The organism is Hydrogenophaga sp. YM1 (assembly GCF_016903055.1).
GTDB classification, from domain to species: domain Bacteria; phylum Pseudomonadota; class Gammaproteobacteria; order Burkholderiales; family Burkholderiaceae_C; genus Hydrogenophaga; species Hydrogenophaga borbori.
The window spans coordinates 387,350-443,646 of record NZ_CP070223.1; the positions used below are offsets into that span (position 1 = coordinate 387,350).

The following is a 56,297-nucleotide window of genomic DNA, read 5'->3' on the forward strand; positions in this document are numbered from 1 at the left end:
ACAACCGCAACCTAAAGACCTTCGAGGTGTCGCTGCAGACCACGCTCGGCCTGTTGCCCGAGGTGCCCACCGATAAGCTGCTGATCACCGAGTCGGGCATCCTCTCGCGCGCCGACGTGCAGACCATGCGCGCGGCGGGCGTGAACGCCTTCCTGGTCGGCGAAGCCTTCATGCGGGCGCCGGAGCCGGGCCTGGCGCTGGCCGAGCTGTTTGCATGAGGCTGCACAACGCCGACTTCGCCCACTGGCCGGTCGCGCCCGGCTGGGCGCCCGTGGTGGACGCCTTCGCCGCCTCGCCGGCCGGCGAGGCGCTCTCGGCCTTTCTGCGCGCGCGGCTGGCCGCCGGCGCCACCATCTACCCGCCCGAGCCGCTGCGCGCGCTCGCGCTTACCCCGCCCGATGCCGTGCGCGTGGTGATCTTGGGGCAGGACCCGTACCACGGCCCGGGCCAGGCGGAGGGCCTGGCCTTTTCTGTCGCCCCGGGCGTGAAATGGCCGCCGAGCCTGCGCAATATCTTCCTGGAGCGCCAGCACGACCTGGGCCTGCCGCCGCCTCTGAACGGCTCCCTGGTCGGCTGGGCCGAGCAAGGTGTGCTGCTGCTCAACACCTGCCTAACGGTCGAGGACGGTGCTCCAGCCAGCCATGCTGGTCGTGGTTGGGAGGTGCTTACTGACGCTGTGATCCGCCATGTGGGGGCGTCAATGGGCCCGAAGGCCTTCTTGTTGTGGGGGGCTCATGCCCAGAAGAAAGCGGCCTTGATCGATGCGCGGCACCACTTGTTGCAAGCCAACCACCCGTCGCCCTTGTCGGCCCGCCGCGGCCCGGTGCCTTTTCTGGGGTGCGGGCATTTCGGCGCCGTCAACGCCTGGCTGGCCAGCCAGGGCGCCGCGCCGATCCAGTGGTGAAGTCCCATCCGGGGTCACTGGGCGGCGGCCATATTTCCATGGCATAATCGTCGGCTGCGCTACGGAGGGGTGCCCGAGTGGCTAAAGGGGGCAGACTGTAAATCTGTTGGCTTACGCCTACGCTGGTTCGAATCCAGCCTCCTCCACCAAAGCGCGACCGATGTGGCATGCCAGCCCGGGCGGGAGTAGTTCAATGGTAGAACCCCAGCCTTCCAAGCTGATGACGCGGGTTCGATTCCCGTCTCCCGCTCCATGTCCTGTCGGTGGTGGGTAAAAGTATTCCAGGCGACGGCCTTGCCGCCGGCGCCTTGGCCCATGTGGCTCAGTGGTAGAGCACTCCCTTGGTAAGGGAGAGGTCGCGGGTCCGATTCCCGCCATGGGCACCAGTTGCTTGATTGGGTGTTTCGGCAATTTCGTTTTTGGAGCTGAAGAAATGGCTAAGGAAAAATTCGAGCGGACCAAGCCGCACGTGAACGTTGGCACGATCGGGCACGTGGACCACGGCAAGACGACGCTGACGGCGGCGATCACGACGGTGCTGGCGAGCAAGTTCGGCGGCGCGGCCAAGGCCTACGACCAGATCGACGCGGCTCCGGAAGAAAAGGCGCGCGGCATCACGATCAACACCGCGCACGTCGAGTACGAGACGGCCAATCGCCACTACGCGCACGTTGACTGCCCGGGCCACGCCGACTACGTCAAGAACATGATCACGGGTGCGGCCCAGATGGACGGCGCCATTCTGGTGTGCTCGGCCGCGGACGGCCCGATGCCCCAGACGCGCGAGCACATCCTGTTGGCGCGCCAGGTGGGCGTGCCCTACATCATCGTCTTCCTGAACAAGTGCGACATGGTCGACGACGCCGAGCTGCTCGAGCTGGTGGAGATGGAAGTGCGCGAGCTGCTGAGCAAGTACGACTTCCCTGGCGACGACACGCCCATCATCAAGGGCTCGGCCAAGCTGGCGCTCGAGGGCGACAAGGGCGATCTGGGCGAGCAGGCCATCATGCGCCTGGCCGAGGCGCTGGACAGCTACATCCCCACGCCCGAGCGCGCGGTGGACGGCGCCTTCCTGATGCCGGTCGAAGATGTGTTCTCCATCTCGGGCCGCGGCACGGTGGTGACCGGCCGTATCGAGCGTGGTGTGGTCAAGGTTGGCGAGGAAATCGAGATCGTGGGCATCTCGGCCACGCAAAAGACCACCTGCACGGGCGTGGAGATGTTCCGCAAGCTGCTGGACCAGGGCCAGGCGGGCGACAACGTGGGTATCCTGCTGCGCGGCACCAAGCGCGAGGAAGTGCAGCGCGGCCAGGTGCTGTGCAAGCCCGGCTCGATCAAGCCGCACACGCACTTCACCGGTGAGGTGTACGTGCTGAGCAAGGACGAGGGCGGCCGTCACACGCCGTTCTTCAACAACTACCGTCCGCAGTTCTACTTCCGCACGACCGACGTCACGGGCTCCATCGAGCTGCCCAAGGACAAGGAGATGGTCATGCCCGGCGACAACGTGTCGATCACCGTCAAGCTGATCGCGCCCATCGCCATGGAAGAAGGCCTGCGCTTTGCCATCCGCGAAGGCGGCCGCACCGTCGGCGCCGGCGTCGTGGCCAAGATCATCGAATAATCGGTTCGGGTTCGCCCGGACAGAGAAAGCAACGTAGGGGTATAGCTCAATTGGCAGAGCGTCGGTCTCCAAAACCGAAGGTTGGGGGTTCGATTCCCTCTGCCCCTGCCACCTGACAGGAACCGAAAGAGCCCGATAGCGCTCTCTGTCTCGTGCGCCACAAGCCCACCGAAGTCGTCAAGACCTCTGGTGGGCTTGCGTGTCTCATGCCCCGGTGGCGCGAGATGCGCTGTTTGAAAACCTTAGTCTTAGTCCACATGGCTTCCTCCGACGTTCAAACCGTTCACTCCGGCGCCGACAAGGCCAAGCTGGCCTTGGTTGTTGCGCTCGTGGTCGTCGGCTTCGTGGCCTTCTACCTGCTTACGGGCCGTGGCGCGTTGGCGCAGTGGGGCGCCCTGCTGGTGGCGCTGGCGGCGGCCGTCGGGGTGTTTGTGGCGTCCGAGTCGGGTCGCCAGCTCATCGCCTTTGGCCGCGATTCGTGGAAGGAAGTCAAGAAGGTCGTCTGGCCCGCCCGCAAGGAGGCCATGCAGATGACGGCCTACGTCTTCGCCTTCGTGGTGGTGATGGCCCTGTTCCTGTGGCTGACGGACAAGACCCTGGAGTGGGTCTTCTACGACCTGATCCTGGGCTGGAGGAAATAAGCGATGACCGAAGAACACAGCCCCCTGGCCACGCTGGCGCCCGCCGAAGGCATGCGCTGGTACGTCGTGCACGCCTACTCGGGCATGGAAAAGGCGGCCGAGCGCAACATCATCGAACGCATCAACCGCGCCGGCATGCAGAGCAAGTTCGGCCGCATTCTGGTGCCGACCGAAGAGGTGGTCGAGGTCAAGAACGGCCAGAAGCGCACCACCGAGCGCAAGTTCTTCCCCGGCTACGTGCTGGTGGAAATGGTGATGGACGACGACACCTGGCACCTGATCAAGCACACCAACAAGGTGACGGGCTTCGTCGGTGGCGCCAAGAACCGCCCGGTGGCCATTTCCGAAGAAGACGTCCAGAAGATCGTCAGCCAGATGCAGGAAGGCACCGACAAGCCCCGCCACAAGGTGGAGTTCGTCGTCGGCGAGTACGTGCGCGTCAAGGAAGGCCCGTTCACCGACTTCAACGGCACGGTCGAAGAAGTCAACTACGAGAAGAACAAGATGCGCGTGTCGGTGACCATCTTCGGTCGCGCCACGCCCGTCGAGCTCGAATTCAGCCAGGTCGAGAAGACCTGACGCTATCCAGGCGCAGGTGGGTCGGCCCGACACCTGCGCCCTTGTCTTTACCGGGTCCCAACCGCGAGGAGGTGGCTTGAAACCCACCGTTTGCACTCGCAGGAGCTGAAAAATGGCGAAGAAAATCGTCGGCTTCATCAAGCTGCAAGTGCCAGCTGGTAAGGCCAACCCCTCCCCCCCGATCGGTCCGGCGCTGGGTCAGCGCGGCCTCAACATCATGGAGTTCTGCAAGGCGTTCAACGCTCAGACCCAGGGTGTGGAGCCGGGCCTGCCGCTGCCGGTGGTGATCACCGCGTTCGCGGACAAGAGCTTCACCTTCATCATCAAGACGCCGCCGGCGACCACCTTGATCAAGAAGGCCATCAAGCTCGACAAGGGCTCCTCGGTGCCCAACAAGAACAAGGTCGGCAAGATCACCCGGGCCCAGCTCGAGGAAATCGCCAAGACCAAGATGAAGGACATGACCGCCGCCGATCTGGACGCAGCCGTCAAGACCATCGCCGGTTCTGCCCGTTCGATGGGCGTGATCGTGGAGGGCGTGTAAATGGCCAAGCTCACCAAAAAACAGAAAGCGCTCGAAGGCAAGGTCGACAGCACCAAGCTGTACCCGCTGGCCGACGCGCTGAAGATCGTCAAGGAAGCCGCCACCGCCAAGTTCGATGAGTCCATCGACGTGGCGATCCAGCTCGGCGTGGACGCGAAGAAGTCCGACCAGGTGGTGCGTGGCGCCGTCGTGATGCCCAACGGCACTGGCAAGACCAAGCGCGTGGCGGTGTTCGCCCAGGGCGCCAAGGCCGAAGAGGCCAAGGCCGCCGGTGCCGACATCGTCGGCATGGACGACCTGGCGGCCGACATCAAGGCCGGCAACATGAACTTCGACGTCGTGATCGCCTCCCCCGATGCCATGCGCATCGTGGGTACCCTGGGTCAGGTGCTCGGCCCGCGCGGTCTGATGCCCAACCCCAAGGTCGGCACCGTGACGCCCGACGTGGCCACCGCGGTGAAGAACGCCAAGGCCGGCCAGGTGCAGTTCCGCGTCGACAAGGCCGGCATCGTGCACGGCACGATCGGCCGCCGCTCGTTCGACGCCGAGAAGCTCCAGGGCAACCTGGTGGCGCTGCTCGACGCGCTGAACAAGGCCAAGCCGGCCACCAGCAAGGGCATCTACCTGCGCAAGGTGGCTGTGTCGTCGACGATGGGTGTCGGTGTCCGCGTGGACACCCAGACCATCTCGGCGTGATGAATTCGGGCGCCCTCGGGCGCCTGGGTGTGGTGGGTTTGCGGCGCGCCTTCGGGTGCTCCGCGAAGCCATCCAAGACCGTTGGCGCCGGCCCTCGTGGGCCGGCTTAATCGACAAGGCCAACGCAGATGGCGATCCCGCCGCTGAAGGATTCGAGAGTGTCCTGCAACGGTTGATCGCTGCAATGAGGCGTGTGGCGGGTGGTGACACCCCCGCACATAGAAGGAGTGAACCTTGAGTCTGAATCGCAGTGAGAAAGAAGCGGTCATCACCGAAGTGACCGGCCTCGCCGCCAAAGCTCAAACCCTCGTGATGGCGGAGTACCGCGGCATCACGGTCGCTTCCATGGACAAGCTGCGCGTGAGCGCCCGCAACAGCGGCGTGAGCCTGAGTGTGTTGAAAAACACCCTGGCCCGCCGTGCGGTCGCCGGCAGCCCGTTCGAGGTGGTGGCCGAGCAGATGGCCGGCCCGCTCGTCTACGGCTTCTCCGAAGACCCCGTGGCCGCCGCGAAAGTGGTGGCCGATTTCGCGAAGACCAACGACAAGCTGGTCATCCGCGGCGGTGTCTACGCGGGCAAAGCCCTGGACGTCGACGGTGTGAAGCAGCTCGCCAGCATCCCCTCGAAAGAGGTCCTGCTCGCGCAGCTTTGTGGCCTGCTCAAGTCGCCGATCTCGCGCACCGCGGTGGTGCTCGGCGCGCTGGCCAAGAAAAAAGGCGAAGGCGAAACGGCTGCCGCCTGACGGCCGCAGCTTCCCGCAAACATCAACCGATTGATTGGAAATTCAAATGGCATTCGATAAAGACGCATTTCTGACGGCCCTGGACAGCATGTCCGTCATGGAACTCAACGACCTGGTGAAAGCCATCGAAGAGAAGTTCGGCGTGAGCGCCGCCGCCATGGCCGCCCCGGCCGCCGGTGGCGCGGGTGGTGGCGCCGCCGCCGCCGCGGAAGAGAAGACCGAGTTCAACGTGGTGCTGGCCGAAGCCGGTGCCAACAAGGTTGCCGTGATCAAGGCCGTGCGCGAAATCACCGGCCTGGGTCTGAAGGAAGCCAAAGACCTGGTCGACGGCGCGCCGAAGAACGTGAAGGAAGGCATCGCCAAGGCCGACGCCGAAGCCGCCGTGAAGAAGCTGGTGGAAGCCGGCGCGAAGGCCGAGCTCAAGTAAATCGGCCCGGGCCTACCGCGCAACCCGATTTCGGCGCTCCGGTGCTCACCGTACCTCAGTACGGTTGCGCTCCTCGCACCGACCTCGGGTCGCTCGCTGCGGCCCGCATCCGATTTACACAGGCAGGTGCATAGCCTGCCTTTTGCGCTTTCAGAGCGCACCTGAAAACCAGCCCGAAACTGGTTTTCAAGTGTTTTCTGAACCCGACTGCAGAAGACCACTTGGTTCGGGCCCGCGTGCAACGCGCGGGCCGTCCGCCATCGGTTGGTAGAGGCCAGCCACCAAGCTCGTCAGCGCAGCGCGCCGCTGACCGACAGTCGCCAAGACCTCAAGCCCGGAGATCTCATGGCATCGAAGTACTCATACACCGAACGCAAGCGCATCCGAAAAAGTTTCGGCACGCGCGAGAACGTGCTCGCCATCCCTTATCTGCTGCAGATGCAGAAGGATGCCTACACCGCCTTCCTGCAGGCGGATGTGATCCCCAAGCAGCGCACCACCGAAGGCCTTCAGGCCGCATTCACCGCCGCCTTCCCGATCGTCTCGCACAACGGTTTCGTCGAGATGAAGTTCGTGGAATACAACCTGGCCAAGCCCGCGTTCGACGTGCGCGAATGCCAGACGCGCGGCCTGACCTTCGCCTCCGCCGTGCGCGCCCGCGTGCAGCTCATCATCTACGACCGCGAGTCCTCCACGCCGCAGTCCAAGGTGGTCAAGGAAGTGAAGGAGCAAGAGGTCTACATGGGCGAAGTGCCGCTCATGACCGACAAGGGCTCCTTCATCATCAACGGCACGGAGCGCGTGATCGTCTCGCAGCTGCACCGCTCGCCGGGTGTCTTCTTCGAACACGACAAGGGCAAGACGCACAGCTCGGGCAAGCTGCTGTTCTCGGCCCGCATCATTCCCTACCGCGGCTCCTGGCTGGACTTCGAATTCGACCCGAAGGACGTGCTGTTCTTCCGCGTCGACCGTCGCCGCAAGATGCCGGTCACGATCCTGCTCAAGGCCATCGGCCTGACGCCGGAGACCATCCTGGCGAACTTCTTCGTCAACGACCACTTCCGCATCATGGACAGCGGTGCGCAGATGGCCTTCGTGCCCGAGCGCCTGCGCGGCGAAGTGGCGCGCTTCGACATCACCGACAAGTCGGGCAAGGTGGTGGTGGCCAAGGACAAGCGCATCACCGCGCGCCACACGCGCGAGCTGGAGCAGTCGGGCACCACGCACGTGAGCGTGCCCGAGGACTTCCTCATCGGTCGCGTGGTGGCCAAGAACATCGTTGACCCGGACAGCGGCGAGATCATCGCCAAGGCCAACGAGGAAATCACCGAAGCCCTGCTCAAGAAGCTGCGCGCCGCCGCCATCCAGGAACTGGCCTGCATCTACACCAACGAGCTGGACCAGGGCGCCTACATCAGCCAGACCCTGCGCATCGACGAGACCGCCGACGAGTTCGCCGCGCGCGTGGCCATCTACCGCATGATGCGCCCCGGCGAGCCGCCGACGGAGGACGCGGTGCAGGCCCTGTTCCACCGCCTGTTCTACAACCCGGACACCTACGACCTCTCGCGCGTGGGCCGCATGAAGTTCAACGCCCGCGTGGGCCGCGACGAGGCCACCGGCCCCATGGTGCTGTCCAACGACGACATCCTGGCCGTGGTCAAGATCCTGGTGGACCTGCGCAACGGGCGTGGCGAAGTCGACGACATCGACCACCTGGGCAACCGCCGCGTGCGCTGCGTCGGTGAACTGGCCGAGAACCAGTACCGCACCGGCCTCGCCCGCATCGAGAAGGCGGTGAAGGAGCGTCTGGGCCAGGCCGAGCAAGAGCCGCTGATGCCGCACGACCTGATCAACTCCAAGCCGATCTCCGCGGCGCTCAAGGAGTTTTTCGGTGCCTCGCAGCTGTCGCAGTTCATGGACCAGACCAACCCGCTGGCCGAGATCACGCACAAGCGCCGCGTCTCGGCCCTGGGCCCGGGCGGTCTGACGCGCGAGCGCGCCGGCTTCGAGGTGCGCGACGTGCACGTCACGCACTACGGCCGCGTCTGCCCGATCGAAACGCCGGAAGGCCCGAACATTGGCCTGATCAACTCGCTGGCCCTGTACGCCCGCCTCAACGAGTACGGCTTCATCGAGACGCCGTACCGCCGCGTGGTGGACGGCCAGGTCACGAACCAGATCGACTACCTGTCCGCCATCGAGGAAGGCAAGTACGTCATCGCCCAGGCCAACGCCGCGCTCGACAAGGACGGTCGCCTGGTGGGCGAGCTGGTCTCCGCGCGCGAGAAGGGCGAATCCATCCTGACCGGCCCCGACACCATCCAGTACATGGACGTGTCGCCGGCGCAGATCGTGTCGGTGGCCGCGTCGCTGGTGCCCTTCCTGGAGCACGACGACGCCAACCGCGCGCTGATGGGCGCCAACATGTCTCGTCAGGCCGTGCCCGTGCTGCGCCCCGAGAAGCCCTTCGTGGGCACCGGCATCGAGCGCGTGGCCGCGGTCGACTCCGGCACGGTGGTGACGGCCACCCGCGGTGGCGTGGTCGACTACGTCGACGCCACCCGCATCGTGATCCGCGTCAACGACGAGGAAGCGGTGGCCGGCGAAGTGGGCGTGGACATCTACAACCTCATCAAGTACCAGCGTTCCAACCAGAACACCAACATCCACCAGCGCCCCATCGTCAAGAAGGGCGACAAGCTGGCCAAGGGTGACGTGATCGCGGACGGCGCGTCCACCGACCTCGGCGAAATCTCGATCGGCCAGAACATGCTGATCGCCTTCATGCCCTGGAACGGCTACAACTTCGAGGACTCGATCCTCATCAGCGAACGCGTGGTGGCCGACGACCGCTACACCAGCATCCACATCGAGGAGCTGGTGGTGATGGCGCGCGACACCAAGCTGGGCGCCGAGGAAATCACCCGCGACATTCCGAACCTGGCCGAGCAGCAGCTCAACCGCCTGGACGAGTCCGGCATCATCTACGTGGGCGCCGAGGTGCTGCCCGGCGACGTGCTGGTCGGCAAGGTCACGCCCAAGGGCGAGACCACGCTCACGCCCGAAGAGAAGCTGCTGCGCGCGATCTTCGGCGAGAAGGCCTCCGACGTGAAGGACACCTCGCTGCGCGTCGAGCAGGGCTCGCAGGGCACGGTGATCGACGTGCAGGTCTTCACCCGCGAAGGCATCCAGCGCGACAAGCGCGCCCAGCAGATCATCGACGACGAGCTCAAGCGCTTCCGCCTCGACCTGAACGACCAGTTGCGCATCGTCGAGGCCGACGCCTTCGACCGCATCGAGAAGCTGCTGGTGGGCAAGGTCGCCAACGGCGGCCCGAAGAAGCTGGCCAAGGGCACGACCATCGACAAGGCCTACCTGGCCGACGTCGAGAAGTACCACTGGTTCGACATCCGCCCCGCGGACGACAACGTGGCCGCGCAGCTCGAGTCGATCAAGAACTCGATGGAGCAGACGCGCCACAGCTTCGACCTCGCGTTCGAAGAGAAGCGCAAGAAGCTCACGCAGGGCGACGAGCTGCCCGCCGGCGTGCTCAAGATGGTCAAGGTCTACCTGGCCGTCAAGCGCCGCCTGCAGCCCGGCGACAAGATGGCCGGCCGCCACGGCAACAAGGGCGTGGTCTCGAAGATCGTGCCCGTGGAAGACATGCCGCACATGGCCGACGGCACCCCCGCCGACGTGGTGCTCAACCCGCTGGGCGTGCCGTCGCGCATGAACGTGGGCCAGGTGCTGGAAGTGCACCTGGGCTGGGCCGCCAAGGGCCTGGGCCAGCGCATCGGCGACATGCTGCAGCGCGAAGCCAAGGTGGCGGAGGTGCGCCAGACCCTCGAGTCCATCTTCAACACCATGGGCAAGAAGGAAGACTTTGCCGACCTGTCCGACGCCGAGGTCATCGAGATGGCGCAGAACCTGCAGCACGGCGTGCCCTTCGCGTCGCCCGTGTTCGACGGTGCCTCGGAAGACGAGATCCGCGCCATGCTGAAGCTGGCCTACCCGGACGACATCGCCGCGATCAAGGGCCTGACCGAGACGCGCACCCAGGCGCAGCTCTACGACGGCCGCACCGGCGACGCCTTCGAGCGCAAGACCACCGTGGGCTACATGCACTTCCTCAAGCTGCACCACTTGGTCGACGACAAGATGCACGCCCGTTCCACCGGCCCGTACTCGCTCGTCACCCAGCAGCCGCTGGGCGGCAAGGCGCAGTTCGGTGGCCAGCGTTTCGGCGAGATGGAGGTCTGGGCGCTGGAAGCTTACGGCGCGTCCTACATCCTGCAGGAGATGCTCACCGTCAAGTCCGACGACGTGCAGGGCCGCACCAAGGTGTACGAGTCCATCGTCAAGGGCGAGCACACCATCGACGCGGGCATGCCCGAGTCGTTCAACGTGCTGGTCAAAGAGATCCGTTCGCTCGGTATCGATATCGAACTCGAGCGTTCGTGATCCACAGAAGTAAAGGAAAGCTCACATGAAATCCTTGCTCGACCTGTTCAAGCAGTTCACGCCCGACGAGCATTTCGATGCCATCCGCATCGGCCTGGCCTCGCCGGAAAAAATCCGCTCCTGGTCCTTCGGTGAAGTCAAGAAGCCCGAGACCATCAACTACCGCACCTTCAAGCCGGAACGCGACGGCCTGTTCTGCGCCAAGATCTTCGGCCCCATCAAGGACTACGAGTGCCTGTGCGGCAAGTACAAGCGCCTGAAGCACCGTGGCGTGATCTGCGAGAAGTGCGGCGTCGAAGTGACCCAGACCAAGGTGCGCCGCGAGCGCATGGGCCACATCGACCTGGCCGCGCCCTGCGCGCACATCTGGTTCCTGAAGTCGCTGCCGTCGCGCCTGGGCCTGGTGCTCGACATGACGCTGCGCGACATCGAGCGCGTGCTGTACTTCGAGGCCTACGTGGTGACCGACCCCGGCATGACCCCGCTGAAGAAGTTCGGCATCATGTCCGAGGACGACTTCGACGCCAAGCGCAAGGAGTACGGTGACGAGTTCGTCGCCAAGATGGGCGCCGAGGGCATCAAGGAGCTGCTGGAGAACATCGACCTCGACATCGAGATCGAGAAGCTGCGCAACGACCTGACCGGCTCGGAGCTCAAGATCAAGAAGAACGCCAAGCGCCTGAAGGTGCTCGAGGCCTTCAAGCGCTCGGGCATCAAGCCCGAGTGGATGGTGCTCGACGTGCTGCCCGTGCTGCCGCCGGACCTGCGTCCGCTGGTGCCGCTGGACGGCGGCCGCTTCGCGACCTCCGATCTCAACGACCTGTACCGCCGCGTCATCAACCGCAACAGCCGCCTAAAGCGCCTGCTCGAACTCAAGGCGCCCGAGATCATCGCGCGCAACGAGAAGCGCATGCTGCAGGAAGCCGTGGACAGCCTGCTGGACAACGGCCGCCGTGGCAAGGCCATGACGGGCGCCAACAAGCGCGCGCTCAAGTCCCTGGCCGACATGATCAAGGGCAAGAGCGGCCGCTTCCGCCAGAACCTGCTGGGCAAGCGCGTCGACTACTCGGGCCGTTCGGTCATCGTGGTGGGCCCGACGCTCAAGCTGCACCAGTGCGGCCTGCCCAAGCTGATGGCGCTGGAGCTGTTCAAGCCCTTCATCTTCTCGCGCCTGGAAGCCATGGGCATCGCGACCACCATCAAGGCCGCGAAGAAGGAAGTGGAAGCCGGCACCCCCGTGGTGTGGGACATCCTCGAAGAGGTCATCAAGGAGCACCCGGTTCTGCTGAACCGCGCGCCCACGCTGCACCGCCTGGGCATCCAGGCCTTCGAGCCCATCCTGATCGAGGGCAAGGCGATCCAGCTGCACCCGCTGGTCTGCGCGGCCTTCAACGCCGACTTCGACGGTGACCAGATGGCCGTTCACGTGCCGCTGTCCGTGGAAGCCCAGCTGGAAGCCCGCACCCTGATGCTGGCCTCCAACAACGTGCTGTTCCCGGCCAACGGCGAACCCTCCATCGTGCCCTCGCAGGACGTGGTGCTGGGCCTGTACTACGCCACGCGCGAGAAGATCAACGGCAAGGGCGAAGGCATGATCTTCGCGGACCTGCCCGAGCTGCAGCGCGCGCTGGACAACGGCGTGGTGGAACTCACCGCGCGCGTGAGCGTGCGCCTGGTCGAGTGGACCAAGGACAAGGCCAGCGGCGAGTTCGTCGCGGGCCTCAAGCTGGTCGACACCACCGTGGGCCGCGCGCTGCTGTCCGAGATCCTGCCCAAGGGCCTGCCCTTCTCGGTGCTGGACAAGCCGCTCAAGAAGAAGGAAATCTCGCGCCTCATCAACGCGAGCTTCCGCAAGTGCGGCCTGAAGGAGACCGTGGTCTTCGCCGACAAGCTGCTGCAGAACGGCTTCCGCCTGGCCACGCGCGCGGGCATCTCGATCGCCGTCGACGACATGCTGGTGCCCAAGGAGAAGAGCGGCATCATCGAGCGCGCCGAGTCCGAGGTGAAGGAGATCGCCCAGCAGTACGCCTCCGGTCTGGTGACCGCCGGCGAGCGCTACAACAAGGTGGTCGACATCTGGGGCAAGGCCGGTGACGAGATCTCCAAGGTCATGATGGCCCAGCTGGCCAAGCAGAAGACCACGGACCGCAGCGGCAAGGAAGTGGACCAGGAGTCGTTCAACTCCATCTACATGATGGCCGACTCGGGCGCCCGCGGTTCCGCGGCGCAGATCCGCCAGCTGGCCGGCATGCGCGGCCTGATGGCCAAGCCCGACGGCTCCATCATCGAGACCCCCATCACGGCGAACTTCCGTGAAGGCCTCAACGTGCTGCAGTACTTCATCTCCACGCACGGCGCCCGCAAGGGCCTGGCCGACACGGCGCTGAAGACCGCGAACTCGGGTTACCTGACGCGCCGCCTGGTGGACGTGACGCAGGACCTGGTGGTCACCCACCAGGACTGCGGCACCTCCAACGGCACGCTGATGCGCGCCATCGTCGAGGGCGGCGAGGTCATCGAGTCGCTGCGCGACCGCATCCTGGGCCGCACCACGGCCGAGGAAGTGATCCATCCCGAGACGCGCCAGCAGCTCGTGCCCGCGGGCGAAATGCTCGATGAGGACACCCTCGACCTGCTCGAGGCCGCCGGCGTCGACGAGGTCAAGGTGCGCACCGCGCTCACCTGCGAGACCCGCTACGGCCTGTGCGCCAAGTGCTACGGCCGCGACCTCGGCCGCGGTGGCCTGGCCAACATCGGTGAGGCGGTGGGCGTGATCGCCGCGCAGTCGATCGGCGAGCCCGGCACGCAGCTGACCATGCGCACCTTCCACATCGGCGGTGCGGCCTCGCGCGCGGCGGTGGCCTCCAGCGTGGAAGCCAAGTCCAGCGGCGTGATCGGCTTCAACGCCACCATGCGCTACGTGACCAACTCCAAGGGCGAGCTGGTGGTGATCGCGCGTTCGGGCGAGATCATCATCCAGGACGAACACGGCCGCGAGCGCGAGCGCCACAAGGTGCCCTACGGCGCCATCCTGGCGATCAAGCCCGACCAGCAGATCAAGGCCGGCACCATCCTGGCCAACTGGGACCCGCTGACCCGACCCATCATCACGGAATTCGCCGGCACGGTGAAGTTCGAAAACGTGGAAGAGGGCCTCACGGTCGCCAAGCAGGTCGACGACGTGACCGGTCTGTCCACGCTGGTGGTGATCGATCCCAAGCGCCGCGGCGCCACGAAAGTGGTGCGCCCGCAGGTCAAGCTGATCGACGCGTCCGGCAGCGAGGTGAAGATCCCCGGCACCGACCACGCCGTGACCATCGGCTTCCAGGTCGGCGCCCTGATCCAGGTGCGCGATGGCCAGGACGTGGGCCCCGGCGAGGTGCTGGCCCGCATCCCGGTCGAAGGCCAGAAGACCCGCGACATCACGGGTGGTCTGCCGCGCGTGGCCGAGCTGTTCGAGGCGCGTTCGCCCAAGGACGCCGGCATCCTCGCCGAGATGACCGGTACCGTGTCCTTCGGCAAGGAGACCAAGGGCAAGATCCGCCTGCAGATCACCGACCCCGAGGGCAAGGTCTGGGAAGAGCTCATCCCGAAAGAGAAGAACATCCTGGTGCACGAAGGCCAGGTGGTCAACAAGGGCGAGAGCATCGTCGACGGCCCGGCCGACCCGCAGGACATCCTGCGCCTGCTGGGCATGGAAGAGCTCGCGCGCTACATCGTCGATGAGGTGCAGGACGTCTACCGACTGCAGGGCGTGAAGATCAACGACAAGCACATCGAGGTGATCGTTCGCCAGATGCTGCGCCGCGTCGTGGTCGAGAACCCCGGCGATTCGTCCTACATCGGCGGCGAGCAGGTGGAGCGCTCGGAGATCCTCAACACCAACGACGCCCTGCGCGCCGACGGCAAGATCCCCGCGACCTACAGCAACGTGCTGCTCGGTATCACCAAGGCCTCGCTGTCGACCGACTCGTTCATCTCCGCGGCCTCCTTCCAGGAGACCACGCGCGTGCTGACCGAAGCGGCCATCATGGGCAAGCGCGACGAGCTGCGTGGCCTCAAGGAGAACGTCATCGTCGGCCGCCTGATCCCCGCGGGCACCGGCATGGCCTACCACGAGGCGCGCAAGGTCAAGGAGAAGATGGACGACGAAGAGCGCCGCGCCATCGCCGAGGCCGACGCCCTGTCGCTGGCGGCCGACCAGGCCGACGCGGCGGCTGGCGAGTCCGCCGAGTAAGCGGTCCGACGCCCGTCACCGCCGACAAGCCCCCGGTCGACAGGCCGGGGGCTTTTTCTTTGGGCGCGCATACCCCGCGCGCTATAGTCCCCCGCCCGCGAATCACGGGTGAGCGAGGAGGAAACACACAATGGGTGTTCTGCAATGGGTGCTGCTGCTGGTGGCGCTGGTGGTGTTCTTCTGGGCGGTCGGGGCCTACAACCGGCTCGTGCGCCTGCGCAACGGCATCGCCAATGCGTTCGCGCAGATCGACGTGCAGCTCAAGCGCCGGCACGACCTGATCCCCAACCTGGTTGAAGTGGCCCGCAAGTACCTCGAGCACGAGGCGCAGACGCTGGAGGCCGTGATCGCCGCGCGCAATCAGGCGCGCAGCGCCGAGCAGGCCGCCGCCAGCGCGCCGCTGGCGCCGGGCGTCATGGGCACCCTGTCGGGCGCGGAGCAACTGCTGGGTGGCGCGCTTGGCCGCCTCATGGCGGTGGTGGAGAACTACCCCGAGCTCAAGGCCGACCAGAACATGCGCGAGCTCAGCGAAGAGCTGGCCAGCACCGAGAACCGCATCGGCTTCGCGCGCCAGGCCTACAACGACCAGGCCAACGACTTCAACGACGCCGCGCAGCAGTTCCCCACGCTCATCGTCGCGCGCCTGTTCAACTTCCAGCCCCAGGCCATGCTGGAAGCGACCACCAGCGAGGCCGAGCGCGAGCCGGTCAAGGTGCGGTTCTGAAGCTCACCCCCACCGCGCTTCGCGCGACCCCCTTCACGGGGGCGGCACCAACGGCCCGGCAGAGCCGGTTCCGTGGTACCACTCGGTTCGACCGGGGCGCGCCAGCATCCTCACCCGACAGCCATGCGTTTTATTGACTCCCAGCGCGACGCGCGGGCCCAAAGCCGGCGCCTGGTGGTGGCCTTCGGCCTCACCGTGCTGTTGCTGGTGCTGGCCGTCAACGCGGCCCTCGCCGTGGGCTGGCTGCTGTCGGGGCCGCTCTGGCTGACGGGCGGGTGGTACTTCCCGCGCCACTTCTGGGCCGTGAACACCGGCGTGACCCTGCTCTTCGTGCTGGGCGGCTGGTGGCTCGAAACCTCGCAGTTGAAACACCAGGGGGGCGTGCGGCTGGCCGAGCGCATGGGCGCGCGCGCGGCGCGGCCCTCGGGCCAACTCGACGAGCAGCGCTTCGTCAACATCGTCGACGAGCTGTCCATCGCCTCGGGCCTGCCGCGCCCCACCGCCATGGTGGTGGCGCGCGACCAGGCCATCAACGCCTTCGCCACCGGCTGGACGCCGCAGGACGCGGTGGTGGCCGTCACCCAGGGCGCGCTCGACCACCTCACGCGGGAGGAGCTGCAAGGCCTGGTCGCGCATGAACTGGGCCACATCGGGGAAGGCGACACGCGCCTGAACCTGCGGCTGGCGGGCATGGTGTTCGGGCTGGAGATGGTCTATCGCCTGGGCCAGCGCCTGGCCGAACCGGGCGAGGACGGCCGCCGCTTCATGGGCGCGCTGATGGGCCTGTGCCTCATGGGCGTGGGCTGGCTCGGCTGGGTCGCGGGCCATGCGCTGCAGGCGGCGGTGTCGCGCCAGCGCGAGTACCTGGCCGACGCGCGCGCCGTGCAGTGGACGCGCAGCCGCGACGGCCTGGGCGGCGTGCTGCGCAAGGTCATGACACAGCAGCGCGAGGGCCTGCCACCGCACGCGGTGGGCCCCTCGCTGCAGCACCTGCTGCTGGTGGGCCACGGGCACGGCGCGCTCGCGCGCCGCTTCGACTCGCACCCGCCGCTGGCCGAGCGGGTGCGCCGCATCTATGGTCGGCACATGGGCCCCTTGCCCCTGCCGGCGCAGCGCCCGGTGGGCGACCCCACCGTGGTGCACGCATGAACACGGGCTTCCACGCGCGACCGCCGCGCGGGTCGCTGCCGGCCCCCGCGCTCAGCGAGCAGCTCGCGCTGGCGGCCCAGGCGGTGCTCGCGGTGCGCCAGGGCCGCTCGCTGGGCGACGCGCTCGCGGCCGTGCCCGCGCCACTGCGCCCGGGCGTGCAGGCGCTGGCTTTTCACAGCCTGCGCCAGCTCGGCAGCTGCGAGGCGCTGGTGGCCCGCCTGGCCGACCGCGCGCCGCCGCCGCCGCTGCGCGCGCTCATGTGCGTGGCGCTGGCGCTGCTGCTGGTGCCCGACGCCCCCGGCGCCAGCTACTCCGCGCACACCGTGGTCGACCAGGCCGTGCGCGCGGCCCAGAAGGACAAGCGCTGGCAGCGCCAGGCCGGTTTCCTCAACGCCTGCCTGCGCCGCTACCTGCGCGAGGCCGCTTCGCTGCAGGCCCCGCTGGCCCAGGACCCGGTGGCGCGCTGGAACCACCCGGCCTGGTGGATCGAACGCCTGCGGCGCGACCACCCGGCGGACTGGGAGCGCCTGCTGCTGGCCAACAACCGGCCCGGGCCCATGACGCTGCGGGTCAACCGCCGCCGCGCCGATCGCGAGGCCCTGGCCCGCGCGCTCGCCGACCAGGGCGTGGCCAGCCGGCCCGTGGGCGAGGACGGGCTGGAGCTGGCGCGCCCGCTGCCAGTCGACCAGATCCCCGGTTTCGCCGGGGGTCACTGCTCGGTGCAGGACGAGGCCGCGCAACTGGCCGCGCCCTTGCTGCTCGACGGGCTCGCCGCGCGCCCGCGCGTGCTGGACGCCTGCGCCGCGCCCGGCGGCAAGACCGCCCACCTGCTGGAACGCGCCGATGCCGAGCTGCTGGCGCTGGACGTCGACGCCGAGCGCTGCACCCGCATCAGCGACAACCTGCACCGCCTGGGCCTGGTGGCCGAGGTGCGCCACGCCGACGCCGCCCGCCCCGCCGACTGGTGGGACGGCCGGCCCTTCGACGCCATCCTGCTCGACGCCCCCTGCACGGCCTCGGGCATCGTGCGCCGCCACCCGGACGTGCGCTGGCTGCGCCGCGACAGCGACGTGGCGGCCCTGGCGGGCACCCAGCGGGCCCTGCTCGACGCCCTGTGGCCGCTGTTGCGGCCCGGTGGGCGCCTGCTTTACGCCACCTGCTCGGTGTTCCGCGCCGAGGGCAGCGAACAGGCCGAGGCGTTTCTTCAGCGCCACACCGACGCCCGGGCAGGCGCCGCTCCCGGCCATCTGTTCCCCGGTACACCCGGGGGTGCCGGGCAGTTCAACGACAATGCCTCGGGTGGACCGGACGGCTTTTTCTACGCACGCTTCGACAAGGCCCGCGGCGTCTGATCGGGTCCGAGGCCTTCTTCGCCCCCGGCATTGGCTGCTGCTGGCGCTGGCCGTCCTGGCCCTTGCGCTGGCCCGCGCCCAGCCGCCCCAGGTGCAGCAGCTTGCCCTGCAGCGCACCTCCGACGGCTTGTTCCTGAGCGCTCGCTTCGAGCTCAGCCCGCATGGCGCCGTGCAGGACGCCCTGATCAAGGGCGTGCCGTTGTACTTTGTCTGGCAGGCCGACGTGCTGCGCGAACGCTGGTACTGGACCAACAAGCGCGTGGCCGGCGCCACCCGCACCCTGCGCCTGGCCTACCAGCCGCTGACCCGCCGCTGGCGCGTCAGCATCTCCACCGAGGCCGGTGGCGGCACCGGCGGCGGCGCCGGCCTGCCCTACGCCCTGCACCAGAACCACGACACCCTGGAGGAGGCCCTGGCCGCGGTGGGCCGCGTCTCGCGCTGGCGGCTGGCCGACGCCGGGCAGCTGGAGCCGGGCGCCTCCCACCTGGTGGAGTTCGGCTTCCGCCTCGACCTGAGCCTGCTGCCGCGCCCCTTCCAGATCGGCCTGGGCAACCAGGAGGAATGGTCCATGGCGCTGGAGCGCGAGTTGGGCGTGCCCGAGGCCGCCACGCCCGAGCTGCCCGCGCCGGCCGAGCCGCGCGCCACGTCCCCCGCCGCCGAGGCCAAGGCCGGCGGCGAGGCGCCCGCCGCCGAATCCCCGTCCCGCTGAGCCCCGTGCCGCCGCCCCGCACGCCCTCCGTGCCGTGAACACCCTCACCCCGCCCCACTCGCGCAAGCCCGCCGCCACCCGCTGGGCGGTGGTCGCCGGCCTGATCTTCATGACCGGCCTGGGCATGGTGCTGCTGTTCCTGCTCACCCTGGGCACGCGCAACAGCGTCTTCTACGAACGCAACTTCGAGCTGCTGGTCGGCATCAACGTGGCCGCCGCCGTGGGCCTGGGCCTGGTCATCCTGTGGCTGGGCGCGCGGCTGTTCATGCGCCTCAAGCGTGGCAAGTTCGGCAGCCAGCTGCTGGTCAAGCTCGCCGCCATCATCGGCCTGGTGGGCATCCTGCCCGGGCTGCTCATCTACACGGTGTCCTACCAGTTCGTCTCGCGCTCCATCGAAAGCTGGTTCGACGTGCGCGTGGAGTCCGCGCTGGGCGCGGGCCTGAACCTGGGCCGCACCACGCTCGACACACTGGTGGCCGACCTGTCGAACAAGACCCGCCTGGCCGCCGACGGCCTGGCCCGCCAGAGCAACAGCGGCGCCGTGCTCGCGCTCGACCGCGTGCGCGAGCAGCTCGACGCCAGCGACGTGGTGCTGTTCGGCGCCACCGGCCAGCTCCTGGGCAGCTCGGGCAGCTCGCGCTTCGACCTCGCGCCCGAGCGGCCCAGCCCCGCCACCCTGCGCAACGCGCGCGCCAACCGCGTGCTGGCGCAGGTCGAGGGCCTGGAAGAGGGCGAAGGCGGTGACCTACACGCCGCGCTGGCCGCGGGCCAGGCGCGCATCAAGGTGCTGGCGCTGGTGAACCCGCCCAGCTTCGCCGTCAACGCCGAGCCGCGCTACCTGCAGGTCTCGGCGGCCCTGCCCTCGGCGCTGATCGTGGACGCGCTGGCCGTGCAGGTGGCCAACCGCGAGTACCAGGAGCGCGCGCTGGCGCGCGACGGCCTGCGCCGCATGTACATCGGCACGCTCACGCTGGCGCTGTTCCTGGCCGTGTTCGGCGCGGTGCTGCTGGCGGTGCTGCTGGGCAACCAGCTGATCCGTCCGCTCATCGTGCTGGCCGAGGGCATGCGCGAGGTGGCGGCCGGCAACCTCGCGCCCAAGGCCGCGCTGCCCTCGCGCGACGAGCTCGCGGGCCTCACGCGCACCTTCGCCCTCATGACGCAGGACCTGTCCGACGCGCGCGAAGCGGTGCAGCACAGCATGGAGCAGGTGGACGCCGCGCGCGAGAACCTGCAGACCATCCTGGACAACCTCACCGCTGGCGTGCTGGTGTTCGACGAGCGGGGCCACCTGCTCAGCGCCAACCCCGGCGCGGCGCGCATCCTGCACGCCGCGCTGAACGCCCACATCGGCCAGCCGCTGGACCAGGTGCCCGGCCTGGAGCAGATCGCTGGCGGCGTGCTGCAGCAGTTCGAGCGCTTCCTGGCCGAGGACTCGCCGCACGAGGGCGGCTACTGGCAGGAATCTTTCGAGCTCAGTGCGAGCGAGGGTTCGCCCTTCGAGCAGGGCATCACCCTCATCGCGCGCGGCGCCCTGCTGCCCGACAACCAGCGCCTGCTGGTTTTCGACGACGTGTCCGAGGTCGTCTCGGCCCAGCGCGCCAAGGCCTGGGGCGAGGTGGCGCGCCGCCTGGCGCACGAGATCAAGAACCCGCTCACGCCCATCCAGCTCTCGGCCGAGCGCCTGGCCATGAAGCTGGACGGCAAGCTGCAGCCCCCCGAACAGGCCCTGCTCGACAAGTCGGTGCGCACCATCGGCGACCAGGTCGAGGCCATGAAGCGCCTCGTCAACGAATTCCGCGACTACGCCCGCCTGCCCGCGGCCCAGCTCGCGCCGCTGGACCTCAACGCCGCCGTGCGCGACATCCTCAGCCTCTACGACAACGCCGCCGTGCCCGTGCGCTGCGAGCTCGCCGACGGCCTGCCCAAGGTGCGCGCCGACGCGCAGCAGGTGCGCCAGATCGTCCACAACCTGGTGCAGAACGCCCAGGACGCCATGGGCGGCATGGCCGGCGCCGAGGTGCTGCTGCGCACCCGCCGCTCGGACAGCGGCCAATGGGTGCGCCTGGTGGTGTCCGACAGCGGGCCCGGTTTTGGCGAGAACATCCTCAAACGCGCCTTCGAGCCCTACGTCACCACCAAGGCCAAGGGCACCGGCCTGGGCCTGGCCGTGGTCAAGAAGATCATGGACGAACACGGCGGCCGCGTGGACTTGTCGAACCGCGTGACGGAAGGGCGCGTCATCGGCGCGCAAGTGTCGTTATCATTCGCAGTTGCAAATTGACAACAGGTACCGAGGGACTCCGCACGCAATGGCAACGATTCTGGTCGTAGACGACGAACTGGGCATACGGGACCTGCTGTCCGAAATCCTCAACGACGAAGGCCACGCCGTCGAACTGGCGGCCAATGCGGCCGAGGCGCGTTCGCTGCGCCAGCAGATGCGGCCCGACCTGGTGCTGCTCGACATCTGGATGCCCGACACCGATGGCGTGACCCTGCTCAAGGAGTGGAGCAGCACCGGCCTGCTGACCATGCCGGTGATCATGATGAGCGGCCACGCCACCATCGACACCGCCGTCGAGGCCACGCGCATCGGCGCCTCGGCCTTCCTTGAAAAGCCGATCACGCTGCAGAAGCTGCTCAAGGCCGTGGACCAGGGCCTGAACAAGGTGCCCAAGGCCGCGCCCGGCGGCGCCGCGTTGGTGCCGCCGCGCCTGGTGGGCCTGGAGGTCACGGTCGAAGAGGCCATGACCCACCACCACGTCAACGGGGTGGCCCCGGTGAACGGCAACGGCCTCATGCCCACGCTGCCCATGGGCCCGCAGGCCCAGCAGACCTTCAACCTCGACAGCCCGCTGCGCGAGGCGCGCGACGAGTTCGAGAAGGCCTACTTCGAGTACCACCTGGCCAAGGAGTCCGGCTCCATGACCCGCGTGGCCGAGAAGACCGGCCTGGAGCGCACCCACCTCTACCGCAAGCTCAAGCAGCTGGGCGTGGACCTGGCCCGCGCCAAGCGCAGCGGCCTGGGCTGAGGGCCACCGCCAAGCTGCTATACTCCTGGGCTTCCCAAGGCCCGGTAGCTCAGTTGGTAGAGCAGCGGATTGAAAATCCGCGTGTCGGTGGTTCGATTCCGCCCCAGGCCACCAAATAAAATCAAGCACTTAGCCCACCTCAACAGGTGGGCTTTTTGCTTTTCTGACGGTGTTTCTGACACTGCCAGTGGTGGCCCACTGCGCACGGCTGCGCTTCGATGCGCTGTTCGCTGAAAAAGTGGATGAAGATCACCGTCATGCGGCCCTGGCGACCCTATACGCAAGACCAACAACTCTTTGGAGATTGAACTTGCGTCTTACTCACCCGGGCCCAAGCCCGCTTTTCTCTCGCACCATCCATACCTCAAGCGGGCGCGTACGCGCCCCCTGGGCGGCTGTTCAAGGCCACCAGGCCAGCCGACTTGACCGGGCGCAGATCGCGGGCGTTCTGAAATCGTTCGCGCATCTTGCGGGTCACCTTGGAGTTGTCCAGTCGTCCCGGGAGGTGCGCCATGGCTAAGCCGTACCAAGAAGGTTCCGGGTGGGCGTTCCGGCTGCGTATTGACGGTCAAGACATTTACCGCAGCGGCTTCAAAACGCAAAAAGCCGCCCAGGGAGAAATGGACAGCTTGGCAAGCGATTCGCGGAATTCCGACCGGCCCGCAATGTCGGGGCCTCAGCGTACCTCTGTGGCGCAGGCCTTGAGCGACTATGCGTTGGAGGTGCTACCGCACCACAAGGGTGCCCCGCAGGAGGCGCGCCGAATCAATCGCTACCTGAGGGTCTTGGGGCTCCCCATCGTTCATCTGGAGGCATTCAAAGGCGAAGCACCCATCAAGAAGCAGCGGAACAAGCGTAAAAAGGCGCAAGCGGTTTACTGGTCGGCAGCGCTGGTCGTGGAGGGGGAGCGAGTAATTCCGAACGGTTTGCATGCCCATCGAGCGGCTTTGGCCGCAGAGTCCAAAGCGACGAACGAAATGCGGCGAAAGCTGGCGCGAACGATGATGGCCGATGTCGCCAAGCATGAGCTTCAGCGATTCGTCGACCGGATGGAGGAAGAGGGCTTCGGAATGTCTACCGTGCGCCTGGAAGTAGCCATCCTGCGTCAGCTTTTTGCGCATGCAGCGCGGGTCTGGAATTGGCGCCGACCGATGCTGAACCCTGCTTCCGGACTGGACATCCTGACCGAGGACAACAGCCGCGAGCGTGTACTCACGGAAGAAGAGTGGCAGCGGCTTGCTCCTGTCTTGGCGCGTCGGCAGAACCAGCTTGTTTTCCCCTTGGTGTGCCTGATGCTGGAATCGGCGATGCGAAGTTGCGAGCCGCTCATCCACATGCGCTGGGAGCACGTGAACTGGGAGCGCCGCGTTCTGGAACTCCCCGACGGAAAGACGGGGAAGCGCAACGTGCCGCTTGGCCCAGGCGCACTCGCGATCCTTGAGTACGTGAAAGCGCTGGGGCTGACATCAGAGCCTGCGGAACAGGTGTTTCCGACGAGTTATGAGGCCGTCAAGAAGGTCTGGAGCGAGGCGCGCAAAGAGGCTGGCGTCGAAGACATCCAGCTCCATGACTTGCGCCACACCTCGGCGACCCGGTACTCGTGCGAGTTCGACGGCGATGTCATGAAGCTGCGCGTGGTGACCGGGCACAAGACGCTCACCATGGTTGCGAGGTACGTGAACCTAAGCGCGGAGCAGGTCGCAACCATGATGCACGGCGAAGAGCTGCCGGATCGCTTGGCACCTGCTGGTCTGAACTCCAACGTCATGGATGTGGTCCAGGAGGCGCACAAGAAGGCTGACGATGCGCGCCAGGCCATTGCCAGGCGCGTGGCACGCGCGCAAAGTCAACGGCGTCGCGCGCAGGAGGCTCTCAAATCGGGCATTCCCTGGCATCAGGAGGACCATGCGCGTAAGGGCGAAAGCAGTAGCCCCGCCAATCTTGTGATCGGCAATGTGGTTCGGGTCAACTTCGAGCGCCGAGCTGCGTGATTCGGAGGGTCGGCATTGCTTGCCGGCAGGCAGGCTCGACCTTTACTCGCAAAACGCCCCTGTTTAGAGGGGCGTTTTGCATGGACCACGTGGGTGCTGCCATGAGCTGCAAATGAGCTATACAGGGAATGAGCAAACCTACTCTTCCCACTCTCCCCACCATTGCCCCGGTGCATGCAGCCGAACTCTTGGACAAGAAGGCCGTCTGCAAACGGTTGAACCTTTCAGCCAGAGCTCTCGAGTACATGGTGCAAGACGACACCTTCCCGCCGCCGGTGAGGGTTGGTCGCAAGGTCTACTGGTCCGAAAAAGCTGTGTACCGCTGGCAGCAGCGGCTTTTCGCTGCCCAGGAGGCCTGGCGACCAAGCTAGGGGCTGCCCCGCATTTGCATGTCTAGGTATTCGATAGGGGACGGTTCCCGCTCTGCCTGCAGAGCCAGCAGTGTGACCGGCGCTTGGTAGGCCGGCGATCTTACGACTTGCCGCCGGCCTGCTATTGCGTTCCCCTGAGGCCTCTGACGGGTTTCTCCCCTTCCGCATGTTCGAGCGGGAGCATGCTGCCGCGGTGGCGCGCAACTGCGTTACATTTGCGGTACTCAACCGTGTGGATACAGCCATGGACCGCAAGACTGAAACCCTGAATCTCCGGGTCTCCCCCGAGTTGAAAGAGCTGATTCGCATGGCCGCGAGCCAAGAACATAGAACGCAGGCCAACTTCATCGAGGTGCTGGTCCGGAAGCACTGCGATGAGCAAGGTATCAAGGTTCAGCAACGTGGCCACAGTGCTGCGGAACAGTGAACTGAGGGAGGAGACGTGGACGTATTTCAGTTTCGGGAACACCTGGTCGGCGAGTACGAGCAGTTCACGCGCATCGACCGCAAAGACAAGGGCGCTGGTGGGCTGCTGCTAGACATCCTCTGCCGGCTGACCGCGGCCCGAGCTCATCAAGGCACACAGGGGCGCGCGCCGCAGGAGCACGATGCCGAACTGGCCCGAACCGCAGGAAGCACGCTGGAGCAGGCGTGGCTGAACCACGTCAACGTGCATGGCTACCGTAAACCAGATCGCGGCCAGTACACCATCGCCTCTGCCAAAACCTGCGCCGACTTTTTCTACGACGACCTGAATCTCGCTGTCTACATCGACGGCCCACACCACGAAACTGACGCTCAGCGGGAGAAAGACCTCGCCATAGATCGCGCCTTGGATGAACTCGGCTTCCTTGTGGTGCGTTTTCCCAAGGAGCAGACCCGCTGGTCCGACATCTTCAAGAACAACACCGAACGTCTGTATCGGGAGTTCTTCCTCGCTGCGGCTGAAGCCGCGGATCAGCTTGGCCGAGATGGTTGCGTGCCGTTTCAGTTCATTGTTACGACGACTTCCGCGCCACCGGCTGAGGTTGAGAAAGCTCCCTACGTAATCCTGGAGCTGGCGCCGGGCGCGGACGAGTCACTCCTGTTCAAGCGGCAGCTTGCGCCTGAACTGTCGGGGTTCGATGATGCAGCTTCCTAGCGCCGTGGTTAAGGTCAGTGCGGCCATGCAGGCACGGCTCGCAGGGGCAGTGGTATGACGCCGCTTGACCGCCTGCGTATTGAGAAGGCTGCAGCGGATTGCGGGTTTGAGCGCACACCGTTGCTTGTGGATGACAACGGCTTGGAGTTGCGTTCAGCCAGGTTTCCGGAGGTCGTCACAGTGCGATTCCTGGCTGGCAGTTTTCTCGTTTCGATGTCAAACGAGGCCATGCTGGATGGTTTGACGGATGGTGCCTTGAGTGTGGCCACCGTGGGCGAACTATACGGCCTGCTCCAGCGGGCATCAGCGGTGGCCCGAACCATGCCTAATCGCGTCGCTGACCAGTTCCGGCAGATGACGCAAGAGCTGCCACGGACCACTGAAGCTGAGCGCTTGGTTGTTCAGCGATTGGGGCAGGACTTGTTCCGCGAAGCGCTGCTCGACTACTGGCAGGGGCGCTGTTGTGTTACGGGACTTGCTGTGCCTGCTCTGCTCCGTGCTTCGCACATCAAGCCATGGGCTAAGTGCGCATCTGACGAGGAGCGCCTGGATGTTTTCAATGGGCTCTTGCTGGCTCCTCATGTCGACGCGCTGTTTGATGGAGGCTGGATTTCATTCTCGGACACCGGCGAGGTACTTGTATCCGAGTCGCTTCTGCCCGATGGGCGATCACAGCTCGGGGTTTCCAGCAGATGGAGCATTCGGAATCTAAGGCCTGCGCATGCCAAGTACCTGCGGTTCCATCGTACGCATGAGCTGCGGTTGCCTTCTGTTTGATGGGGTGAGATTCAGCTATCGCATCCATAGCCGGCGGAAATGCGATCATTCCGACCAGGGCGGCCGGAACAGCGATCAGATTCAAGCGTGTGACGGCCGCGTCGCACTGGGCCACGCAGTGGCCCCCTGGTTGGGGCTGATGTCGTCGATGTCCGATTGGTTGGCCAGATAGCACGGTCGGTGGCATGGACCGGGCATGGACCAGGTGCCTATTCGGAGGTCGATGAATTTCTACCGGAGAATGACGCTGAATTTCTATCTGACCAGGCGGACCAAGTGACCGGGGTATTTGGCGGTAGCGCACGCGATGGTCTTTCGGATGGCCGCGCACACGACACCAGCCTGCCGACGCGAAGCAACTACCGTGATGGGGTATCCCAGGTACTCCTGTACCCGTGATCGCACGGCTTCGTCCGGAAGGATGCGCTCGATAAACCCCATAAAGAGGTCGGGACGCGGATGCATCGGGTCGTAGATGCAGTTGATGAGATAGCGGACGCCGAGGGACTTGTCATGCGGCTCAAGTGCGTAGCTGCCTGCCCGTTGACGGAGATAACCATTCCGTAGGGGAATGAGCAGGTCCGTGGTGGTCGGGTCCGGCAACCGAGGAAGCCATAGCATGGCGGTCCGTACCGCGCTCGCGGCCGAGGCGTCGCTGACGATGGCTGCTGAGTTGTCGACAACCCAGCGAAGCGCATCCCGTTGCGCATCCTCTTGGTTCATCTGGGCCCAGTGCGTGCCAGTCCAGTGGATGATGTGGTTGTCGGCATAGGCATAGTTGCCGGTTGAGGCGAGTTCCACCGCGTAGTTCATGGGTTCAAATGGAGGGCGGCGAGTCATTGCTGGTCCCCCGACGTTGCGGACATGACGATATCGCCGGCCATAAGGGGCGCGATGGATGTCATTCCGAGGATTGCAGGTCTTCTCCGGTCTCTGAGTGCGTAGTTTTGGCCGAGACGCGCCAGAGAGCCTTGGTGAGAAAAGGCAGTGAAAGCGAGGTTGAAAGAATGCATTGAGCATCTCCTGTTAGTGGAAGAAGAAGCTCAACCAGACGGTCGCGAACCTTCATGCGCGGCTATGAGGCCACTGCTAAAGGTGCTGTAGTTATGCCTTCTCGAGCCCCAAAATAGGGCAAGTGATGAATGTGCCTCTGTGCGTCGCCCAGTGGAGCGGAAAAGGCAGTGTTCAGTTGCAGGCTGCCTACTCAGTATAGGCTGCCGCTGAGGGTTTCAAAGAGCTTCACGAAATCAGGAATTCACCAAGCAAATCCAGATCATTTCTCGATAGTCCGACCGCGGCTGCTCTTTTGGGGGCACCCTGTTCGGGTGTGCAGGAAGAAGGCGATGGGCCTTCTGAATACCTGATGTTGGCAAATGGTGAGTTATATGTGAAACGAGTAATAGTCCTGATGCGGGGGTGAAAGGTAGAGGGCATGATTCTCGCGAATTTCATCGCGTGGAGGCCTGCAGTGAGTAAGCACAATGGCAAGTTTTATGCGTATGTTGGCGTTCTGAGCCAGGCCGCCGCGTCCCAGTTTGGCCGACCGATTGTCAAGGTCGGACACTCTGCAGAACCACGACATCGCCTCTCGAATATCGGCAAGGACCTTCAGGGAGGGGCATTGTTCGATCTGGTGCGCAGTATCGCGCTCTTGGCTCCCTCATGCGATGACAGTCGAAGGCTTGAAGACGCGCTCAAGACATATTTCAACGAGTTCCAAGTCAATCCCGAATCTGTTCCATTCGGGAGGGCCGGGAAAACTGAATGGTATGAAGCTTCTATCCTTCAACGGCTCAATGTTTTTCTGCAGGAGAACGCGCTTGGCTTTGAGGTGATCCAGGAGCATGGGCATTTTGACCATCATCCTGAGGATCGTCCATCGTCACCGAGCTATTTGCAATGTGAAACCCCCAGAGCTCAAGCAAGAGATGCGCAAAGGGCAAAAGAATTTCTCGATGCACTGATTGGTCTGGAGGGTTTGGCAATTGAAATTGAAGTGGGGGCATGGACTTCATTGCCTGATTATTTGAATCTCAATATGACAACGGTTGCGAACCCCGTTATTACCGCCGAGTTTCGCCGCCTATTAAAAGTGCTCAAGACCAATGCGCGTTGCGACTGTGCAAACACATCAATTATTGATGTCGTCCGCTTGGGAGAGTCATTTGCATTGATTAAGTTTCGAGTGAGGGCAGGTCCTGTGATTTCAAAGGAGAAGTGTGATGAGTTGGTTGTGGAGCGGCTTTTTTCCCAGCCAATCTCCTACCTTCGCCAAATGGTCGGCGTGCGGACTGCACCTTCTTTGCAGATTCTCAGGCGGTTTGGTCAACTCCCTACAAGGGGATCGGCTAGGTCTGTCCCGTGTGTCGGAGCTTGGCCCTACCAAGCGCAAGCACTGTGAGCCTGCTCTGTCAATCTGTAGTGAGTAGTCAATTCATCATGAACGTTGCCCGACTTACCGTGAAGGATTCCCGTGCATGCAATTTGACGCTGCTGCGCTTTTGCTCAGTCGGCATCCGTGCCGTAAGGTGCTGCCGTGGATCGCGGGGGGGCGGAATGTTATCCACTTGCTCCACCCCCCTGGCGTTGCTGCACGACTTCACGGATCATCCTACGGTGCCGACATGACTCCCCGCAACAAACTCATTGGCGGGCAACTCCGTGCAGCCCTGCGAGCTTCCCGCTGGAACGCTGACACGCATGCGTTGCGGCTGCACCTGTCACGTTCGACGATGGCGAAGGTGCTGGTCGGCGATGAAGATGTCAGCTTGCGCATCTATCAATTGGTCGCGGAATCGCTCGACTGCAACATCGAATGTGTGCCTACAGTTGCTGTTGCGGCTCTTGTGACGACTGACCCTGAGATACTCCAGGGGACGCCGGTGTTTATCGGTTCTCGCGTACCCATCGTCGACGTGCTCGCATCGCTTTCGAAGGGCATCGGCCTGGAGCGGCTTCAGGAGTCGTATCCGTTCCTCACTCCGACACACATCCGCGCAGCTCGCTGGTATGTCCAGGAGCATCCGCCAACGCCTCCACACCGCCTCATCGAAACGCTAGTAGATGCAGCCGCTCGGCGTCTGCAGACGATAGCCGCCCGTGACCGAGTTGACGAGCGCAGCTCGGAAAAAACATGGGACAGCTTTGCTGAAGGCCCTCGAGTCAGTGACGACTTTCTGCCTGATCGAGGCGGAGGTTCTGGCGGACGCTGAGGCGGCTGAGCAGGCGTACGCTTAGGATCGCCGGGCGTTTGCCACGCCCGTGCTCCCGGTGGGGACACGACCCCAGCGCCGACCGAGTTTGTGACCGGCGAGGCCCCCGTCGCCGTAAAGTCGGATGGCACGGTGGGGCTACATGACTCTACTCTAACGTCGGACAGCTCGACCACCCTACGCTCAACGCCCCCGCCCCGCACCTCGCCACCCTGGGCCCCGCGTCGCTCCCGCCAGGGGCCTGCGCCCCTTGATCCTCCATCCCCGCGCACCTTCCCGAGCTCCGATTTCCGCACGGAAATTTCAGCGCCTCACCTTCAGAAATAGGACAAGCCGTGGCCACTGCGGCGCGACGCTGAATAGGGCTTGCGAGATGCCCTTGGCGGCCCCAGAACGACGCGATTTCCACGTGGAAATTTCCGTACGGAAATCGCGAGGGACACCCCGGCAGCCGCCCCGTAGGCCCCCTCTGCGCGGCCCCAGATCAGTCTTGGCTTGGAGCTTCAATCGCTGGTCGCTGCGGGCGCGTGTCTCACGGCTGAGAGACACGCTTCGCAGCTCTGCGCCGGCACAAATTTCCACGTGGAAATCGTCGCCTTCAAGGCCCGGCCGAGGGGGTGTTGCACCCCCTCCAGACCCTCGGGTTTGTGATGCCAGCTCACCGCTAGGTGGTCGGAATCGGCACAGGCTGGCCCAGCTCGCGAGGCTCCGCGAGGGCACCCAACGCGGTGCCGGCGAGGCGTTAATAAGCGCTGTTATGGCTCGGCGCTGCAGCCTCGTCGCCTGGTCGGCAGCCGCCGCAGGCGGGCCCGGTAAGTCCGTTTCAAGAGCCTCAAGGTTCGGATTCGTTTGCGCGCAGCTTCTGCGCAGCGCGATCCGCACGGCTACCGCAAGCCGGATGTACGATGCACGAATGGACCATCTGCCCGCTCATCTGCTACCCCACGGCCTCGACGTCAAATGCCTGAAATGCGGCTGGGTGCACCGCTCAATCTCACCGTCCGAGGCAGCGAAAACTTGTGATTCAAATGAGCTCGCGCGGCTTTCCCGCTGCTTCAACTGCGGCACTCCATCAGCAGGCTTCGTGCTCGCGCAGCCCGCTGACGCACCGTCCGGTAGCAGCGTGCAACCGGTCTTGATCCGCGCATGATGAGTGCGGTCTAGCCAGGGTATGGATAGACCGACGGGGCGCTGTTGAGGGGTGGATCGCTGGCGTGGAGTGCGGCTTGGTGGGTGTGGGCGCCCGTCTCCTGCCCGTTTCTTACCTGATAACGGCTGTTATCAGGTAAGAATTTTTGGGCCAAATCTGGGGTGTGGCCCATGAAGCAAGGGTTTGACCGGGCCTTCGGCATTTTTCGCCCGCGATTCATGTCGCCAGGCTCGACTGCTGGTCATCAGCATCTTGGTACTCACTGCTCAAAAGAAAGCGGGACCCTAAGGTCCCGCTCTCCACCTGCTCACCCTTCCGCTCAGGCGTGCTGGACCAAGGTCCACGTCGTCGCCTGCTGGTTGTACGGCGGCATCCGGTTGCCTTTGGCAATCGGCGCAGTCGTATTTCCATTGGCGGGACGCCACACACCACTTTCAGGACAGGTTTCGCCCGTGCGGGCGGTCGTACCGAGAGGCATACGCATTTGGATTTCTCCAGTGACACGGCGAAGTTGCCGTGCCGTAATGATCAATCAGTACGATTTCGTTGTCAAGATGAATCTTTACGGAATCGTCTGTATCATGGGTGCATGACCTCGACTTTTGGTGTGCGTTTAAGAAAATTTCGCATGGCGAAAAACCTCTCTCTGCAGCAACTTGCGGACGAAGTGAAGGCGTCCAAGGCCCACATTTGGGATTTGGAGCAGGGCAAAACCAGCAATCCGACGTTGGCGCTGCTGACTGAGCTGTCCAGAGCGTTGGAGGTACCAATCAAAGAACTGGTTGGCGAGGGAGACGCTGCCACCGATGAAGAGCATCTCGCACCGCTCTTCCGTGACCTCAGAGGGCTGACGCCGGAGCAATTGGAAGTGGTGCGCGGCCTCACCAAGAACCTAAGGGAGATGGGCAATGGAGGTAAGTCTAGAAGTTGATCGAAGCGATCTGGCTGATACAGCTCAGCCGGACAAGCTTGCCGCAATCCTCATTGGGCAGATTAAGCAGCAACTCGATACGTTGCTCCCGTTGCCTGTGGAGGCCGTCGCCAAAGCATGCGGAATCCTGGATATTCAGGAGATGGAGACGGACGCCTTTGAAGGTGGCCTCATTCAGAATGAGGCAAAGAGCCACGGCTATATCCTGCTGCGCGCCGGGCGAGGACCTCACCGTAGCCGCTTCACCATCGCACATGAGCTCGGTCACTTTGTAAACCTGCGCCACGTAGCGCCGCCTGGCAGCGACAGGATGTTGTGCAACAAGGATGATCTACGCAATTCGGAGCTGACGAGTCGCGGTCGCCATGGCATGGAGGCGCAAGCGAACGAGTTTGCATCGTGCTTGTTGATGCCGGCGAAAGAGGTCATGACGAACTCATTCATGAGGGGCAGTGCAGAGATGTCCCGGATTCTGGAGTTGCATACGCTATGCGGTGTTAGCAAGGAAGCTGCTGCTCGGCGGTACGCCCAGCTTCATGGTGACGACTTCGCCGTAGTGTTTTCGAAAGACGGTAAATACATTTACTCGATCAGGGGTGGTGAGTTCCCTTGGATTGATCTACGCAAAGGGCAGGAGCTATTTCACAAGACCCACGCGCGGGTGTTTGATGGAACGAGCGGGGCTATTTCTGACCAAGAAGAGTCGGATGCACACTGGTGGCTGAATGATCGCGATGCCAGACGGTGGAATCTATGGGAAGAGGTTCTGATTCAAGACAGCGGATTCCGCATGACTCTTGTCTTGGGTGAGCGCGAGGACGACGAATAGGCATCTACCGAAACTCGTGCATCTTGAATACTGCCTCGTCTGGAGTTTTAAATGCCAACGACTCCATCGTGCCTATGCGCCGGTTTTTCGTTACAGTTGGGTTGACGCACGCAGGTTGCTGGTCAACTAGGCTACACCCACTTGGAGCTACCACGGCTCGACACTGGAATTCAACGTTGCCCGCGCGCGGCTACGTTGTACCGGCGGGGAAGAAGGGCCTACGCGGGTTCGAGTCCCATGTCAGTCCTGTCGTGTGTCACTTACTCAGCTCTGCCATGACTGCGCCGCTCTGCCTCGAGGTCTGATGCGCGATGACCTATACAAGGTGCAGGCACTGGGCCCTGCATCTCGAGGAAACACCATGGTCACCCCATTATTCAGATATGCCTGCGGCGCGCGCGAAGCACTGATGCAGCAGGTCGAGCGAAGCCTGTCTGCGTTGACGTAGGAGAAGCTGGCACACCTCCAAATACAGGCACGGCGCATGGCGCTCTTGGCGGACAGGCCCGCGGTGCAGCGGCAGACGGCTCAGGACTGATGTATCTCGGAAGCCCGCCGCGTGCGGGCTTCTTTCATGGGCTTCTGGCGCTACCGCGCATGCGTGACGAGCGGCAACGGGGTTACTGTGCGATGGGCTATCGAATCGGCCAGTCTGGGGGTGGTGCCTTGCAGACGCGAAAACTAAACCGCAGGTTGCTCCTGCAGGCGTCTGGCCTGGTTGCGCATGCCCTCGAAGATCGCGGCGGCCACATCTTCCGGGAAGCCGGGTGGCAGTTGCTTTGCGACGGTCTCGATAGCGCCATCCACATTGGAAAGCAACTCGCCGATGATGTCCTCGGCGTTTTCACCCCAACCGCACTTCGCTGCAGTCGCGTTGAAGTGGCGTCGCATGACGGTTGCCAGGTGGTAGTGGCGGTTCTTTCCAGAGACTGCCATGGCCAGCTTGGCATTTCTCCAGGCCAGTTGGTTCTTGCCCTTGCCGATGATGGGCCAGGCTGAGAGCACGTCATACAACGGAGTCAGTGCGTACGCGCCGCCGGCGTGCAGTCGGATGCTGAAGTTCTTCGCGTGACCATCGGTTGCGGCCATCAGCCAGAAGGTGATCTGGCTGGCCAGCAGCGTGCGCAAATCAGCGCGCGCGTTCTGCGAGCCGTGTAGCACCTGCGCCAGCTGCTCGATGCCTGGGCCCCCGTCGGCCTCGTATTTGATGGCAGGGTTCACGCCGCGGGCCTGGCAGAAGTCTTCTTGAGGGAGGCGAAGAATCCACTCCCCCGACGGGTGCAGCTTGCGGTCGAATCGCTCGACCACAAGCACTGGAGCATGGTCTGCAAACGTGACAATGTCTGCTTTAGCCACGTCGAACCCGAGTGCACCCATCAGCTTCAGGCACAGCCACTCGTTGTAAACCGAGGTGCGCATGTCGGCCTGCATGTTGCCCACGAGCCCCAGCGGCAGCTTGATGATGTGCGTCGTCGGGGTGGCGCCCAGCGGGCGCATCCACTGGCCTTGGTGCCACAGCAATGCCGTCTTTTCTTGGGCGCCGGCAATGGAGATGCGAAAGTCCTGCTCGTGCTCCTGCTTACCGAACTGGGCCACGGTCACAGCACTGCGAAGCGCGGCTGCAACGGCCTCATCGTTCAAGGTCTCGCCTTCGATGCGGTCGAAGCCCTTGGGCTCCTCTTCTGCGTCCAGTAACTGCACGGCGCCCACGCAGTCGCGGCCGATGGCCGCAAGCAGGTCAAAGGTGCCCTCAGAACCCGCAGCGTACCGCTGCGCCAGGCGCTTTCGGATGGCGCTGCTTTCCGGCAGCAGGTTCTCGAAGAAGTTTTCTACCAGCTCGCCGCGCAGTGGGTTGTTGTCTAGCAGTGGCAGCGGGAGTGATAGCGATAGCGGTCGGGCGGCGTCGGATTTAAGCCAGCTGTCGGCATAGGCCAGCCGCATGGGCTGGTTGCTGGCCGGGGTCCAGTGGCCGACGAGCTCACCATTGGTCCAGATGGAAAGCGGGCGAGAGTGCGCGCGTCGTCCCATGGCTTACCAAACCGTTGCTGAGCCCCGCGCAGGCGGGGTGTCGTCGCGGAGCTGCAGGTTCAGCTGCAATCCGAGTTGGGCGCAAATTGCCAGGAGCTGGTCGACGCTCAGCGTGCCTGAGGCGAGCTCCAGCTCAGACACGCGCTTCTGGCTTAGGCCCAGGCGGGCACCCAACTGAGCCTGCGTGAGCTTGCGGCTCTTGCGCACGTTCACGAGCAGCGCTCCAAGCTGAGCTGAGGTGACGATGGGTTGGGTTCGATTGAGCATGTTTACCGCCTAATCCGGTAAACACATTTTAGTGGCTTATCCAGTAAATTCGCAATACCGGAATGAGCGGTAAATACGATTTACTGGCATAGGCGGTATCTTTTAGTGCCAACATCTCTCTTCATCGACTGGGTGGCAACTAGAATGCGTCCTTAGGACGCATTCTAGTTGCCACCCGGGTGTTTGTCAAACACTGGCGATTGACTTTTCTCGCTCTGCCTGCTATCCTTTGCGTCCTAAGGACGTAAAGGATAGCAGGCAGATTTGAAACAATCTTCAGCAGAGTTCCTGCCGGCGGTGATGAAAGCCCTCCAAGACAAGCTGGCGGGCTGGGAGCGCCCGGTCGTGACCGACTACGAACTGGCGGTGCTTATGTCCTCGCAGCTTGCGAGCTTGGAGGTGCAGCCTTCGCAGGCTCTCTATGAGAGGGGGGTGGACAGCCTTGGTTCCTTTGGCCTGATTTCTCCAAGCAAAGACTTCAAGCCGGGGACGGTTTATCACCTGTTTGGGCGAGGCAAGCCGAAAGCTATGGAGGTCGCCTGTGCTGTAGACCCCTTTGCGTACGTCTCGCATCTCAGTGCCATGGAGTACCACGGGCTGACGGACCGGTTCTCCAAAATCCTGTACTTGACTACGCCTCTGGATGGTGAGTGGCGTGAATTGGCCAAGGGTAGGATGGAAAAAGAACTGGGTGAGCAATTGGAGGCCTTTCGGGGGGCGAAGTTGCCGCTACTCAGGCGTCAGACCTTTGAGCGCGTCGAGGGTGTGCGAGTCGAGTTGATGAGGCGTTCCAGCAGGGGGGCGTTCAAAATCATCAAGTCCCCAGCGATCCGGGTCGCGATGGTCGGCCGAGCTTTCTTGGACATGGTGCGTGAGCCTGATAACTGTGGTGGCATGCAGCATGTCGTTGACACCTATCGTGAATTTGGCGCAAGGTACTTGCCGCTCATCACCGAGGAGGTTGAGCGCCATGGGAATGCGGTCGAGAAGGTTCGCGCGGGCTATCTGCTTGATGAGGTCTGCCACCTTCAGAGTCCCGTTATTGATGGCTGGGTGCGACACGCACAGCGCGGAGGCTCCAGGATGCTGGACCCTCGAGGGGAGTACGTTCCTGATTACTCCGAGAAATGGATGCTCTCGATCAATGTCGCATCCTTGGTGCCTGGCGGTTCTGAAGGTGCGCTGTGAACGAGGTTGACATCGAGGCGTGGGTAGAGGCCGCACCCGCAGATCAACGAGGATTTCGCGAGGCCGTGCACATCATCCTAGACAGCATCGGTCACTCGCAGAACCTGCAGACCAAGATGGTGATGAAAGGTGGGCTGCTGTTGGCTATACGCTATGACAGCTCCCGATTCACGCGTGACTTGGACTTCTCGACCAGCGAAAGGTACACGGCAGAAAACGCCGACGCACTGCTGGCTGAGTTCGAGGCAGGGCTGGTGGCTGCTGAGGATCGGCTGCCTTATGGAACGGCATGCCGCTTGCAGTCACGCAAGGTAGAGCCCAAGGGAGAGAACAGGACACACCACAACCTGGCGTTGACGATTGGATTTGCCGACAAGTCCAACGGGGGCGCGATGGCCAGGTTGCAGGCCAAAAACTCACCGCGCGTGGTGCAGATTGACTACAGCTTCAACGAGGCGGTGTTCGAGGTCGAGCTGCTTGAGCTCGATGGGGGCGCGACGATCCGCTCGTACTCGCTGCACAACGTTCTGGCTGAGAAGATGCGCTCGCTGTTGCAGCAGCCGATCCGCAAGCGCAACCGTCGCCAGGACGTCTACGACATCTGGCTCTTGCTCGAGTCGGTCAAGGCCTTCTCCGCAGAGGAGTTGGCTCAGATTCACGTGATGCTCGTCGAATCTTGCCGCAGCAAAGGTATCGAGCCCACCTCGGAGTCGATGAGCGATGGGGCGGTCGTGAAAATGGCGCGCGAAGGCTATGCCGACCTGCAGGCTGATGTGGACGGGGCGCTACCCGCTTTCGAGGACGCCATGGCTAGGGTGGAGGCGCTGTACCGGTCGCTGCCATGGGGGGCGATTGAGCGGGGTGTCTGGTAGAATCCGCGTGCAGATCGTTCTGACACTTTTCTGACACTGGCGTCAGAAAGTGGGTGCGCTCAGTTGCGCACCACTGCGGCTAAGCTGTTGATTTCATTGGTTTGTTGCGTTAGCCTTCGCTCGGTTTTTGGGCCAAAACTGGCTTGAAAATCCGCGTGTCGGTGGTTCGATTCCGCCCCAGGCCACCAAAATTCAGCGCCCAACTGTTCTCAGTTGGGCGTTTTCATTTGTGCTTCCCGCATGACACGCGGGGTTCCCGCACATTCTGCGTGTGCGACCGGGGTCCTGTGGTCTGGCAGTAACATCCCCAGTTGCCCTCCGTTCCGCCCTCTCTTCTCTCGAAATCGGCGCTAACTTCTTCGCCGTGGCACACGCACATGGCCTTTCGCGACCATGATTTGTGCGCGTGCCATTGCCATTCGTTGTCGGGCTTGCTTGGAGCAGCAGTCCGTCACGCCAACACTGCCGCCGCGCAAGGCATGGAATACAAGCCTGCGCGTTGCTGCGTGACGACGAGTGCTCCGTAGGCCGCCAGTCGAGCCTCGTGCTCCGGCTTGCCCTTGTCCTTCGACTTGATCTTGAACAGGTCAATCGGCTTGTCGCTCTTCTGGCCAGCGCGCTGCATGATCCTTTCGCCGTTCACCTCGGCCCCCTTGAACGACCAGAGCGCTTCGAACACCTTGGCCTGACCATCGGTGAACCGGATCGGTGTGGCCTGCACATCCGGCAGCGTTGCCCACTTGAAGTCGGCCGAGAACGGCCCGTTCACTGGCGCAGCCGGATCGGCCACTGCTGGCACTGCAGACGGCACCGAGGGTATGAAGGTGATTCCGCCTCCATAGAACGTGAATCGTTCTTCCAGCGCCAGCCATTCCACACCGGAGCCGAAGGGCGATCCACGAGTCGTGCGCGGCCTGGGGGTGATGACTCGGATGTTGCTTCCCGCCACCCGGACACGATCCAGCAAGGACGGCTCATGCAGCACTCTCGTCAGATCTCGGGCCAGCACTACCGGAGAGCTGCGTGCGTTACCGAGCCGCCAAACACCGTCGCCCAAGTCATCGATGTCGTCGCGGCTCTCGATGTCGAGCGCGAGGCGCATTTTCTGCCGCAGCCAGTCTTCGTCCAGGGCCAACGCCGCACCGTCGATTGCCTCGACAGGAACCTGGCCACACTCCGGGCACCGGCAGATCCGACCGCCCCGTCCATCGCCCCAGACCTGCGCCCGATGCTGCTGACAGTGGGGGCAGAGCATAAAAGACTGATCCACCACTGTTGGCCTGACGGCTTTGCCGAGCACAGACAAAGCAGATACCTCGCGTGGCGAAAGCGTGGCCCGCAGCACCGGCGTGCCGCCTGCGAACAGCCGGCAAACCAGGGCCCAGGCATCGTGCGTCGCCATTGATCAGTCCTCGAAGGCCGATGATGAACTGACCGCGTCGGTCTCTGGCGGCAATTCCTGGGCACTGAGGGTCTGGCCCTTCTGCAAGATACCCACCGCAACTAGGTAGCCTTCCAGCTGCGCCTGCATCTTGGCGTCGAACTTGTGCAGGTTCAGCCGCCCTTTGCTGGTCACTTCGATGGTGACCACCTTGGGGCGAGTCCTGCCCGGCTCGGGCGGGTAATAGAGATTGACCTGTGCCGCTGTCACCGCCCACTGACCCTCCAGCGGGCCCGGTAGCTTTTCCTTCAGCAAATCGTGCACCGAGCGTTGCTGGCTGGATTGCATCGCCGTGCATTCGATCTTCAGCGCCGTGTCAGGACTGAGCAGGGTGAGTGCCTTCAACTGAACCATCGAGAAGCCGTCCTCAAAGGCCTCTGGCACATCGAATCCGGTGCGCAGCATTGACAAATCCAGCGTCGGCGACTTGATTTTGTGAGCACTCGCTTTCACGCCCAGCACATGCTCCGCGAAGGCCTCGACCAGCATTTGCTGATACTTTGCCCCGCCGCGCACCAGCGTGCGCACGACACCGGTGGACTTGGCGTACTCCAGCACCATGTGAATGTTGGGGTTGCCGACCCGGCGCTTCAGGGTCGCCCCCTCGAACTCCAGGCGCAGCATCGCCATGTCCTTGACATGGACCGACAACAGGAACACCCCCGGACTGCGCTCGACCAAGTGCGCCACGCTGCCGTCTCCGCATTGCAGTTCGCGCTTGTAGAAAGCCGAGATGGCATGACGCAACGCTGTCAGATTGGCATCCGAACCGTTCGGTTGGCGTTTCAAGCCAAGGTCGTATTGCTGCGTCTGCTGCCCATGCTGTTCCCAAAAGCTGAAGTCATAGGCGCGCTCGAACAGCGCCGGGTGGTGGACGTAGAGCCAGAAGGAACGGTGGACGTCACTTGCACACAGCGCCAAGCCCGCCAGCGCAGCACCATCGGCCACGGCCGCCTCAAACATCGCCTGCTTGCCTGCCGCATCGCCCAACTGAACGCTGGCCATGAGGTTGGCTGTCATCCGGTCGCGGGCAGCAATGTCGGGCCAGACCTTAACCGCTTCGACCAGAAACTGGCTGGTCTCAGGTGTGTCATCCCAGGCAAAGCCATGGGGCACCGGCAGGCTGTGGTTGGTCAGGAAGTCGCGCAGCGTGGCATCCACCGGCAGCTCGAGCATCACGTCGACAAAGGTCTTCTTCATCTTGATCGTCCTTTCTGGATCGGCGTCGAAGGTCTGCGACCGATGTACGGACTGCACTGGCCAGCGACTGGTTTACTGAACACGTACCCCTCACAAGTAAAGTAGCGAGATACAAGCGCGATTCTGAACCTCAGATTTCCGCTTGTCAATCAAATCGGCACATCTAGACCTCGTTTGTATCTCGCGGCTATACTGGCGGTCTTGTTTTTGTTAACTGACTGTTTTCCCCTACAGGAGCATCGCTATGGCTTCAGCGTTCGGAGCACGCCTGCGACGCTTACGCGAGGCGAAGAAATTGACCTTGCAACAGGTCGCCGACGAAGTCGGCTGTACCAAGGCGTATATATGGGAACTGGAGATGAAGGACGGCCAGCGTCCCTCCGCTGAACGGGTCCAGGCCTTGGCCAGGGTGCTGGGCGTGACGATGGAGGACATCATGGGCGAGCCCATTGAACAGGTTCCTCAGGCCAGTCCAGAAGATGTGGCCTTCTTCCGCGAGTACGCTGGAATGACGGACGAGGAGAAGGATCGTTACCGTCAGGCACTCAAAATCATGTTCCCTGACAAGAGCTAAGGCGGTCTGACAATTGAGCGCACCCCAGCCCCTCACCGGTTCCATCGCGGCCAGCACCGTCTTGAGATGGTTGCGGGCGTGGCACGCCGACGGCATGCCAGATGCTGTGGATCTCGAAGTCGTCCGACAGATGCTTCCGGAGACGCCTTACGGCAAAGGGGTGCGTGAGATCAAGGCCCCGATGGTGCTGGACATCAATAGCTGCGAAGGCATGCTGGTGCGCAACCCACAGGACACCGCAGAGTGGGGCATCTTCTATAACGGCAAGGCAAACCCCGAGCGCCAGCGTTTCACCATCGCTCACGAACTGGGCCACTTCATCCTTCACCGCGATCAGCGGCAAAGTTTCAACTGCGACAAGGAAAGCGTGTACTCCGGCGCGGACACTATCCGTGTCATCGAACGTGAGGCGGACGACTTTGCCAGCAACCTGCTGATGCCTGGCGACTTGCTGCGCGAGTGGATCTCGAACCAGCGCATCGACTTGCATGTCCTGAGCGCCCTTGCCAAACGGTTCCAGGTGTCGTTCGAGGCGCTGTGCATTCGGTTCATCAAATTCACCACGCAACGGGCAATCCTTGTCTATTGGGACAACGGTTTCGTGAAGTACGAATGGCGCAGCAGCAGCGCGGTCAAGACGCGCGCCCGCATTCGGCGCACTGACGATCCGCAGGAACCATTACCCGGCACCCTGGCTGCTGATTCCGCCGTTGAGCAGGAGTGGGATGGCACGGAGATGTCTGCCGCGATCTGGTGCCCGGAGGAGGCACCACACATGAAGTTGCGCGAGTTCAAGCACAGCTACACCACAGGGGATCGCGTCCTGACCCTTCTGCTACTGGAAAGTGCTGAACCACGGTCATGGGATCGGTCTTGGCAAGACGGCGAGAGCTTTGACAGCTTCGATCAGTTCGTCTCGAACGGGCAATTGCCAGTACGGTGAGTCCCTCGATGACAGGCTTGCCGATCCAACCCATAGATGAAGAACTGCAGACCTTGCAACGCGAGGTGCAGCGAATGCTGGGCCGTTGTCTCTTGCGTCTGCAGCAGTACGAACAACTGATGAAGGCCATCGTGGCCCACCACGAAATCTCCGCGTCAGGATCACCCCTCGAATCGAACCAGGCGGAGCGCATTGCGGATGCCGCAAACAAGACTCTGGGTACGTTGGTTGGCACGCTGCTCGGAACGTATGTCACCAGCGGCGAGCAAGACGAGGTCGCCGAACCAGATGCGCCCGACAACATCATCTCGTTCAAGATGAAGATGAGCTTGCGGATGTCCGCCGAGGATTTCGATACGACGCAAAACGATCTGAAGGAACTGGTTCTGCTACGGAACAACCTGGTGCACCACTTTATCGACCAGCACGACCTTTGGAGTCTGGACGGATGCCGTGGTGCGCAAGAATCCTTGGTGGCGGCCTACAGTCGCGTCGATCAACACTTTGAGCAACTGCGAGGCTGGGCGGAGCACATGGATCAGGCCCGTCGTCTGGCGGCGGAGTTTGCCCAGTCCGATGCCTTCCACGATCTGGTGATCAACGGCATAGCGCCGGATGGCTCGGTGGATTGGCCCGCAGCCGGAATTGTTCGCGCATTGCGTGAAGCAGCAAATCAGTTGGCTGTCGACGAGTGGACGCCGGTCACTACTGCTGGACGATGGATTGCAGAAAGGTACCCCGATCAACTGCCCGCCAAGTATGGGTGCAGCAGTTGGCGGCAGGTCGTGCACGAATCCCGCCTTTTCGAGCTTCGATATCGCGAAGTGAATGGCCAGCGCGCGGCTTGGTACCGGCCCAAAAAAACATAGTGCAAGAACCGCGCACTCCCGCTAAATCACGTTACGGGAAGTGCCCTTGGTTTCTAGCATGAGCAGCGTTTTCCATCGGAACGCTTGCCATGACAGAAATCGAACCTATCTCCATTTGCACATCACCTGAACGGCCACGGCACGGGCATCAAGAAATCGCTGATCTCTTGGCTGCCGCGCTGCTGCGCCTTCGTGTCCGCCAATCGCGCAACATCCCCCAAAACAGCGAGCACGTTTGCCTTGGCTTCCCCGGCCAACAGCGCGTGAATGCGAACCCCGATCACAACAACGGAGTTCGCCCATGACAGCACACGCAACCTCACCAACGCCCGCCTCAGTCGCCGCCCGCGTCGCGGCTATTCCCCATCTTTCGATGGATGATCTTTGGGCTCTCTGGGATGACCATTTCGATGAACGGCCGAATCACCACCATCGGGTCTGGTTGGAAAGTCGCCTGGCCTACCGGATGCAAGAGCGCGCGTTTGGCGGTTTGAAACCGTCACTGCGCAAGAAGCTTGAGGAGGTTGGCGAAACCGGCATCTTGCCCAAGCAACTGCGCGGCGATAGCCAACGCCTACTGCCCGGTACCGTCCTGACACGCATCTACGACGACATTGAACATCGTGTGCTGGTGCGCGGATCGAATGATTTCGAGTACCAGGGGCAACGCTTCAAGAGCCTGTCCGCTGTGGCCAAGCGCATCACAGGCAGCCATTGGTCAGGCCCGGTGTTCTTTGGTTTGAAGGCACCAGCTTCGAAGAAGGGGGCAGCATGAGCTCTGTGCGTCGAAACCAGATTCCCGCAGTCACGCCAAAGAAGCGCTGCGCCGTCTACACCCGCAAATCCACTGACGAAGGCCTCGATCAGGAATACAACAGCCTCGAGGCACAGCGTGATGCAGGCTTGGCCTTCATTGCAAGCCAACGGCATGAAGGCTGGATAGCCGTCGATGACGGATACGACGACGGCGGCTACTCTGGCGGCAACATGGAACGGCCCGGGTTGCGCCGACTGATGATCGACATCGAGGCGGGGAAGATCGATACCGTGGTCGTCTACAAAATCGACCGCCTCACGCGCAGCCTGCCGGACTTCGCAAAGCTGGTCGAGGTCTTCGACCGCAACGGCGTCTCCTTTGTCGCGGTCACGCAGCAGTTCAACACCACCACATCGATGGGGCGATTGACGCTCAACATCCTTTTGTCATTCGCGCAGTTCGAACGCGAGGTCACGGGCGAACGCATCCGCGACAAGATCGCCGCCAGCAAGGCCAAGGGCATGTGGATGGGCGGAGTCCCGCCTCTTGGATACGACGTGGTCGAACGCAAGCTCGTCATCAATGAACGTGAAACCGCGCTGGTGCGTGACATCTTCCGCCGCTATGCCGAGCACGGCTCGGCTGCGCGACTCGTCCGCGAATTGGAAATCGAAGGGCATACCACCAAGGCATGGGTCACCCAGTCCGGTCGGGAGCGATTGGGGCGCAGCATCGATCAGCAGTACCTCTTCACCTTGCTGCGTAACCGCATTTACCTCGGCGAAATCTGCAATCACGAGACGTGGTACTCGGCCCAGCACGACCCCATCATTTCTCAAGAATTGTGGGGTGCGGCACACGCGTTCATTGAGAGGCGAAAGCAGGCACCGCGCGAACACCGAGCCAAGCATCCGGCACTGCTGGCGGGACTTCTGTTTGCACCGGATGGCCAACGCATGTTGCACTCCTTCGTCAAAAAGAAAAATGGTCGGCAGTACCGCTACTACGTGCCTTACCTGCACAAGCGGCGCAACGCAGGTGCCAGCCTGGCTCCGCATACGCCGGACGTGGGCCACCTGCCAGCCGCCGAGATTGAAGATGCCGTGTTGGCGCAAATCCATGCTGCGCTCTCATCGCCGCAAATGCTGATCGCAGTGTGGAGATCCTGCCAGCAGCATCCGGCGGGGTCGACGCTGGACGAGGCACAGGTGGTGGTCGCCATGCAGCGCATCGGTGACGTGTGGTCGCAACTGTTCCCTGCCGAGCAGCAACGGATCACACGGCTGCTGATCGAACGCGTGCAACTACACGGGCACGGCCTGGATATCGTTTGGCGGGAGGACGGTTGGATCGGATTCGGTGCAGACATCAGCACGCATCCCTTGATCGAAGAGACCCAAGAACGTGTCGAGGAGGCTTTGGCATGAATGCCACAACTCACCAGCGCCAGCGCGCCGTCCGCATCGAGGTCGGAGCCGAGGCGCGCAGTTATGTCAGCGAGGGGCAGCGGGTCACCTTGGTGCCCCTGACGATCAAGCGCCGCCAGAATCGGAAGCTGCTGATACCGCCAGCCCCCGAGATCGCGGACCGAATCGGTGGCTTCGATGTGCCGATGATCAAAACGCTGGGCAAGGCCTTCTACTGGAAGCGCTTGATCGACGATGGCACCTACTCGACGACAACGGACTTGGCGCACGCCATGAAAGTGGAGCCGGGCTGGGCTGCCGAGGTCTTGCGCATGACCATGCTGGCCCCCGATATCGTGGAGGCGATATTCGAAGGACGTCAGCCACGCCACTTGAATCTGCACACCTTGCGTGGCCGCCAAGAGCAACTGCCGCGCGATTGGGCTGCGCAGCGTCGATTGCTCGGTTTCCCCGACGCCTGATCTGCCTCCAGACACACTCGATGACGGCGAGCCATGTGCTCGCCGTTTGCTTTTCTGCCCTGGGCCATTGGCGAACCTGGAGTTCCATCGTGGTTCGCCATTGCGTCCCTTAAAGGTTCGCCACCCGAAGTTTGGAATGACACCTGTTACTCAACAACGTCACAGGAGCATTCCATGCAGACACCAACCAGCGGTATCCCCCGGTCGCCACAGCAGGCGATCAACACCATGTCACCCGGTGATCGCCGCGTGCTCAACGAGAACGAGCTCGCGCAACGCTGGGGCGTGAGCCCCAAGACTTTGCAGCGCTGGCGCAGTGAGGGTCGCGGTCCACGCTACCTGAAGCTGTCCAAGCGTGTCGGCTACCCAGTCGACGCGATCCTCGAGTTTGAGCGTGAAGCGCTGCACGACTCGACATCCGAACGCGCGGCGGTTTGAGGAGAGATGCGATGAATGACATCACCATCTTCCCCGCCGACATCGCAGAGATGTCCGTAAGCCAGCTGGCCGCATTGCCACCCGCGCAGAAACACGAGATCGACAAGAACCTCGATGCAGCCATCGACTGGCTGAAGAAGGCGCGCACCAAGTTCGACGCGGCACTGGATCAGTGCTACGGCGAGCAGGCACGCACCGCGCTGCGCGAATCCGGCCGTGACTTCGGCACCGCACACATCAGCGATGGCCTGCTGCACCTGAAGTTCGAGCTGCCCAAGAAGGTCAGCTGGGATCAGAAGCAACTGGCTGAGATCGCTGAACGCATCGTCGCCTCAGGCGAGAAGGTCGAGGGTTACCTCGACATCAAGTTGTCCGTCTCCGAATCCCGCTTCACGAACTGGCCGCCTGCCTTGCAACAGCAGTTCGCCGCCGCTCGCACCGTGGATTCCGGCAAACCGTCTTTCACCCTTTCCATCGATTCGGAGTAATGACCATGAGCACCAATCTCATCGCCTCGCTGCGTCAACAGCTGCCGTCCATCTACGGCGAACACCTCCCTGACGAAATCCGATATCGCCGCGCGGACGGTCAGGACGTCGTTGTCCCGCTCAATGCCGCCACTGTGGACGAGCTGGCTTTTGCCATCCAGACAGCCAACGCGGAATCGCTGGCGCTCGGCCGCCGCCGCACCGCGCTGGAAGAACTCCACACCGAGGTGCGCAAACGTGCCGCGCGTGGAGCCGACCGTATCGCCGATGTGTCTTGGGAGGACTGATCATGAGCGCGATCATTCCCTTCCAGTTCGAAGCGCACGCCGTGCGCGTCCAGGTCGATGAACTCGGGCAGCCGTGGTTCAACGCCACCGATGTCTGCGACGCTCTGGAGATGGGCAATCCGTCTCAGGCGATCAAGTCCCACGTCGATGCCGAGGATCTCCAGAAATTGGAGACCCTTACGGCGGGTGGCCGTCAACGCCAAAACCACGTCAACGAGTCGGGGCTTTACGCCCTGATCCTCGGTAGCACCAAGGATGCCGCAAAACGTTTCAAGCGCTGGATCACCGGTGAAGTGCTGCCTGCAATCCGCAAGACAGGCGCGTATTCCGCCGCCACCACGATGGCTGCCTTGCCCGCGCCAACCCAAGATCGCGTCACCGCCATCCTGATGATCGGCGAGGCGGTCGCCAAGGTACCGGGCGTCAAGACCGGCATTGCAATGGCTGCCACGTTGACCTGCATTCAGGAAAACACCGGCCTGACCACGGAAGTGCTGCGCCGCGCTTTGCCTGCCGCCAACGAGCCTATCTGCTCGCTCAACGCCACACAGCTCGGCAAATTGCTGAGTCGCTCAGCCAAAGCCACGAACCAGTTGCTGGCATCCAGTGGCCTTCAGTTCCGCAACGACCGGGACGAGTGGGAGCTGACCGAGGCCGGTGAAGCATGGGCCGAAGCCATGCCGTACTCGCGCAACGGCCACAGCGGCTATCAGATCCTCTGGAATCCCGCGGTCGCGGAACAACTGAAGGAGGTGGCGTGATGTCCCTCCCGATCATTTCCGCGCAGCAGCGCTTGGCCGAGCGCAAGGGTGTGAAGTTGCTGATGCTGGGCAAATCCGGCATCGGCAAGACCACCCGGCTCAAAGACCTCGACCCTGCCACCACCTTGTTCCTCGACATCGAGGCGGGCGATCTCGCCGTGGCCGACTGGCCGGGCGACACCATCCGCCCGGCCTCGTGGCCGGAAAGCCGCGACTTTTTCGTGTTCCTAGCGGGCCCGGACAAGTCACTGCCGCCGGAGAGCACGTTTTCGCAGGCGCATTACGACCACGTCATCGAGAAATTTGGCAACCCGACGCAGCTCGACCGCTACCAGACCTTCTTCCTCGACTCGATCACGCAGTTGTCCCGGCAGTGCTTCGCGTGGTGCAAGACGCAACCCGGAGCCACCAGCGACCGTTCCGGCAAGCCAGATCTGCGCGCCGCATATGGCCTGCTTGGCCAGGAAATGATCGGCGCACTGACACATCTGCAGCACGCACGCGGCAAGAACGTGGTGTTCGTCGCCATCCTCGACGAACGTCTCGATGACTACAACCGCAAGGTGTTCGTGCCGCAGATCGAAGGCAGCAAGACCAGTCTGGAGCTGCCCGGCATCGTCGATGAGGTCGTGACGCTGGCCGAGATCAAGGCCGACGACGGCAGTGCCTACCGAGCCTTCATCACGCACACCGTCAATCCCTACGGCTTTCCGGCCAAAGACCGCAGCGGTCGCCTCGACCTGCTGGAGCCGCCGCATCTCGGCGCACTGATCGCCAAGTGCGCAGGCCAGTCGCCATTGCCCATGCCCGTTAGCACCGGGACCCCCACTACTGAAAACACCACCGAATCCAAGGAGTAATCGCCATGTCGTCCAGCTATTTTGATTTCCAAGATGCCGATCCCCAACAGTCGGGCTTTGACCTGATCCCCAAGGGCGCTGTCGTGCCAGTGCGCATGACCATCAAGCCCGGTGGCTATGACGATCCGGGACAAGGCTGGGGCGGCGGCTACGCCACCGAGTCCTTCGAAACCGGCTCCATCTATCTCGCCGCTGAATTCGTGGTCACGGCTGGCGACCATGCCAAGCGCAAGATGTGGAGCAACATCGGCCTGCACTCCAAGAAGGGGCCGACCTGGGGCCAGATGGGGCGCAGTTTCATCCGCGCCGCGCTCAACAGCGCCCGCAACGTCCACCCCCAGGACAACAGCCCGCAGGCCGCCGCCGCGCGCCGCATCCAGGGCTTTCATGAACTGGATGGCCTGGAGTTTCTGGCGCGCGTGGACATTGAGAAGGATGGCAAGGGCCAAGACCGGAACGTGGTCAAGATCGCCGTCGAACCCGATCACCCCGACTACGCAAAACTGATGGGCGTGCCGCCCAAGGCTCCAGGCAGTGGACATTCCGGCACTCCTGCGCAGGCGGCTGCGCCTGCGTATCAGGCACCGGCACCGCAACGCGCACCCGTGACCGGCAAGCCGTCGTGGGCGCAGTGAGGGAGGCCGATGAAATGCTGGGTCTGCAAACGACAGGCCCGGGGATTCGGCCACACCGACAACCGTCACGGTGTCGGCCATCCCCGGCGCTATCCCATCGACTGGGTGTTCTGCTCACAACGCTGCCAAAACGCGTTTCATGCGCTGTACGGCAACTGGCTGCGGGTCAAGGAAGGTCGCGTCGACAGTACGGAGGTCGCCATGATCGATCCATCTGATATCGAACTGGCCGCGATGAAGAAGTGCCTCAAGGCCTTCGGCGAGGCTGCGGGCGAGATTGGCTTCACCAAGCCACTGGGCGACTACTCCGAAGCCGAGGCGCTGCAAGTGATCGACGCCATCGTCACTTGCTACACCGAGGCAATGGTCACGCATCACGAGGCGAGCAAGTACCCACCGGTACGCGGCATGACGCCTGCGCCCGACCCTCTGGCCAACCCGTTCGCGGATCTGGAGGACGACCTGCCCTGGGAAGAGCCGAAGGGGAAGAAGCCATGATCGACTTCAACTCCTCATCGAGCATCTCGGGTCAGGTCACCACCCTGGTGGACACGGGCCTGCAGCAGGCTCGCGCCCGCCAGTCCGAGCGCCAGTACCTCGGGGCCTCGCGCCTCGGAGTGGCCTGCGAGCGAGCGCTGCAGTTCGAGTACGCCAAGGCACCCATCGACCACGGGCGTGACACCCCGGGCCGAATGCTGCGGATCTTCGAACGCGGTCACGTCATGGAGGACTGCATGGTCGCGTGGCTCCGGGACGCGGGCTTTGACCTGCGCACCCGCAAGGCCGACGGCGAGCAGTTCGGTTTCTCGGTGGCCGATGGCCGCCTGCAGGGCCACATCGACGGCGTCATCGTCGGCGGTCCCGAGGGCTTCGCCTATCCCGCGCTCTGGGAATGTAAGTGTCTCGGCAACAAGTCCTGGAGCGATCTGGACAAGAAGGGCCTGACTCTCTCCAAGCCCGTCTACGCCGCGCAAGTGGCGATCTACCAAGCCTATCTCGAACTGCACGAGCACCCGGCGATCTTCACGGCACTCAACGCCGACACGATGGATATCTACACCGAGCTCGTGCCCTTTGACGCAGCACTGGCCCAACGCATGTCGGATCGGGCGATCAAGGTCATCACGGCGACCGAGGCGGGCGACCTTCTGCCGCGCGCCTTCCATGACTCGACCCACTTTGAATGCCGGATGTGCGCGTGGCAAGACCGCTGCTGGAGGACACAAGCATGAATACCTCGAATTTGAATTACGTACTGGGCGAGCAGCTGATCGACGTGCGCCAGGCTGCACTGATGTTCAATCTGCCGTCGTATTGGCTCTCTCAAGCCAAGGAGCGAAAGGAGCGTCGCATTCCGCATTACCGCGTCGGCAAACTGGTTCGCTTCAAACCCAACGAGCTGGAAGCCTGGATCGCTGCGCAGCAGACGTCACACGAGGGTGGTGCCGATGCTTGATTTCAATGACACATCACCACCGAGAGAAACGGGCCGGCGCAACGTCAATGACAGCGAGCGGGACGAGATTCGCACTGAACTGATCGCACGCATGGAATCAGTCCTGACCACGATGTTTCCGGCAGGAAAGAAGCGTCGTGGCAAGTTTCTGATCGGGGACATCCTGGGCAGCCCGGGCGACAGCCTTGAGGTGGTACTCGAAGGCGACAAGGCTGGTCTCTGGACGGATCGTGCCACGGGTGATGGCGGTGACATCTTTGCTTTGATCGCCGCCTACCTCGGGGCCAACGCCCACACCGACTTTCCCCGGGTGCTCGACGAGGCTGCTGATCTGCTCGGTCGTTCGCGATCAGTGCCGATACGCCGCGCCAAGAAGGAAGCTCCGGTTGATGATCTCGGCCCGGCCACGGCCAAGTGGGACTACTTCGATACCACCGGCAAACTGATTGCGGTCGTGTACCGATACGACCCACCCGGGCGCAAGAAGGAGTTCCGGCCGTGGGATGCCAAGCGGCGCAAGATGACTCCGCCCGATCCGCGCCCGCTGTACAACCAGCCGGGGCTGGCTGCCGCTGGTCACGTTGTGCTGGTCGAGGGCGAGAAGTGTGCGCAGGCCCTGATCGCCATCGGCGTGGTGGCAACCACGGCCATGCATGGCGCAAATGCTCCCGTCGATAAGACCGACTGGTCGCCGCTGGCGGGCAAATCCGTGCTGATCTGGCCTGACCGGGACGCGCCGGGCTGGGATTACGCTGACCGTGCATCGCAAGCAATTCTGAACGCGGGTGCGACCACGGTCGCCATCCTGGTGCCTCCCGATGACAAGCCGGAGGGCTGGGATGCGGCTGACGCCATTCCGGACGGCTTCGATGTGGGAGGCTTCCTCGCCGTCGGCGAGCGGATGCCGGTGATGCGCTCGGTCGAGGAGACGCCACCACCGGATCTGCTGACTGGTGTCGACTGGGCTACGGAGGACGGCTTGTCCTCGGCCTTCACACGCCGCTATGGCGAGGACTGGCGCTACTGCGCGCTTTGGGGCAAATGGCTGGTCTGGACCGGCGTGCGCTGGAATCCGGATCAGGTGCTCTACGTGTCTCATCTGGCACGCGGTATCTGCCGGATGGCGTCACTCAAGGCGGACAGCCCTCGGCTCAAAGGCAAGCTGGCCAGCTCCGCCACGATCTCGTCCGTCGAGAAAATCGCACGCTCCGATCCCAAGCACGCGTCTACCGCCGAGGAGTGGGATGCCGACGTCTGGGCGCTCAATACACCAGGCGGTGTGGTTGATCTGCGCACGGGCCGCATGCGACCGCACCGGCGCGATGATCGGATGACCAAGGTGACCACGGCCACACCCCAGGGCGACAGTCCGACGTGGCGCGCATTCCTGGCCGACGTCACAGGCGGCGACGCTGAACTGATTGCCTACCTGCAACTGATGGTTGGCTACTGCCTGACGGGCGTGACCAGCGAGCACGCGCTGTTCTTCCTGTACGGGACCGGCGCGAACGGCAAGTCGGTGTTCGTCAACGTCCTGACCACCATCTTGGGCGACTACGCGGCCAACGCGCCGATGGACACGTTCATGGAGGCGCGCACCGACCGACATCCGACCGATCTGGCGGGCCTGCGCGGCGCACGCTTTGTGTCATCCATCGAAACCGAACAGGGTCGGCGTTGGAACGAATCCAAGGTTAAGGCCATCACCGGTGGCGACAAGGTTTCCGCACGCTTCATGCGCCAGGACTTCTTCGAGTACGTGCCGCAGTTCAAGTTGGTGATCGCAGGCAACCACAAGCCATCGATCCGCAACGTGGATGAGGCGATGAAGCGGCGGCTGCACCTGATCCCGTTCACGGTGACGATCCCGCCCGAGCGGCGTGACGGCAGGCTGACCGAAAAACTGCTCAAGGAGCGGGACGGCATTCTGGCGTGGGCAGTCGAGGGCTGCAGCCTTTGGCAACGCCAAGGACTGAAGCCGCCCGCCAGTGTGGTATCGGCGACTGAGGAGTACTTCGAGGCTGAGGACGCGCTCGGGCAGTGGATCGAAGAGCGTTGCTTACTGGCCAAGACCCACCGCGAAGGCGTTTCCGAATTGTTCGCCGACTGGCGTGAATGGGCTGAGCGCGCGGGTGAGTACGTGGGCTCGGTCAAGCGCTTTTCCGAACTGATGGCGGCCCGCAAGTTCGAGAAGTGTCGGCTGACCGGGGGCGCACGTGGGATCACGGGCATAGCCCTCAGGCCCAAGCCGTACAGCCACGGCTACCCCTACCGAGATGACTGAGCAATCCGGGCGAGTGACGGATTTGACGGGTTTCCTGATTGACGCGCTACGCGTGCGCGCACGTAAAAGGCTGTTTTCCAAAGAACCCGTCGCATCCGTCACTCGCCCCCGAACTGGAGCACGACGATGAACACGACAATCTTGGCCCTTGATCTGGGCACACACACCGGGTGGGCTTTGCAGCACCTGGACGGCACTATCACCAGCGGCACGGAGCACTTCAAGCCGCAGCGATTTGAAGGGGGCGGCATGCGTTTCCTTCGTTTCAAACGCTGGCTCAACGAATTGCTCTCGGCCAGCAACCACATCAACGCGGTGTTCTTCGAGGAGGTTCGACGGCACGCTGGCGTTGATGCGGCGCACGCCTACGGTGGCTTCATGGGACACCTGACCGCGTGGTGTGAGCATCACAACATCCCTTACCAGGGTGTTCCGGTCGGCACGATCAAGAAGCACGCGACCGGCAAGGGCAATGCGGGCAAGGACGACATGATCGCGTCCGTCCGCCTGCGTGGTCACACCCAGTCGACGACAACGAAGCCGACGCCCTGGCCTTGCTGCACTGGGCTGTCGAGACGCAGGAGGTGTGACATGAAGGTGCCGACACCCCAATACCGCTGCCCCCTGGGTCGACTACAGCCTCCGGCCACGGATCTGGATGCGATCAAGGAACGTGGCTGGCGTGACCAACACATCCTGGTGGTCAACGCATCCGACGAACGTCTGGACTTCATCGAGCGCGAGATCGTGCGACGCATCGGTGACCGGCTCTACGGAGGGCGACGCAATGACTAAGTGGACTATCGAGGACGTTGCCGCTCGGTTTGAAGAGGCAGCAAGCACCAGTCGTCGGTTGCCTCCTGTTCGAGTGCAGGGCTACTTCAACTGCTGGCCCGCCATTGTCCGAAGCGAATGGGAGACCTTTGCAGCGGACGAGAGGGTGTACCGATCCTTTCCGCCGAGTCCAGAGGCAATTGAACGAATGCTGGAAGTCATGCGCTGGGTGCAGTGGCTCACCATCGAGCAACGTCATCTCATATGGATGCGCGCGAAGCGCTATGGCTGGCGAGACATCACGATCCGCTTTGCCTGCGACCGCACGACGGCATGGCGGCATTGGCAGCGGGCATTGCAGACGGTCGCAGATCAACTAAATGGTGTGGTGGTCGCGTAGGGTTTTGGCGTGATTTGGCGCGTATGGTCGGGGATGTGCGCCATCACGCGGCAATCAGCGGCTTTTGCCCCTGCAACAAAACGACCTGATCTTGCGTAGTATTCATCTATCGTCTGGACAGAGGTGACAGCAGAGGAAGCAGCCCAGAAATCAACGGGTCCTTCCTGGCCAAAAACCAATGCGGGGGGCGCGAGCGCGGCGCTTTTTTAGCGTCAGGGTGCGAACCAAGGTTCGCACGGTTCGCAGTTCGCACCCCGTCAGTTCGCACCAACCCCAAAAACCCGCCCACGGTTGTCGTCGGCGGGTTTTCTATTTTCAGGACACCCTCTTTGAATACGCTCAACGTCGAGTACCGCAAGGTCGAGGCGCTGATTCCCTACGCCCGCAATCCGCGCACACATTCCGATGCGCAGATCACCAAGATCGCCGCCAGCATCGTCGAATATGGCTGGACGAACCCGGTACTGGTTGATGGCGACAACGGCATCATCGCGGGCCACGGTCGTTTGGCTGCTGCACGCAAGCTGGGGCTGGATCAGGTGCCGGTGATCGAACTGGCCCATCTCACCACCGCGCAAAAGCGCGCCTTGGTCATCGCCGACAACCGGCTGGCGCTTGAAGCTGGCTGGGATGAGGAGATGTTGGCGCTCGAACTGGCGGAGCTGTCCGAAGCGGGTTTCGAACTGGCGCTGACCGGCTTCGAGAGCATCGAGATCGATGCGCTGCTGGCAGATGCCACGCCCACCGAAGCAGAACCTGCGGCGCAGGATGGTGTAGACGCCGATGAACCCGATACGACCGATAACGTACCTGACACGCCAGTGGTGGCGGTGTCGCGCGAGGGAGATGTCTGGGCCATCGGCTCGCACCGGTTGATCTGTGGCGACGCCACCGACCCAGCCGTGGTCGCCACGCTGATGCAGGGTGACACCGCGCAGCTTTGCTTCACCTCGCCGCCGTATGGCAACCAGCGCGACTACACCTCCGGCGGCATTGCCGATTGGGATGTCCTGATGCGCGGTGTGTTCGCACATCTGCCGATGGCTGGCGACGGACAGGTACTGGTCAATCTTGGGCTGATCCACCGCGACAACGAAGTCATCCCCTATTGGGACGGCTGGCTGTCCTGGATGCGTCAGCTAGGGTGGCGGCGCTTCGCGTGGTACGTCTGGGATCAGGGACCAGGCATGCCCGGCGACTGGCAGGGCCGATTGGCTCCCAGTTTCGAGTTTGTTTTTCACTTCAATCGCAGCACCCGCAAACCCAACAAGATTGTTCCTTGCAAGCATGCAGGCCAGGAATCGCACCTGCGCGCTGACGGGTCGTCCACAGCTATGCGTGGTAAGGATGGCGAGGTCGGCGGCTGGACGCACAAGGGTCAGCCGACGCAGGACACCCGCATCCCCGATTCGGTGATTCGCGTGATGCGCCACAAGGGCAAGATTGGGCAGGACATTGATCACCCGGCCGTGTTCCCGGTCGCATTGCCTGAGTTTGCCATAGAGGCTTACACCGATTCGGGTGACGTCGTGTTCGAGCCCTTCGGCGGCAGTGGTACGACGATGCTGGCCGCGCAACGCACTGGTCGTATCTGCCGCAGTGTGGAAATTGCGCCGGAGTACGTGGACGTGGCCATCAAGCGTTTTCAGCAAAACCACCCCGGCGTGCCGGTCACGCTCATCGCAGGCTGTGGAATCAAATCGGGCCAGTCCTTCGACGACGTGGCCACAGAACGGCTGGCGACCACGGAGGTAGAACAATGAGCGCGTCCTGGTTGGCAGACAAGATCGAGCAGTGGCCTACAGCCAAACTGCTGCCCTATGCCCGCAATGCGCGGACGCACTCGGATGATCAGGTGGCGCAGATCGCCGCATCGATTGCCGAGTTTGGTTTCACCAATCCGATCCTTGCAGGCAGTGACGGGATCATCATCGCTGGGCATGGACGTTTGGCCGCTGCGCAGAAACTTGGGCTTGAGATCGTGCCCGTGGTCGTCCTTGATCACCTGAGCCCAACCCAGCGCCGCGCTTTGGTCATCGCTGACAACCGCATCGCGGAGAACGCTGGCTGGGATGACGCCATGTTGCGCATCGAGCTGGAGGCCTTGCAGTTGGAAGGTTTCGATCTGGACATCACCGGCTTCGACGCCGACGCGCTGGCCGAACTCATCGCGGGTGACGAGCCGGACAATGTGGGCCAGACCGATGAGGACGCGGTACCGGAGGTTGGCGAGACACCCATCTCGCGCCCGGGCGATGTCTGGATCATGGGTCAGCACCGCCTGCTGTGCGGCGACTCGACTGTGGCCGAGAGCTATGCCCGGCTGATGCAGGGCGATGTAGCAGACATGGTCTTCACCGACCCGCCGTACAACGTGAACTACGCCAACAGTGCCAAAGACAAGATGCGCGGCAAGGATCGCGCGATCCTCAACGACAACTTGGGCGATGGCTTCTACGACTTCCTGTTGGCAGCATTGACGCCCACTGTGGCGAACTGCCGGGGCGGCATCTATGTGGCGATGTCATCCAGCGAGCTGGATGTGCTGCAGGCCGCCTTTCGCGCCGCCGGTGGCAAGTGGTCGACGTTCATCATCTGGGCCAAGAACACCTTCACGCTGGGCCGTGCCGACTACCAGCGCCAGTACGAACCGATCTTGTACGGATGGCCCGAGGGTGCGCAACGCCACTGGTGTGGTGACCGCGATCAGGGCGATGTGTGGGCTATCAAGAAACCGCAGAAGAACGATCTGCATCCGACGATGAAGCCGGTGGAGCTGGTTGAGCGCGCGATCCGCAATTCGAGCCGCCCGGGTAACGTGGTGCTCGATCCGTTCGGTGGTTCTGGCACAACGTTGATTGCAGCCGAAAAGTCGGGGCGCGTCGCGCGGCTGATCGAACTCGATCCGAAGTACGTGGATGTGATCGTGCGCCGGTGGGAGGACTTCACCGGCCAGACGGCCATCCGCGAGGCAGCAGACCAGGAAGTGTGCGCCAGTTGAATGTCTGGCCGGGCTGCTTGGCCTCTTCTTCCTCGGCGATGCGTCGCAAGATTTGCAGGGTGGTGAGATCGCGCGGCAGTGCCATGCACATGACGCGCACAGCCTGTTCGATGGAGATTTCTGGACGCCGGTTGGCAATCAGCCAACGCAGCGCCTGCTCCCGTTCGGTGGCGGGCGTTTTCATCAGGCAGCCATCTCTTCGCAGATTTCGCTTTGGATCACAAAGCCTGTCAGGTAAGGCAGGCCGCGCGGGATGCCGTACTGCTTGCTGGTCTGGCGGCCAATCGTCCAGCCCATCCAACGTTGGGTGGCGGCGTTGATCGCATCCTGCAAGGCTTGGCCTTGGTACAAACCGTTCTGGACGTCGTCGGCAAAATGGCGTCCGTGGCGGCTGTCGAGGAAGATCCGCACCGATTCGAGGGGCTGGCCGGTGGCATCCGAGATTGAGGTCATCGCCAAGGGCCACGCGGCACTGGCTTGTTCGTTCATCGTGCCCCAAAAACCCCAGGCTTCGTTTTGGGTGGCGGGTATCTGGTTGGTGGTCATGGTGTCTTCTCCGGGTTGATCGTTGCGACACCTGTAGTAACGCGCTGTTCGATTGAGAAGCCAAGCTGTTCCTGGCTTCTTTCTCGATCAATTTCGATCATCCGAGACGGGCTAC

Annotated in this window: 56 protein-coding genes, 5 tRNA genes and 1 pseudogene (2 of these 62 running past the window's edge); 54 read left to right on the forward strand and 8 right to left on the reverse strand. The window is 63.3% G+C overall.

The window, feature by feature from the left end:
• From trpC to JNX00_RS02030, 26 genes are all read left to right on the forward strand, one after another.
• Positions 1–218, forward strand: partial view of an indole-3-glycerol phosphate synthase TrpC gene (trpC, locus tag JNX00_RS01905; RefSeq protein ID WP_204743918.1) — the 3' end only. The gene continues 583 nt to the left of window position 1, outside the view; 218 of the gene's 801 nt are visible here — the last part of the coding sequence; its start codon lies off the left edge, out of view; the stop codon is at positions 216–218.
• The gene (locus JNX00_RS01910) at positions 215–904 is read left to right on the forward strand and encodes a uracil-DNA glycosylase (protein ID WP_070400313.1); all 690 of its coding nucleotides are present in this window, start codon (positions 215–217) and stop codon (positions 902–904) included. The genes trpC and JNX00_RS01910 overlap by 4 nt, the downstream gene beginning before the upstream one ends.
• A 63-nt stretch (positions 905–967) precedes the next feature.
• Positions 968–1,053 (forward strand) — tRNA-Tyr (locus JNX00_RS01915).
• Between the two features lie 30 nt (positions 1,054–1,083).
• A tRNA-Gly gene (locus tag JNX00_RS01920) sits at positions 1,084–1,157 on the forward strand.
• Positions 1,158–1,215: 58 nt separating this feature from the next.
• A tRNA-Thr gene (locus tag JNX00_RS01925) sits at positions 1,216–1,290 on the forward strand.
• A 47-nt stretch (positions 1,291–1,337) separates the two neighbouring features.
• A complete protein-coding gene (gene tuf / locus JNX00_RS01930; protein ID WP_204743597.1) occupies positions 1,338–2,528 on the forward strand; it encodes an elongation factor Tu in 1,191 nt (396 codons plus the stop codon).
• A 35-nt stretch (positions 2,529–2,563) separates the two neighbouring features.
• Positions 2,564–2,639: transfer RNA gene (locus JNX00_RS01935), tRNA-Trp, on the forward strand.
• A gap of 146 nt (positions 2,640–2,785) precedes the next feature.
• Positions 2,786–3,169 (forward strand): preprotein translocase subunit SecE, encoded by a 384-nt coding sequence (gene secE, locus JNX00_RS01940; protein WP_204743919.1) that lies wholly within the window; start codon positions 2,786–2,788, stop codon positions 3,167–3,169.
• 3 nt (positions 3,170–3,172) lie between these two features.
• Positions 3,173–3,748, forward strand: a complete 576-nt coding sequence (nusG, locus tag JNX00_RS01945) for a transcription termination/antitermination protein NusG (RefSeq protein WP_070400500.1) — start codon at positions 3,173–3,175, stop codon at positions 3,746–3,748.
• 112 nt (positions 3,749–3,860) lie between these two features.
• Complete coding sequence (gene rplK, locus JNX00_RS01950) at positions 3,861–4,292, forward strand: 50S ribosomal protein L11 (protein WP_070400499.1); 432 nt, start codon at positions 3,861–3,863, stop codon at positions 4,290–4,292.
• Positions 4,293–4,988 (forward strand): 50S ribosomal protein L1, encoded by a 696-nt coding sequence (gene rplA / locus JNX00_RS01955; protein WP_070400498.1) that lies wholly within the window; start codon positions 4,293–4,295, stop codon positions 4,986–4,988.
• A 234-nt stretch (positions 4,989–5,222) separates the two neighbouring features.
• Positions 5,223–5,729, forward strand: coding sequence for a 50S ribosomal protein L10 (gene rplJ, locus JNX00_RS01960; RefSeq protein ID WP_070400497.1), 507 nt, complete (start codon positions 5,223–5,225; stop codon positions 5,727–5,729).
• Between the two features lie 46 nt (positions 5,730–5,775).
• A complete protein-coding gene (rplL, locus tag JNX00_RS01965) occupies positions 5,776–6,156 on the forward strand; it encodes a 50S ribosomal protein L7/L12 (protein ID WP_070400496.1) in 381 nt (126 codons plus the stop codon).
• Positions 6,157–6,501: 345 nt separating this feature from the next.
• Entirely contained in the window at positions 6,502–10,620 is a 4,119-nt protein-coding gene (gene rpoB, locus JNX00_RS01970) for a DNA-directed RNA polymerase subunit beta (protein WP_070400495.1), read from the forward strand.
• Between the two features lie 25 nt (positions 10,621–10,645).
• The gene (rpoC, locus tag JNX00_RS01975; RefSeq protein WP_070400494.1) at positions 10,646–14,857 is read left to right on the forward strand and encodes a DNA-directed RNA polymerase subunit beta'; all 4,212 of its coding nucleotides are present in this window, start codon (positions 10,646–10,648) and stop codon (positions 14,855–14,857) included.
• A 130-nt stretch (positions 14,858–14,987) separates the two neighbouring features.
• Complete coding sequence (locus JNX00_RS01980) at positions 14,988–15,581, forward strand: LemA family protein (protein ID WP_204743920.1); 594 nt, start codon at positions 14,988–14,990, stop codon at positions 15,579–15,581.
• 123 nt (positions 15,582–15,704) lie between these two features.
• The gene (locus JNX00_RS01985; RefSeq protein WP_204743921.1) at positions 15,705–16,730 is read left to right on the forward strand and encodes a M48 family metalloprotease; all 1,026 of its coding nucleotides are present in this window, start codon (positions 15,705–15,707) and stop codon (positions 16,728–16,730) included.
• On the forward strand, positions 16,727–18,082 hold the full coding sequence (rsmB, locus tag JNX00_RS01990) for a 16S rRNA (cytosine(967)-C(5))-methyltransferase RsmB (RefSeq protein ID WP_204743922.1): 1,356 nt from the start codon (positions 16,727–16,729) through the stop codon (positions 18,080–18,082). Before JNX00_RS01985 ends, rsmB begins: the two co-directional genes overlap by 4 nt.
• Positions 18,083–18,173: 91 nt before the next feature.
• Complete coding sequence (locus JNX00_RS01995) at positions 18,174–18,791, forward strand: DUF4390 domain-containing protein (RefSeq protein WP_070400490.1); 618 nt, start codon at positions 18,174–18,176, stop codon at positions 18,789–18,791.
• A 34-nt stretch (positions 18,792–18,825) separates the two neighbouring features.
• Complete coding sequence (locus tag JNX00_RS02000) at positions 18,826–21,072, forward strand: ATP-binding protein (RefSeq protein ID WP_070400489.1); 2,247 nt, start codon at positions 18,826–18,828, stop codon at positions 21,070–21,072.
• Between the two features lie 28 nt (positions 21,073–21,100).
• Positions 21,101–21,823: a response regulator gene (locus JNX00_RS02005; protein WP_204743923.1), complete on the forward strand. Its 723-nt coding sequence runs from the start codon at positions 21,101–21,103 to the stop codon at positions 21,821–21,823.
• A 38-nt stretch (positions 21,824–21,861) separates the two neighbouring features.
• A tRNA-Phe gene (locus tag JNX00_RS02010) sits at positions 21,862–21,937 on the forward strand.
• Between the two features lie 398 nt (positions 21,938–22,335).
• Positions 22,336–23,814 (forward strand): site-specific integrase, encoded by a 1,479-nt coding sequence (locus tag JNX00_RS02015; RefSeq protein WP_204743924.1) that lies wholly within the window; start codon positions 22,336–22,338, stop codon positions 23,812–23,814.
• 615 nt (positions 23,815–24,429) lie between these two features.
• Entirely contained in the window at positions 24,430–24,612 is a 183-nt protein-coding gene (locus JNX00_RS02020) for a DUF1778 domain-containing protein (RefSeq protein ID WP_204743925.1), read from the forward strand.
• Between the two features lie 15 nt (positions 24,613–24,627).
• Complete coding sequence (locus JNX00_RS02025; RefSeq protein ID WP_204743926.1) at positions 24,628–25,326, forward strand: DUF559 domain-containing protein; 699 nt, start codon at positions 24,628–24,630, stop codon at positions 25,324–25,326.
• A 54-nt stretch (positions 25,327–25,380) separates the two neighbouring features.
• A complete protein-coding gene (locus JNX00_RS02030; protein WP_204743927.1) occupies positions 25,381–26,103 on the forward strand; it encodes an HNH endonuclease in 723 nt (240 codons plus the stop codon).
• 255 nt (positions 26,104–26,358) lie between these two features.
• Here JNX00_RS02030 and JNX00_RS02035 read toward each other — a convergent pair whose 3' ends face one another.
• A complete protein-coding gene (locus JNX00_RS02035) occupies positions 26,359–26,916 on the reverse strand; it encodes a hypothetical protein (protein WP_204743928.1) in 558 nt (185 codons plus the stop codon).
• Positions 26,917–27,571: 655 nt separating this feature from the next.
• Between JNX00_RS02035 and JNX00_RS02040 the strand changes: the two genes are divergently transcribed.
• The 4 genes from JNX00_RS02040 to JNX00_RS02055 all read left to right on the forward strand — a co-directional run bounded on the left by JNX00_RS02040 (position 27,572) and on the right by JNX00_RS02055 (position 32,225).
• The gene (locus JNX00_RS02040) at positions 27,572–28,504 is read left to right on the forward strand and encodes a GIY-YIG nuclease family protein (protein WP_204743929.1); all 933 of its coding nucleotides are present in this window, start codon (positions 27,572–27,574) and stop codon (positions 28,502–28,504) included.
• Positions 28,505–28,727: 223 nt separating this feature from the next.
• Positions 28,728–29,315, forward strand: a complete 588-nt coding sequence (locus tag JNX00_RS02045; protein WP_239478235.1) for a DUF433 domain-containing protein — start codon at positions 28,728–28,730, stop codon at positions 29,313–29,315.
• Positions 29,316–31,054: 1,739 nt separating this feature from the next.
• The gene (locus JNX00_RS02050) at positions 31,055–31,396 is read left to right on the forward strand and encodes a helix-turn-helix transcriptional regulator (protein ID WP_275564521.1); all 342 of its coding nucleotides are present in this window, start codon (positions 31,055–31,057) and stop codon (positions 31,394–31,396) included.
• Positions 31,374–32,225: an ImmA/IrrE family metallo-endopeptidase gene (locus JNX00_RS02055; RefSeq protein WP_204743932.1), complete on the forward strand. Its 852-nt coding sequence runs from the start codon at positions 31,374–31,376 to the stop codon at positions 32,223–32,225. The genes JNX00_RS02050 and JNX00_RS02055 overlap by 23 nt, the downstream gene beginning before the upstream one ends.
• A gap of 681 nt (positions 32,226–32,906) precedes the next feature.
• Here JNX00_RS02055 and JNX00_RS02060 read toward each other — a convergent pair.
• Both JNX00_RS02060 and JNX00_RS02065 read right to left on the reverse strand, forming a co-directional pair.
• Positions 32,907–34,253 carry a type II toxin-antitoxin system HipA family toxin gene (locus JNX00_RS02060; RefSeq protein WP_204743933.1) on the reverse strand — a complete coding sequence of 449 codons (1,347 nt, stop codon included), beginning with the start codon at positions 34,251–34,253 and terminating at the stop codon, positions 32,907–32,909.
• 3 nt (positions 34,254–34,256) lie between these two features.
• Positions 34,257–34,520, reverse strand: a complete 264-nt coding sequence (locus tag JNX00_RS02065) for a helix-turn-helix domain-containing protein (protein ID WP_204743934.1) — start codon at positions 34,518–34,520, stop codon at positions 34,257–34,259.
• A 264-nt stretch (positions 34,521–34,784) separates the two neighbouring features.
• Here JNX00_RS02065 and JNX00_RS02070 point away from each other — a divergent pair, with 264 nt between their 5' ends.
• Positions 34,785–35,708 carry a hypothetical protein gene (locus tag JNX00_RS02070; RefSeq protein ID WP_239478236.1) on the forward strand — a complete coding sequence of 308 codons (924 nt, stop codon included), beginning with the start codon at positions 34,785–34,787 and terminating at the stop codon, positions 35,706–35,708.
• Positions 35,705–36,580, forward strand: coding sequence for a nucleotidyl transferase AbiEii/AbiGii toxin family protein (locus JNX00_RS02075; RefSeq protein WP_204743935.1), 876 nt, complete (start codon positions 35,705–35,707; stop codon positions 36,578–36,580). The genes JNX00_RS02070 and JNX00_RS02075 overlap by 4 nt, the downstream gene beginning before the upstream one ends.
• A 451-nt stretch (positions 36,581–37,031) precedes the next feature.
• Here the strand turns inward: JNX00_RS02075 and JNX00_RS02080 are convergent, their stop codons facing one another.
• Positions 37,032–37,982 (reverse strand): hypothetical protein, encoded by a 951-nt coding sequence (locus JNX00_RS02080; protein WP_204743936.1) that lies wholly within the window; start codon positions 37,980–37,982, stop codon positions 37,032–37,034.
• Between the two features lie 3 nt (positions 37,983–37,985).
• Positions 37,986–39,221, reverse strand: a complete 1,236-nt coding sequence (locus tag JNX00_RS02085) for a hypothetical protein (RefSeq protein ID WP_204743937.1) — start codon at positions 39,219–39,221, stop codon at positions 37,986–37,988.
• 244 nt (positions 39,222–39,465) lie between these two features.
• Between JNX00_RS02085 and JNX00_RS02090 the strand changes: the two genes are divergently transcribed.
• From JNX00_RS02090 to JNX00_RS02195, 22 genes and pseudogenes are all read left to right on the forward strand, one after another.
• The gene (locus JNX00_RS02090; protein ID WP_013517374.1) at positions 39,466–39,795 is read left to right on the forward strand and encodes a helix-turn-helix transcriptional regulator; all 330 of its coding nucleotides are present in this window, start codon (positions 39,466–39,468) and stop codon (positions 39,793–39,795) included.
• Positions 39,796–39,808: 13 nt separating this feature from the next.
• Positions 39,809–40,738 carry an ImmA/IrrE family metallo-endopeptidase gene (locus JNX00_RS02095; RefSeq protein ID WP_239478237.1) on the forward strand — a complete coding sequence of 310 codons (930 nt, stop codon included), beginning with the start codon at positions 39,809–39,811 and terminating at the stop codon, positions 40,736–40,738.
• Between the two features lie 8 nt (positions 40,739–40,746).
• Positions 40,747–41,607: an OST-HTH/LOTUS domain-containing protein gene (locus JNX00_RS02100; protein ID WP_239478238.1), complete on the forward strand. Its 861-nt coding sequence runs from the start codon at positions 40,747–40,749 to the stop codon at positions 41,605–41,607.
• An 89-nt stretch (positions 41,608–41,696) separates the two neighbouring features.
• A complete protein-coding gene (locus JNX00_RS02105) occupies positions 41,697–41,912 on the forward strand; it encodes a hypothetical protein (protein ID WP_204743938.1) in 216 nt (71 codons plus the stop codon).
• Positions 41,909–42,382, forward strand: a complete 474-nt coding sequence (locus tag JNX00_RS02110; RefSeq protein WP_055451266.1) for a DUF2924 domain-containing protein — start codon at positions 41,909–41,911, stop codon at positions 42,380–42,382. Before JNX00_RS02105 ends, JNX00_RS02110 begins: the two co-directional genes overlap by 4 nt.
• Positions 42,379–43,791, forward strand: coding sequence for a recombinase family protein (locus JNX00_RS02115; RefSeq protein WP_204743939.1), 1,413 nt, complete (start codon positions 42,379–42,381; stop codon positions 43,789–43,791). The genes JNX00_RS02110 and JNX00_RS02115 overlap by 4 nt, the downstream gene beginning before the upstream one ends.
• Complete coding sequence (locus JNX00_RS02120; RefSeq protein WP_204743940.1) at positions 43,788–44,252, forward strand: hypothetical protein; 465 nt, start codon at positions 43,788–43,790, stop codon at positions 44,250–44,252. Before JNX00_RS02115 ends, JNX00_RS02120 begins: the two co-directional genes overlap by 4 nt.
• 174 nt (positions 44,253–44,426) lie before the next feature.
• On the forward strand, positions 44,427–44,690 hold the full coding sequence (locus JNX00_RS02125) for a helix-turn-helix domain-containing protein (protein WP_020200569.1): 264 nt from the start codon (positions 44,427–44,429) through the stop codon (positions 44,688–44,690).
• An 11-nt stretch (positions 44,691–44,701) separates the two neighbouring features.
• A complete protein-coding gene (locus tag JNX00_RS02130; RefSeq protein ID WP_069376957.1) occupies positions 44,702–45,178 on the forward strand; it encodes a hypothetical protein in 477 nt (158 codons plus the stop codon).
• A 5-nt stretch (positions 45,179–45,183) separates the two neighbouring features.
• On the forward strand, positions 45,184–45,465 hold the full coding sequence (locus JNX00_RS02135) for a hypothetical protein (protein WP_024541974.1): 282 nt from the start codon (positions 45,184–45,186) through the stop codon (positions 45,463–45,465).
• 2 nt (positions 45,466–45,467) lie between these two features.
• Positions 45,468–46,226 (forward strand): BRO family protein, encoded by a 759-nt coding sequence (locus JNX00_RS02140; protein ID WP_204743941.1) that lies wholly within the window; start codon positions 45,468–45,470, stop codon positions 46,224–46,226.
• Positions 46,226–47,086 (forward strand): ATP-binding protein, encoded by an 861-nt coding sequence (locus JNX00_RS02145; protein ID WP_204743942.1) that lies wholly within the window; start codon positions 46,226–46,228, stop codon positions 47,084–47,086. The genes JNX00_RS02140 and JNX00_RS02145 overlap by 1 nt, the downstream gene beginning before the upstream one ends.
• A gap of 5 nt (positions 47,087–47,091) precedes the next feature.
• Positions 47,092–47,721 (forward strand): hypothetical protein, encoded by a 630-nt coding sequence (locus JNX00_RS02150; RefSeq protein ID WP_204743943.1) that lies wholly within the window; start codon positions 47,092–47,094, stop codon positions 47,719–47,721.
• Between the two features lie 9 nt (positions 47,722–47,730).
• Positions 47,731–48,219: a DUF6511 domain-containing protein gene (locus JNX00_RS02155; protein ID WP_204743944.1), complete on the forward strand. Its 489-nt coding sequence runs from the start codon at positions 47,731–47,733 to the stop codon at positions 48,217–48,219.
• Positions 48,216–48,953 (forward strand): hypothetical protein, encoded by a 738-nt coding sequence (locus JNX00_RS02160; RefSeq protein ID WP_204743945.1) that lies wholly within the window; start codon positions 48,216–48,218, stop codon positions 48,951–48,953. Before JNX00_RS02155 ends, JNX00_RS02160 begins: the two co-directional genes overlap by 4 nt.
• Positions 48,950–49,177, forward strand: coding sequence for a helix-turn-helix domain-containing protein (locus JNX00_RS02165; protein ID WP_123237489.1), 228 nt, complete (start codon positions 48,950–48,952; stop codon positions 49,175–49,177). Before JNX00_RS02160 ends, JNX00_RS02165 begins: the two co-directional genes overlap by 4 nt.
• On the forward strand, positions 49,170–51,461 hold the full coding sequence (locus JNX00_RS02170) for a phage/plasmid primase, P4 family (protein ID WP_204743946.1): 2,292 nt from the start codon (positions 49,170–49,172) through the stop codon (positions 51,459–51,461). Before JNX00_RS02165 ends, JNX00_RS02170 begins: the two co-directional genes overlap by 8 nt.
• A gap of 126 nt (positions 51,462–51,587) precedes the next feature.
• Positions 51,588–52,051 (forward strand): annotated as a pseudogene (locus JNX00_RS02175) (hypothetical protein).
• A gap of 1 nt (position 52,052) precedes the next feature.
• The gene (locus tag JNX00_RS02180; protein WP_204743947.1) at positions 52,053–52,256 is read left to right on the forward strand and encodes a hypothetical protein; all 204 of its coding nucleotides are present in this window, start codon (positions 52,053–52,055) and stop codon (positions 52,254–52,256) included.
• On the forward strand, positions 52,249–52,635 hold the full coding sequence (locus tag JNX00_RS02185; protein WP_204743948.1) for a DUF6362 family protein: 387 nt from the start codon (positions 52,249–52,251) through the stop codon (positions 52,633–52,635). Before JNX00_RS02180 ends, JNX00_RS02185 begins: the two co-directional genes overlap by 8 nt.
• 329 nt (positions 52,636–52,964) lie before the next feature.
• A complete protein-coding gene (locus JNX00_RS02190; RefSeq protein ID WP_204743949.1) occupies positions 52,965–54,398 on the forward strand; it encodes a site-specific DNA-methyltransferase in 1,434 nt (477 codons plus the stop codon).
• Entirely contained in the window at positions 54,395–55,636 is a 1,242-nt protein-coding gene (locus JNX00_RS02195) for a site-specific DNA-methyltransferase (protein WP_204743950.1), read from the forward strand. The genes JNX00_RS02190 and JNX00_RS02195 overlap by 4 nt, the downstream gene beginning before the upstream one ends.
• On the opposite strand, the gene JNX00_RS02200 is transcribed toward JNX00_RS02195, so the two are convergent.
• From JNX00_RS02200 to JNX00_RS02210, 3 genes are all read right to left on the reverse strand, one after another.
• Positions 55,581–55,820, reverse strand: a complete 240-nt coding sequence (locus tag JNX00_RS02200; protein ID WP_204743951.1) for a hypothetical protein — start codon at positions 55,818–55,820, stop codon at positions 55,581–55,583. The genes JNX00_RS02195 and JNX00_RS02200 overlap by 56 nt on opposite strands.
• The gene (locus JNX00_RS02205; protein ID WP_204743952.1) at positions 55,820–56,182 is read right to left on the reverse strand and encodes a hypothetical protein; all 363 of its coding nucleotides are present in this window, start codon (positions 56,180–56,182) and stop codon (positions 55,820–55,822) included. Before JNX00_RS02205 ends, JNX00_RS02200 begins: the two co-directional genes overlap by 1 nt.
• Positions 56,183–56,279: 97 nt before the next feature.
• A protein-coding gene (locus tag JNX00_RS02210; RefSeq protein ID WP_204743953.1) for a hypothetical protein crosses the window boundary here: on the reverse strand, positions 56,280–56,297 show its final stretch. It continues 342 nt past the right edge of the window; only the last 18 of its 360 coding nucleotides appear in the window; the start codon falls outside the window, past its right edge; it ends in the stop codon at positions 56,280–56,282.

Coding starts and splice junctions, on each gene's coding strand:
- JNX00_RS01910 (WP_070400313.1), top strand. CDS start 215: ATGAGGCTGCACAACGCCGACTTCGCCCACTGGCCGGTCGCGCCCGGC.
- tuf (WP_204743597.1), top strand. CDS start 1,338: ATGGCTAAGGAAAAATTCGAGCGGACCAAGCCGCACGTGAACGTTGGC.
- secE (WP_204743919.1), top strand. CDS start 2,786: ATGGCTTCCTCCGACGTTCAAACCGTTCACTCCGGCGCCGACAAGGCC.
- nusG (WP_070400500.1), top strand. CDS start 3,173: ATGACCGAAGAACACAGCCCCCTGGCCACGCTGGCGCCCGCCGAAGGC.
- rplK (WP_070400499.1), top strand. CDS start 3,861: ATGGCGAAGAAAATCGTCGGCTTCATCAAGCTGCAAGTGCCAGCTGGT.
- rplA (WP_070400498.1), top strand. CDS start 4,293: ATGGCCAAGCTCACCAAAAAACAGAAAGCGCTCGAAGGCAAGGTCGAC.
- rplL (WP_070400496.1), top strand. CDS start 5,776: ATGGCATTCGATAAAGACGCATTTCTGACGGCCCTGGACAGCATGTCC.
- rpoB (WP_070400495.1), top strand. CDS start 6,502: ATGGCATCGAAGTACTCATACACCGAACGCAAGCGCATCCGAAAAAGT.
- rpoC (WP_070400494.1), top strand. CDS start 10,646: ATGAAATCCTTGCTCGACCTGTTCAAGCAGTTCACGCCCGACGAGCAT.
- JNX00_RS01980 (WP_204743920.1), top strand. CDS start 14,988: ATGGGTGTTCTGCAATGGGTGCTGCTGCTGGTGGCGCTGGTGGTGTTC.
- JNX00_RS01985 (WP_204743921.1), top strand. CDS start 15,705: ATGCGTTTTATTGACTCCCAGCGCGACGCGCGGGCCCAAAGCCGGCGC.
- rsmB (WP_204743922.1), top strand. CDS start 16,727: ATGAACACGGGCTTCCACGCGCGACCGCCGCGCGGGTCGCTGCCGGCC.
- JNX00_RS02005 (WP_204743923.1), top strand. CDS start 21,101: ATGGCAACGATTCTGGTCGTAGACGACGAACTGGGCATACGGGACCTG.
- JNX00_RS02015 (WP_204743924.1), top strand. CDS start 22,336: ATGGCTAAGCCGTACCAAGAAGGTTCCGGGTGGGCGTTCCGGCTGCGT.
- JNX00_RS02020 (WP_204743925.1), top strand. CDS start 24,430: ATGGACCGCAAGACTGAAACCCTGAATCTCCGGGTCTCCCCCGAGTTG.
- JNX00_RS02030 (WP_204743927.1), top strand. CDS start 25,381: ATGACGCCGCTTGACCGCCTGCGTATTGAGAAGGCTGCAGCGGATTGC.
- JNX00_RS02035 (WP_204743928.1), bottom strand. CDS start 26,916: ATGAACTACGCGGTGGAACTCGCCTCAACCGGCAACTATGCCTATGCC.
- JNX00_RS02045 (WP_239478235.1), top strand. CDS start 28,728: ATGACTCCCCGCAACAAACTCATTGGCGGGCAACTCCGTGCAGCCCTG.
- JNX00_RS02050 (WP_275564521.1), top strand. CDS start 31,055: ATGACCTCGACTTTTGGTGTGCGTTTAAGAAAATTTCGCATGGCGAAA.
- JNX00_RS02055 (WP_204743932.1), top strand. CDS start 31,374: ATGGAGGTAAGTCTAGAAGTTGATCGAAGCGATCTGGCTGATACAGCT.
- JNX00_RS02060 (WP_204743933.1), bottom strand. CDS start 34,253: ATGGGACGACGCGCGCACTCTCGCCCGCTTTCCATCTGGACCAATGGT.
- JNX00_RS02065 (WP_204743934.1), bottom strand. CDS start 34,520: ATGCTCAATCGAACCCAACCCATCGTCACCTCAGCTCAGCTTGGAGCG.
- JNX00_RS02080 (WP_204743936.1), bottom strand. CDS start 37,982: ATGGCGACGCACGATGCCTGGGCCCTGGTTTGCCGGCTGTTCGCAGGC.
- JNX00_RS02085 (WP_204743937.1), bottom strand. CDS start 39,221: ATGAAGAAGACCTTTGTCGACGTGATGCTCGAGCTGCCGGTGGATGCC.
- JNX00_RS02090 (WP_013517374.1), top strand. CDS start 39,466: ATGGCTTCAGCGTTCGGAGCACGCCTGCGACGCTTACGCGAGGCGAAG.
- JNX00_RS02100 (WP_239478238.1), top strand. CDS start 40,747: ATGACAGGCTTGCCGATCCAACCCATAGATGAAGAACTGCAGACCTTG.
- JNX00_RS02105 (WP_204743938.1), top strand. CDS start 41,697: ATGACAGAAATCGAACCTATCTCCATTTGCACATCACCTGAACGGCCA.
- JNX00_RS02110 (WP_055451266.1), top strand. CDS start 41,909: ATGACAGCACACGCAACCTCACCAACGCCCGCCTCAGTCGCCGCCCGC.
- JNX00_RS02115 (WP_204743939.1), top strand. CDS start 42,379: ATGAGCTCTGTGCGTCGAAACCAGATTCCCGCAGTCACGCCAAAGAAG.
- JNX00_RS02120 (WP_204743940.1), top strand. CDS start 43,788: ATGAATGCCACAACTCACCAGCGCCAGCGCGCCGTCCGCATCGAGGTC.
- JNX00_RS02125 (WP_020200569.1), top strand. CDS start 44,427: ATGCAGACACCAACCAGCGGTATCCCCCGGTCGCCACAGCAGGCGATC.
- JNX00_RS02130 (WP_069376957.1), top strand. CDS start 44,702: ATGAATGACATCACCATCTTCCCCGCCGACATCGCAGAGATGTCCGTA.
- JNX00_RS02135 (WP_024541974.1), top strand. CDS start 45,184: ATGAGCACCAATCTCATCGCCTCGCTGCGTCAACAGCTGCCGTCCATC.
- JNX00_RS02140 (WP_204743941.1), top strand. CDS start 45,468: ATGAGCGCGATCATTCCCTTCCAGTTCGAAGCGCACGCCGTGCGCGTC.
- JNX00_RS02145 (WP_204743942.1), top strand. CDS start 46,226: ATGTCCCTCCCGATCATTTCCGCGCAGCAGCGCTTGGCCGAGCGCAAG.
- JNX00_RS02150 (WP_204743943.1), top strand. CDS start 47,092: ATGTCGTCCAGCTATTTTGATTTCCAAGATGCCGATCCCCAACAGTCG.
- JNX00_RS02155 (WP_204743944.1), top strand. CDS start 47,731: ATGAAATGCTGGGTCTGCAAACGACAGGCCCGGGGATTCGGCCACACC.
- JNX00_RS02160 (WP_204743945.1), top strand. CDS start 48,216: ATGATCGACTTCAACTCCTCATCGAGCATCTCGGGTCAGGTCACCACC.
- JNX00_RS02165 (WP_123237489.1), top strand. CDS start 48,950: ATGAATACCTCGAATTTGAATTACGTACTGGGCGAGCAGCTGATCGAC.
- JNX00_RS02170 (WP_204743946.1), top strand. CDS start 49,170: ATGCTTGATTTCAATGACACATCACCACCGAGAGAAACGGGCCGGCGC.
- JNX00_RS02180 (WP_204743947.1), top strand. CDS start 52,053: ATGAAGGTGCCGACACCCCAATACCGCTGCCCCCTGGGTCGACTACAG.
- JNX00_RS02185 (WP_204743948.1), top strand. CDS start 52,249: ATGACTAAGTGGACTATCGAGGACGTTGCCGCTCGGTTTGAAGAGGCA.
- JNX00_RS02195 (WP_204743950.1), top strand. CDS start 54,395: ATGAGCGCGTCCTGGTTGGCAGACAAGATCGAGCAGTGGCCTACAGCC.
- JNX00_RS02200 (WP_204743951.1), bottom strand. CDS start 55,820: ATGAAAACGCCCGCCACCGAACGGGAGCAGGCGCTGCGTTGGCTGATT.
- JNX00_RS02205 (WP_204743952.1), bottom strand. CDS start 56,182: ATGACCACCAACCAGATACCCGCCACCCAAAACGAAGCCTGGGGTTTT.